Source organism: Ruegeria sp. CDSB136 (assembly GCF_059610965.1).
In genome coordinates this window covers 112,857-170,527 of record NZ_JBXWOP010000008.1, presented here as the reverse complement: position 1 = coordinate 170,527, position 57,671 = coordinate 112,857, and the positions used below count along the sequence as shown (strand labels likewise).

General features: G+C 58.2%; 42 protein-coding genes and 1 pseudogene (1 of these 43 only partly in view). 16 read left to right on the top strand and 27 right to left on the bottom strand.

Annotated features, from left to right (window positions below; all coding sequences use genetic code 11):
• The 3 genes in view from gpmI to AC2FIR_RS10775 are tightly spaced (at most 6 nt apart) and all read left to right on the top strand, a layout consistent with a single transcriptional unit that may run on beyond the window.
• Positions 1-22: the 3' end of a 2,3-bisphosphoglycerate-independent phosphoglycerate mutase gene (gene gpmI / locus AC2FIR_RS10785; RefSeq protein ID WP_496745421.1), read on the top strand. The gene continues 1,496 nt to the left of window position 1, outside the view; only the last 22 of its 1,518 coding nucleotides appear in the window; its start codon lies beyond the left edge, outside the window; it ends in the stop codon at positions 20-22.
• The gene (locus tag AC2FIR_RS10780) at positions 19-1,149 is read left to right on the top strand and encodes a murein hydrolase activator EnvC family protein (RefSeq protein ID WP_480813236.1); all 1,131 of its coding nucleotides are present in this window, start codon (positions 19-21) and stop codon (positions 1,147-1,149) included. Before gpmI ends, AC2FIR_RS10780 begins: the two co-directional genes overlap by 4 nt.
• A gap of 6 nt (positions 1,150-1,155) precedes the next feature.
• The gene (locus AC2FIR_RS10775; protein ID WP_496762329.1) at positions 1,156-2,496 is read left to right on the top strand and encodes a S41 family peptidase; all 1,341 of its coding nucleotides are present in this window, start codon (positions 1,156-1,158) and stop codon (positions 2,494-2,496) included.
• A 65-nt stretch (positions 2,497-2,561) separates the two neighbouring features.
• On the opposite strand, the gene AC2FIR_RS10770 is transcribed toward AC2FIR_RS10775, so the two are convergent.
• The 3 genes from AC2FIR_RS10770 to AC2FIR_RS10760 all read right to left on the bottom strand — a co-directional run bounded on the left by AC2FIR_RS10770 (position 2,562) and on the right by AC2FIR_RS10760 (position 5,332).
• The gene (locus AC2FIR_RS10770; protein WP_480491868.1) at positions 2,562-4,088 is read right to left on the bottom strand and encodes an MFS transporter; all 1,527 of its coding nucleotides are present in this window, start codon (positions 4,086-4,088) and stop codon (positions 2,562-2,564) included.
• A gap of 110 nt (positions 4,089-4,198) precedes the next feature.
• The gene (locus AC2FIR_RS10765) at positions 4,199-4,558 is read right to left on the bottom strand and encodes a hypothetical protein (RefSeq protein WP_496745418.1); all 360 of its coding nucleotides are present in this window, start codon (positions 4,556-4,558) and stop codon (positions 4,199-4,201) included.
• 12 nt (positions 4,559-4,570) lie between these two features.
• On the bottom strand, positions 4,571-5,332 hold the full coding sequence (locus AC2FIR_RS10760; protein ID WP_496745417.1) for a DUF6478 family protein: 762 nt from the start codon (positions 5,330-5,332) through the stop codon (positions 4,571-4,573).
• A 247-nt stretch (positions 5,333-5,579) separates the two neighbouring features.
• Between AC2FIR_RS10760 and AC2FIR_RS10755 the strand changes: the two genes are divergently transcribed.
• The 4 genes from AC2FIR_RS10755 to AC2FIR_RS10740 are packed head-to-tail and all read left to right on the top strand — an operon-like array spanning position 5,580 to position 11,821.
• Complete coding sequence (locus AC2FIR_RS10755; protein ID WP_496745415.1) at positions 5,580-8,666, top strand: ABC transporter transmembrane domain-containing protein; 3,087 nt, start codon at positions 5,580-5,582, stop codon at positions 8,664-8,666.
• Complete coding sequence (locus AC2FIR_RS10750) at positions 8,656-9,558, top strand: CPBP family intramembrane glutamic endopeptidase (RefSeq protein ID WP_496745413.1); 903 nt, start codon at positions 8,656-8,658, stop codon at positions 9,556-9,558. Before AC2FIR_RS10755 ends, AC2FIR_RS10750 begins: the two co-directional genes overlap by 11 nt.
• A 59-nt stretch (positions 9,559-9,617) precedes the next feature.
• A complete protein-coding gene (gene accD / locus AC2FIR_RS10745) occupies positions 9,618-10,550 on the top strand; it encodes an acetyl-CoA carboxylase, carboxyltransferase subunit beta (RefSeq protein WP_170614077.1) in 933 nt (310 codons plus the stop codon).
• Positions 10,547-11,821, top strand: coding sequence for a bifunctional folylpolyglutamate synthase/dihydrofolate synthase (locus AC2FIR_RS10740; protein ID WP_480813229.1), 1,275 nt, complete (start codon positions 10,547-10,549; stop codon positions 11,819-11,821). The genes accD and AC2FIR_RS10740 overlap by 4 nt, the downstream gene beginning before the upstream one ends.
• Positions 11,822-11,876: 55 nt before the next feature.
• Here the strand turns inward: AC2FIR_RS10740 and zapE are convergent, their stop codons facing one another.
• A complete protein-coding gene (gene zapE, locus AC2FIR_RS10735; RefSeq protein ID WP_480813228.1) occupies positions 11,877-12,935 on the bottom strand; it encodes a cell division protein ZapE in 1,059 nt (352 codons plus the stop codon).
• 165 nt (positions 12,936-13,100) lie between these two features.
• Here zapE and AC2FIR_RS10730 point away from each other — a divergent pair, with 165 nt between their 5' ends.
• The 4 genes from AC2FIR_RS10730 (at position 13,101) to AC2FIR_RS10715 (ending at position 19,359) form a co-directional block, all read left to right on the top strand.
• Positions 13,101-14,639, top strand: a complete 1,539-nt coding sequence (locus AC2FIR_RS10730) for an alkaline phosphatase family protein (protein ID WP_496745410.1) — start codon at positions 13,101-13,103, stop codon at positions 14,637-14,639.
• Positions 14,640-14,783: 144 nt separating this feature from the next.
• On the top strand, positions 14,784-16,649 hold the full coding sequence (locus tag AC2FIR_RS10725; RefSeq protein ID WP_496762347.1) for a PAS-domain containing protein: 1,866 nt from the start codon (positions 14,784-14,786) through the stop codon (positions 16,647-16,649).
• The gene (locus tag AC2FIR_RS10720) at positions 16,649-17,350 is read left to right on the top strand and encodes a response regulator transcription factor (protein ID WP_170614072.1); all 702 of its coding nucleotides are present in this window, start codon (positions 16,649-16,651) and stop codon (positions 17,348-17,350) included. The genes AC2FIR_RS10725 and AC2FIR_RS10720 overlap by 1 nt, the downstream gene beginning before the upstream one ends.
• A gap of 242 nt (positions 17,351-17,592) precedes the next feature.
• Positions 17,593-19,359, top strand: a complete 1,767-nt coding sequence (locus tag AC2FIR_RS10715) for an ABC transporter ATP-binding protein (RefSeq protein WP_480913191.1) — start codon at positions 17,593-17,595, stop codon at positions 19,357-19,359.
• A 94-nt stretch (positions 19,360-19,453) separates the two neighbouring features.
• Here AC2FIR_RS10715 and AC2FIR_RS10710 read toward each other — a convergent pair whose 3' ends face one another.
• The 6 genes and pseudogenes from AC2FIR_RS10710 to AC2FIR_RS10685 form a co-directional block, all read right to left on the bottom strand.
• The gene (locus tag AC2FIR_RS10710; RefSeq protein ID WP_496762327.1) at positions 19,454-20,692 is read right to left on the bottom strand and encodes an HlyD family type I secretion periplasmic adaptor subunit; all 1,239 of its coding nucleotides are present in this window, start codon (positions 20,690-20,692) and stop codon (positions 19,454-19,456) included.
• A gap of 54 nt (positions 20,693-20,746) precedes the next feature.
• Positions 20,747-21,595 (bottom strand): ATP-binding cassette domain-containing protein, encoded by an 849-nt coding sequence (locus AC2FIR_RS10705; protein WP_496745406.1) that lies wholly within the window; start codon positions 21,593-21,595, stop codon positions 20,747-20,749.
• A gap of 190 nt (positions 21,596-21,785) precedes the next feature.
• Complete coding sequence (locus AC2FIR_RS10700; protein ID WP_496745404.1) at positions 21,786-22,892, bottom strand: ABC transporter transmembrane domain-containing protein; 1,107 nt, start codon at positions 22,890-22,892, stop codon at positions 21,786-21,788.
• Complete coding sequence (locus tag AC2FIR_RS10695; RefSeq protein ID WP_496762345.1) at positions 22,889-24,838, bottom strand: TolC family protein; 1,950 nt, start codon at positions 24,836-24,838, stop codon at positions 22,889-22,891. The genes AC2FIR_RS10700 and AC2FIR_RS10695 overlap by 4 nt, the downstream gene beginning before the upstream one ends.
• Before the next feature lie 15 nt (positions 24,839-24,853).
• Positions 24,854-25,477 (bottom strand): annotated as a pseudogene (locus AC2FIR_RS10690) (adhesin); the annotation flags it as partial.
• Between the two features lie 86 nt (positions 25,478-25,563).
• Positions 25,564-26,748, bottom strand: a complete 1,185-nt coding sequence (locus tag AC2FIR_RS10685; protein ID WP_496745401.1) for an Ig-like domain-containing protein — start codon at positions 26,746-26,748, stop codon at positions 25,564-25,566.
• A gap of 221 nt (positions 26,749-26,969) precedes the next feature.
• Between AC2FIR_RS10685 and AC2FIR_RS10680 the strand changes: the two genes are divergently transcribed.
• The gene (locus AC2FIR_RS10680; RefSeq protein WP_480913203.1) at positions 26,970-27,227 is read left to right on the top strand and encodes a hypothetical protein; all 258 of its coding nucleotides are present in this window, start codon (positions 26,970-26,972) and stop codon (positions 27,225-27,227) included.
• A gap of 151 nt (positions 27,228-27,378) precedes the next feature.
• A complete protein-coding gene (locus AC2FIR_RS10675) occupies positions 27,379-28,980 on the top strand; it encodes a dockerin type I domain-containing protein (protein ID WP_496762326.1) in 1,602 nt (533 codons plus the stop codon).
• A gap of 24 nt (positions 28,981-29,004) precedes the next feature.
• On the opposite strand, the gene AC2FIR_RS10670 is transcribed toward AC2FIR_RS10675, so the two are convergent.
• Positions 29,005-30,321 (bottom strand): HlyD family type I secretion periplasmic adaptor subunit, encoded by a 1,317-nt coding sequence (locus AC2FIR_RS10670; RefSeq protein ID WP_496762324.1) that lies wholly within the window; start codon positions 30,319-30,321, stop codon positions 29,005-29,007.
• Positions 30,321-32,042 carry a type I secretion system permease/ATPase gene (locus tag AC2FIR_RS10665; RefSeq protein WP_496745396.1) on the bottom strand — a complete coding sequence of 574 codons (1,722 nt, stop codon included), beginning with the start codon at positions 32,040-32,042 and terminating at the stop codon, positions 30,321-30,323. Before AC2FIR_RS10665 ends, AC2FIR_RS10670 begins: the two co-directional genes overlap by 1 nt.
• Before the next feature lie 511 nt (positions 32,043-32,553).
• Here AC2FIR_RS10665 and AC2FIR_RS10660 point away from each other — a divergent pair.
• On the top strand, positions 32,554-34,998 hold the full coding sequence (locus AC2FIR_RS10660) for a GcvT family protein (protein WP_496745394.1): 2,445 nt from the start codon (positions 32,554-32,556) through the stop codon (positions 34,996-34,998).
• A 22-nt stretch (positions 34,999-35,020) separates the two neighbouring features.
• Here the strand turns inward: AC2FIR_RS10660 and AC2FIR_RS10655 are convergent, their stop codons facing one another.
• Positions 35,021-35,908, bottom strand: a complete 888-nt coding sequence (locus AC2FIR_RS10655) for a LysR substrate-binding domain-containing protein (RefSeq protein ID WP_496745392.1) — start codon at positions 35,906-35,908, stop codon at positions 35,021-35,023.
• Between the two features lie 217 nt (positions 35,909-36,125).
• Here AC2FIR_RS10655 and AC2FIR_RS10650 point away from each other — a divergent pair, with 217 nt between their 5' ends.
• Positions 36,126-37,481, top strand: coding sequence for an MmgE/PrpD family protein (locus tag AC2FIR_RS10650; protein ID WP_496762322.1), 1,356 nt, complete (start codon positions 36,126-36,128; stop codon positions 37,479-37,481).
• Positions 37,482-37,494: 13 nt separating this feature from the next.
• Here the strand turns inward: AC2FIR_RS10650 and AC2FIR_RS10645 are convergent, their stop codons facing one another.
• The 14 genes from AC2FIR_RS10645 to AC2FIR_RS10580 all read right to left on the bottom strand — a co-directional run bounded on the left by AC2FIR_RS10645 (position 37,495) and on the right by AC2FIR_RS10580 (position 56,842).
• Positions 37,495-38,235, bottom strand: a complete 741-nt coding sequence (locus AC2FIR_RS10645) for a maleate cis-trans isomerase family protein (protein WP_496762320.1) — start codon at positions 38,233-38,235, stop codon at positions 37,495-37,497.
• The gene (locus AC2FIR_RS10640) at positions 38,232-39,299 is read right to left on the bottom strand and encodes a pyridoxal phosphate-dependent aminotransferase (protein ID WP_496762318.1); all 1,068 of its coding nucleotides are present in this window, start codon (positions 39,297-39,299) and stop codon (positions 38,232-38,234) included. Before AC2FIR_RS10640 ends, AC2FIR_RS10645 begins: the two co-directional genes overlap by 4 nt.
• Positions 39,296-40,948 carry a hydantoinase B/oxoprolinase family protein gene (locus AC2FIR_RS10635; protein WP_480915644.1) on the bottom strand — a complete coding sequence of 551 codons (1,653 nt, stop codon included), beginning with the start codon at positions 40,946-40,948 and terminating at the stop codon, positions 39,296-39,298. The genes AC2FIR_RS10640 and AC2FIR_RS10635 overlap by 4 nt, the downstream gene beginning before the upstream one ends.
• On the bottom strand, positions 40,948-43,044 hold the full coding sequence (locus AC2FIR_RS10630; RefSeq protein ID WP_496745385.1) for a hydantoinase/oxoprolinase family protein: 2,097 nt from the start codon (positions 43,042-43,044) through the stop codon (positions 40,948-40,950). Before AC2FIR_RS10630 ends, AC2FIR_RS10635 begins: the two co-directional genes overlap by 1 nt.
• Positions 43,045-43,380: 336 nt before the next feature.
• Complete coding sequence (locus AC2FIR_RS10625; RefSeq protein ID WP_496745383.1) at positions 43,381-44,670, bottom strand: amidase; 1,290 nt, start codon at positions 44,668-44,670, stop codon at positions 43,381-43,383.
• The gene (locus AC2FIR_RS10620; RefSeq protein ID WP_496762315.1) at positions 44,667-45,860 is read right to left on the bottom strand and encodes a YlbE family protein; all 1,194 of its coding nucleotides are present in this window, start codon (positions 45,858-45,860) and stop codon (positions 44,667-44,669) included. The genes AC2FIR_RS10625 and AC2FIR_RS10620 overlap by 4 nt, the downstream gene beginning before the upstream one ends.
• The gene (locus AC2FIR_RS10615; RefSeq protein WP_496745379.1) at positions 45,857-46,483 is read right to left on the bottom strand and encodes a hypothetical protein; all 627 of its coding nucleotides are present in this window, start codon (positions 46,481-46,483) and stop codon (positions 45,857-45,859) included. The genes AC2FIR_RS10620 and AC2FIR_RS10615 overlap by 4 nt, the downstream gene beginning before the upstream one ends.
• On the bottom strand, positions 46,483-47,112 hold the full coding sequence (locus tag AC2FIR_RS10610; protein ID WP_496745377.1) for a hypothetical protein: 630 nt from the start codon (positions 47,110-47,112) through the stop codon (positions 46,483-46,485). The genes AC2FIR_RS10615 and AC2FIR_RS10610 overlap by 1 nt, the downstream gene beginning before the upstream one ends.
• A 37-nt stretch (positions 47,113-47,149) precedes the next feature.
• Positions 47,150-48,535, bottom strand: coding sequence for a Rieske 2Fe-2S domain-containing protein (locus tag AC2FIR_RS10605; protein ID WP_496745375.1), 1,386 nt, complete (start codon positions 48,533-48,535; stop codon positions 47,150-47,152).
• 1 nt (position 48,536) lies between these two features.
• Entirely contained in the window at positions 48,537-50,057 is a 1,521-nt protein-coding gene (locus AC2FIR_RS10600) for an aldehyde dehydrogenase family protein (protein ID WP_496745373.1), read from the bottom strand.
• Positions 50,058-50,492: 435 nt separating this feature from the next.
• A complete protein-coding gene (locus AC2FIR_RS10595) occupies positions 50,493-51,311 on the bottom strand; it encodes a TIGR03084 family metal-binding protein (RefSeq protein ID WP_496745371.1) in 819 nt (272 codons plus the stop codon).
• On the bottom strand, positions 51,304-53,307 hold the full coding sequence (locus tag AC2FIR_RS10590; RefSeq protein ID WP_496745369.1) for an acetyl/propionyl/methylcrotonyl-CoA carboxylase subunit alpha: 2,004 nt from the start codon (positions 53,305-53,307) through the stop codon (positions 51,304-51,306). The genes AC2FIR_RS10595 and AC2FIR_RS10590 overlap by 8 nt, the downstream gene beginning before the upstream one ends.
• Positions 53,308-53,429: 122 nt before the next feature.
• Complete coding sequence (locus tag AC2FIR_RS10585; RefSeq protein ID WP_496762313.1) at positions 53,430-55,061, bottom strand: acyl-CoA carboxylase subunit beta; 1,632 nt, start codon at positions 55,059-55,061, stop codon at positions 53,430-53,432.
• A complete protein-coding gene (locus AC2FIR_RS10580) occupies positions 55,061-56,842 on the bottom strand; it encodes an acyclic terpene utilization AtuA family protein (protein WP_496745365.1) in 1,782 nt (593 codons plus the stop codon). Before AC2FIR_RS10580 ends, AC2FIR_RS10585 begins: the two co-directional genes overlap by 1 nt.
• 140 nt (positions 56,843-56,982) lie before the next feature.
• On the opposite strand from AC2FIR_RS10580, the gene AC2FIR_RS10575 reads away from it, so the two are divergent.
• Complete coding sequence (locus AC2FIR_RS10575; protein WP_496745363.1) at positions 56,983-57,615, top strand: TetR/AcrR family transcriptional regulator; 633 nt, start codon at positions 56,983-56,985, stop codon at positions 57,613-57,615.
• Positions 57,616-57,671: the final 56 nt, after the last annotated feature.

Sequence of the window (57,671 nt, the reverse complement as noted above, 5' to 3'; positions counted from 1 at the left end):
CGGCCAGAGCCTTCTGTCATGACAGTGCGGGCCGCGCTTCTTTCGGTCTTGCTGGCCTCGCCTGTTTGCGCCCAGACGGACCCGTCGGCAGCTGCGCTGGAGGCAGCGCAAATGCTGGAAGAGGCCTCGATTGCGCTGGCCGAAGCCGACAGCGCCCGGGATCGGGTGCGCGCCCTGACCGAAACGGTGCAGGCTTATGAAGCCGGGCTAAGCGCCATGCGCGACGGCTTGCGAAAGGCCGCCACCCGAGAGGTGCAGCTGACAGAAGAACTGCGCGCGCGGGAAAAAGAAATCGCGCAGTTGCTAGGCGTGTTGCAAACCATCGAAACGACGACGCCGCCCGTTCTGATCCTGCATCCGTCCGGTCCTTTGGGGGCCGCCCGTACCGGCATGATGCTGGCCGAAGTCACGCCCGGCCTGAATGCACGTGCACAGGCGCTTGCTCAGGACTTGCACGAGGTCCGGACACTACGCCAGCTGCAGCAAAACGCCGCCGAAACCCTGACCAAGGGTCTGACCGGAGTACAGAATGCGCGCACCAAGCTTAGCGAGGCCATTGCCGATCGAACGGACCTGCCGCGCCGGTTTGTGGAAGACCCTATCAGCACGGCGATCCTGATCTCCTCGACGGAAACACTGGATGGGTTTGCCAGCGGTCTGGCCGAAATATCAGAAGGCGGTATTGCCGAAACCGACGCCGATATTTCGAACAGAAAAGGAAACCTTGCTTTGCCCGTTCAGGGTGTTCTGCTGCACAGTTCAGGGGAAACGGACGCCGCCGGGGTGAAACGACCCGGTATCGTGCTGGGCACCCGCCCGCGCGCGCTGGTCACGACACCCACCGCAGCGACGATCCGGTATCGCGGGCCGCTGCTGGACCTTGGCAACCTGATGATCCTGGAACCCCAGCCCGGATTGCTTTTTGTCTTTTCCGGGTTGCAAGAGGTCTTCGGTACACCCGGAGAAGTGATCACCGAAGGAACGCCGGTTGGGTTAATGCCTGGTGAAACGCCGGAAATCGGCGCTATTTTGTCAACTACAAGTGATGGCACTGGAACTGACCGGTCAGAAACGCTCTATATAGAGGTAAGACAGGATAATAGCCCGGTGGACCCGGAATCGTGGTTTCGGACCCAAAAGGATGGATAAACAAACATGAAGAGATTTGTGATGGCCGGTCTGGCCGGAACTGTGGCAGGCATTATCGCAACCACTCAGATTGCCGGACCTTTGCTGGCGCAAGAGGCCGAAAGCAAGGCCAGCGTGTATGAGCAACTGGATCTGTTCGGGGACATTTTCGAACGTATCCGCGCCCAATATGTCGAAGAAGTCGAGCCGGAGGAGCTGATCGAGGCAGCCATTGACGGAATGCTGACCTCACTGGATCCGCATTCCAGCTACCTGTCGCCTGACGACGCCGAACAGATGCGCGTGCAGACACGCGGTGAATTCGGCGGGCTGGGGATTGAGGTCACACAAGAAGAAGGCTTCGTCAAAGTCGTCTCACCCATTGATGATACCCCCGCAGACGAGGCGGGGATCGAAGCCGGTGATTTCATCACCCACGTTGATGGTGAAAGCATTCTGGGCCTGACGCTGGACAAAGCGGTGGATCTGATGCGCGGGCCGGTCGGCTCGGAAATCGTGATCACGGTGGTGCGCGAAGGCGAGCAGGAACCGTTTGACGTCACCATTATCCGCGACACCATCAAGTTGACCGCCGTACGTGCACGGACTGAAGGCACCAGCGTCGTTCTGCGTGTGACCACATTCAATGATCAGACCTACCCCAATCTGGAAGCCGGTTTGAAAGAGCAGATCGAAGAAGCCGGCGGGATCGATAAGGTCAATGGCGTAGTGCTGGATTTGCGGAACAATCCGGGCGGCTTGCTGACACAGGCGATCAAGGTGTCGGACGCCTTTTTGAATGAAGGGGAAATCGTTTCGACCCGCGGCCGCGATCCGGGCGAAGGCGAAAGGTTCAATGCAACTGCTGGCGATCTGACCGAAGGCAAGCCGATCGTGGTTCTGATCAACGGCGGGTCAGCCTCGGCTTCGGAAATTGTGGCAGGGGCGCTTCAGGATCATCGCCGTGCGATCATTGTTGGTACCAAAAGCTTTGGCAAAGGTTCGGTCCAGACGGTCATGCCATTGCGCGGCGACGGTGCAATGCGTCTGACCACTTCACGCTATTATACGCCTTCGGGCCGCTCGATTCAGGCGCTTGGCGTCAGCCCCGACATTATCGTCGAGCAACCGCGCCCAGCCCCAGAACCTGAAGAGGAAGAGGGCAATGCACGCACTCGCTCCGAGGCCGACCTGCGTGGCAGCCTGAACAACGACAGTCTGAGCGAGGATGAAATTCGCCAGATTGAAGAAGACCGGGCCCGTGCCGAAGGGACTGCCGAGTTGCGGGAAAAGGACTATCAGTTGGCCTATGCCATCGATATCCTGAAAGGCCTGTCGGCCTTCAACCCCAACGGGCCTTCGCAGTAACATACAAATCGGGCCGCCGATTGCGGCTGCCCCAATTTCGGGAACATATCTTTGATCGGTCGCGATCAGCTTTCGATTTTGTGCAGCTTGCTTTCATCCAGCATCAGCGCAAGTACGATCCCGACGGACACGGAAATCGCCGCAAAGACAAACGCCATGTTCATGCCGGTATCGAATGCTCCGGCTATTGCGGTTTTGACCGTCGCAACTTCACTTTCGCCGAGCTTCTGCATGACTGCCTGTGCGGATTTGGTGGTCAGCGTTCCGCCATTGATTGCCTGAAGTTCAGCATCAGACAGTGTGACACCGGCCGCTGTCAGTTTGTCGCGCAGGCTGGCAAGGCTTGTGACATACATGATTGCCGTGGCGCAGGCGACGGCAATGGCCCCGTAGACCAGGTGGGTCATGAAGCTCAGCCCGCCGACGAGACCCGCCCGTTCGGGCTTTACCGCGCAGACTGCCGCCGTTCCCGACGGCCCGACAGTCAGCGTCGCCCCCAATCCGATGAAGGCCATGCCTGGCAGAATTTGGAAATAGCCAAGACCCTGCGGCAAGACGACAACAGTTACTGTGCCAATTGTCGCGATCAGGTAGCCCCAGAACATCAGCCGTTTTGGTCCGAAATCGTTGTACAGCGTTCCCGAAACAATGGATCCGACGGCAAGCAACACAGTCAGAGGCGCCAGCCCGAGCGCCGATTGAAACACGCTCCAGCCCAGAACTTTCTGCATGTATTGCGGGAAATACAGCAAACCCACAAAGGCCGCAGACACATTGAACATATTCAGGCCCAGCGTGATCAAAAACTCTCGATTCTGCATCAACTGAGGCAGCAGCAAAGGTTCCTTTACGCGTTTTTCGACACGTGGGAACAACAGGAACAGGACTGCGCTGACAAAGAACAGAAGAAGCAGCGGAACCGAAGTCCAGCCCCAATCCGCACCGACATCCAGGGCGTACAGCAGCAGCAAGACCGCGAACGACAGGATGCCCATCCCGGCAAAATCGATGTGTTCGCCTTGTTTGTGTTTGGTCTCACGTTCCATCAAGAACAGGGCTGTCGCCATCGAAATGCAAGAAAACACGACGTTGGCCAGAAAGAACAATCGCCAGTCACCAAGGTTGACGGCAAAGCCGCTGATCATTGGGCCGAAGACATTGCCGCTGGTTACACCTGCAAGGATCAGCCCCATAACCAGGGCCCGATGTTCGGGCTTTGACACTTTGGTGGCGCCGAAGGCCAGCGTGCAGGGCCAGATACATCCGGCTCCGATGCCTTGCAGGGCCCGTGCTCCGATCAGGTAGTCCAGACCGGGGGCGACAAAGCATAGGATGGAAGAAAACAGAAAGATTGAAAGACCGATGATCATGATCTTTCGGTGCCCGTACATGTCGCCGAGCCGCCCGCCGGCGACCATGGTCATGGCGAAAAACAGAGCGTAGATATTGAGCACCCACTGGGTGCTTGTGATGTCGGCATCAAAGCTGTTTTCGATGGCCGGGATCAGCATCAGCGCGCCGGTAAAATCAATCCCGATCCCAAATGCGGTCACCATAAGGGCGATGACCTTGATGATACTACTGCGGTCCATTGAGAAACCCAGGTTGCTCCGGATGTCCCGATAATGCATCAAGCCGGTCAAAAAAGATAGGAAAACAGCAGTTTAACGGTTCAGCCGGTATGACAGGCTGAACGCCTGGCCTATTCCGCGCTGCTGCAGATCCGCCGGAATGCACGTTTCAGCATGTCCAGTTCGGCGCGCAAAAGCTCCACCTCAGCCCTCAGGTCATCCGCAGCGGGAGTGCCCGCGATCACCGTGATGTCGCCCAGCTTGTTCGTCGTTGCGGTGTCGACGATCACAAAACAGTGCACCCCTTCGGAAAGGGCAGAGATGGGCAACTGAATACTCAGATCCCAACCGCCATCCGCGCGTGAAACGCTGAACTTTTCCAGCGGTTCACCGAGATAGCGCACTTCGATATTGGGTTCTGTTTCGGCTTGCAGATGGCCTTGCCAAAGCCCGTCTTCGAACCGTGTGCATGTGAGGGAGGGAAGGGTCATGTGGCAAGCACCTTACAAGTCAGCCCGGAAATGGCGGCAGAACGTCAAATCGCGCAAAACGATCCGATTCATCCCAGGATCGTCAAAGATCAGATCCAGCCAGATCTTTTCTATGCGTTTCTCGTTGAAAGACAGATGCGCAAGGTCAAAGTCCATTGCGTTCGAAGTTCGGCTTTCGTCAAGTTTGCGCAACACCTGTTCCGTATTTGGGCCGTGCTGAATGTTGAGACGTGCGAAAATTTCTCCGTTCCGCTCGCATTCGATCAGCGTATCGACACGCATCAGGTGTTGGCGCGTCAAGTCTAGCGCCGCATCTGGTGGCAGCTCGACCGACAGGGACAGGAAAGAACCCATGAACCCGAACACCTCGATCGCAAGGCTGAATGGGGCGAGGTCCTTGTCACGGCGATTGCGTATTTGGCGCATTCCGATTTCGGACTGCTCGCAATCATGAAACAGGGTTACCTGCCGGTCCATCGGCGCTTTTCGCGGGGCCGACGCGATACCGTGCCTGGACAGCGGCCCGCGCCACAGATCCGGACGCCAGGACCAGTCCGTGCCAAGCGGTTTGGGAAACTGCACCGAACCAATCAGTGGCCGGGCCAGCCGCCCGTCGGCCTGTTGGATCAACAGGTCAAGATGTGTCCGCAATCTGCGCGCCTCATCCCGTTGCCTGCGCAGCAATGGCTCAGGCGTTTCGGTCGCAGCCTTTGCGGCTTGGCGCCAATGCCCCAGAGACTTGCGATGCATATAGCGATCCAGAAAACTGCCCATGATCCTATCGTCCAAAGTTGTACCTGTTTAGTCAAAGACCAAGTGGCGGTTAAACCCGAATTACAGCATTTCAGCGCTTAATTTTCCGGAAATGTGATCTGCGGCGGGCTGGACAGAACCGCACCTTTCTGCCAAAGCCGCGCCCGTTCTTGCAATAGACCGGGGCAGTGCTTACCGTCTGATACCGGATCGCAGTGGAACATCCGTCAAACAGCGCACATCCGAATTTCTCAGGACAAGGGCGGTCATGGAACCCACTCTGTTTTCGTTTATCTGGAAATACTCGAAGAAACAGCAGCTTGTATTGTTGCTGCTGACCGTATTGTCGTTTCCCTTTCTCTATGCCTCGCTCGAGTTGCCCAAACAGATCATAAACGATGCAATTGGGGCGCCCACCGACACGGTGACGATCTGGGGACATACCGTGACGCAGATCCAATACCTTTGGATCCTGTGCTTTGCATTTCTGGCAACGGTGATTGCCAGCGGGTTGATGAAGATGCGCATCAACACGATGAAGGGCGTGCTGGCCGAGCGTATGCTGCGCCGCCTTCGCTTTTCTCTGATCCAGCGAACGATGCGGTTCCCGAAGTCCTATTTCGCCACCACCAGCCAGGGCGAATTGGTTTCGATGATCACCTCCGAGGCCGAACCGATGGGCGGGCTGATGGGCGACGCGATTGCCCAACCGGTGTTTCAATTCGGGCAGATGATGACAATCGTCACATTTCTGTTCATGCAAAGCGTCTGGTTCGGATTGGCCAGTGTCGCGCTGATCCCATTGCAGGCCTGGCTGATCCCGAAACTGCAACGCCAGATCAACCTGCTGAACAAGGACAGAATTCAACAGGTTCGACATCTAAGCTCGGAAATCGGTGAGAGTGCGGCGGGCATCAGTGATCTGCGCACCAATGGCGGCTGGCGTTATCGGCTGGCGCAGTTCAGCCATCGGCTGGGTATCTTGTTCGAGATCCGCTTCAAGATCTACAACAAGAAATTTTTCATGAAGTTTATCAACAACCTGATCACACAGATGACGCCGTTTCTGTTCTACTCTGTCGGCGGTTATCTTGCGATCACGGGAGAGGTGACAGTGGGCGCACTGGTCGCCGCACTTGGGGCCTACAAGGATCTGAGTGGCCCTTGGAAGGATCTGCTGACCTACTACAATCAGGTGCAGGACATGTCGCTGCGTTGGGAAATCGTGATAGAGCGTTTTGCCCCAGCCAACATGATCCCCGAGGAACTGTTTTCCGGAGAACCCGAAACCATCCCGCACCTGACCGGTGACATCGAGTTGCGGAACGTGACGGTCCGCGATGATGACGGCAAGACCATTCTTGAAGATATCGACCTGACAATCCCAAAGGGTGCCCGGGTGGCGATACAGTCGCCACAAGCGGCCGAGCGTGGTGCGCTGGCTCAACTGCTGACAAGAGAGCTGCTGCCGGTACAAGGCGACGTGATTATGGCGGGTCACAATCTCAATTCGCTGCATCAAACAGTGATTGCCGCCCGAATTGGGTATGCCTATTCACGCCCCTACCTGTTCGATGGAACACTGGGGGACAATCTGCTGATGCCCCTGCGGATCCGCCCGCAACATCAGTCGGACGCGATAAAGGCCCCTTCGCGTCGGCAGATCGAGGCCGTACGGGCCGGAAACCCCCCCGATTCCCTGTCGGATGAATGGGTCGACCCCAGCCTGGCTGGGCTGGATAGTGCTGACGACATCCGCGACTGGTGGTTCCAGCTTGTCGAAGCTATGGGGATCGACGAGTTCATGTTCCGCCGTACTTTACGCTCCCGGTTCGACCCGGAACAGCATCCGGCTTTGGCAAAAGACGTTGTTGATCTGCGCGGGATCGTCGCCGAGCGTCTGCGCGATCGCGGGTTGGACCGATATGTCTTCAGATTCGACCCGGAACAGTTCAACCCCGCCGTTCCCTTGGGCGGCAACCTGCTGTTTGCGTCTCCGTCGCAGGATATCTCTCCGGAAACGCTTGCCGAAGATGATCGATTCCAGGCAATGCTCAGCGCGAACGCCCTGGACGATGACGCCATGAGCATTTCCAGTGCCGTGCTGGAAACGCTGACTCAGGCATTTGGTCGGGATGGCACGGATCACCCTCTGTTTTTGCGCCTTGGCCTGTCCCGCGACATGTTCCACAGCCTGCTGGACATCGAAGACCGTCGCAAAGCCAAGGGTGATGCCGCGATCAGTCAGAAAGAAAAAGCCCTGCTGATGACCGTGCCCTTCCTTCTTACGGCCGAGCAGATTGGTCCGAATTTTCCGGACGAGTACAAGAACAGAATTTTGACGATTCGAAAGACGCAGGCAGAAAGAATCCGGGAATCGATGCAGGGGATGTTCCTGCCAGTGTCGCCGGATCTCTACATTCCGCGTCTGACCGTGATCGAGAATGCGCTTTACGGACGCATTTCGATCATGGCCGGGGCTAAAAAAGACGAGATCGAAGATGTAGTTGCCGAAGTTATGAACGAAGCCGGGCTGCGCCGCCGCGCCGCCGCGATCATTTACGATCTGCCGTCCGGACTGGGGGGAAACAACCTGCCGACCGTTTTTCAGGAGCGTGCCGCGTTTTCGCGGGCGGGCATCAAACGCCCCGACATTCTGGTGCTGGACAAGGTGCTGGCCAGCCACGATTCGGAAAGCCGACTGCGCACCCGCCTGAAACTGCGTGAGCTGCTGCCTGATTCAATCATGATCTTCATGGAAGATCATTTTGCCCATCCCGAAGCGTATGACCTGTTCGTCGAAATCAAGGACGGTCGTATTGACGGTGTTTCAAGAACACAAACAGAAGCGGAAGAAGGCGCTACGGCGGACCTGAGCCGGAAGCTCAAGATCATCTCCTCGACCGAGTTGTTCTCCAAGTTGGATGGCAGAAACCAACGTTTGCTGGCGTTTTCCGCACAATGGTACAAGGCCGCAGCCGGGCAGACCATCTTTGCCCGCGGCGAGGCACCTGACGCGGCCTACCTTTGTATTTCCGGTCAGGCCAATTTGGAATGGAACGACAGCAAGGGTCTCAAGCGGGTAATCTCGGTCATCGAGCCGGGACGATTGATCGGAGACCTGTCGATTATCACCAAGGACGCCAGACAATTCGATCTGGTTGCAACGCAGGATTGTACCTTTCTCAGGATCGGCGCCGGTGAGCTGCGCGCCGTCGTGGAAAGCGACGTTAATGTCGCCGTACAACTTCTTGAAACCGTTGCCGGTTACCTGATGACAGTGTCCGATCGTGTTGCCGCCGCGCAAACCCCAGAGGACATATTCACCGATACCGGCAGTTCCAGTGGGACCTAAAATCACGACACATACGGCATACGCAGCCCATGAGATGCTTGTCCGCGACGCACGTGACAGACCGGAACTGTGGCGGCTGACGGTCGGGCTGGTGATTGTTGGTGGTGTTGCAATTTTCCTGAACCTCACCCTGTCTTCTGTGATTTTCAGTCTTGGCACCGCGCGGTGGGTTTCCGGCTTTCAGGCGGGGGCAACACCGTCTGCTTTGTTGATTCTGTTGTCGAGTTTCGGGTTCATCACATTGGGCGTCAAACTGGCTGCCGGGGCGATGCAAAACCGCCCGTTGCACGCCATCCTGGGTCCCCGCCGTCTGGGCGTTCGCCAGTTCTGGCGCGTACTTCTGGCATTGGGGCTGCTGGCCGCGTTGATCTTCATCCTGCCGCCATACAATCTGGGCGCACCGTTCAAACCCAATTTGGCTTTCGAAACGTGGCTGCTGCTGTTGCCGCTGTCTCTGACTGCGGTTTTGATACAAACCAGCGCCGAGGAAATCCTGTTTCGCGGCTACATTCAGCAATCACTGGCTGCGCGGTTTCGGTCACGCCTGATTTGGATGGGTCTGCCTGCCTTGTTGTTCGCGGCCGGTCACTACGCACCGGCCACATCCGGAGAGAACGCCCTTCTGATCGCAATCTGGGCCGGCGCTTTTGGCCTGATCAATGCCGATCTCACCGCGCGGTCGGGTACCCTTGGTCCTGCTATTGCGCTGCACTTTTTCAACAACGTTGTGGCGTTGCTGTTTTTCTCGATACCTGACAACCTCAGCGGTCTTGCCTTGTTCCTTCTGCCCTATGACATGTCCCAAACAGACGCGATACGACACTGGCTGTATGTGGATTTCGTGATGATGGTTGTTTGCTGGCTAACCGCACGACTTGCGCTTAGGCGCTGATTGCATTTCCTGACGTAGCGCCTTATTTGACGTCAAAACCGCATCAGCAAGGTTCCGACATGAACTGGATCACAAACTACGTCCGCCCCCGGATTAACTCGATCTTCTCGCGCAGGGAAGTGCCCGAAAATCTGTGGCACAAATGCGATGAGTGCGGAACCATGCTGTTTCACCGCGAACTGGCCGACAACCAGAATGTCTGCACGCAATGCGATCACCACATGGCAATCACGCCGCGAGAGCGGTTTAAGCATCTGTTTGATGGCGGTATTTTCACCGAGGTCGAAGTCCCCGCGCCGAAGGACGATCCACTGCATTTCCGGGATCAAAAGAAATATCCCGACCGCATGAAAGCGGCCCAGAAGAAGACCGGCGAGAAAGAGGCGATGCTTGTCGTGAGCGGTGAAATCGGCCGCACGCCAGTTGTAGCTGCGGCGCAGGATTTTTCGTTCATGGGCGGATCGATGGGCATGTATGTCGGCAACGCCATCATCGCAGCCGCGCAGGAGGCCGTGAAACTCAAACGCCCGCTTATCCTGTTTTCGGCTGCCGGTGGCGCGCGAATGCAGGAAGGCATCCTGAGCCTCATGCAGATGCCCCGTACCACGGTCGCGGTGGAAATGCTGAAAGAGGCGAACCTGCCCTATATCGTGGTGCTGACCCACCCGACCACCGGCGGCGTCACCGCGTCTTATGCGATGCTGGGTGATGTGCATATCTCGGAGCCGAACGCGCTGATCTGCTTTGCCGGACCGCGCGTGATCGAACAGACCATCCGCGAGAAACTGCCCGAAGGATTCCAACGCGCTGAATATCTGCTGGATCACGGGATGCTTGACCGTGTGACAAAACGCACCGAAATGCGCGATGAACTGATCACCATCACCCGAATGCTGATGGGCCTGCCGCCAGCTGTCAAAGGTGACCTTCCCGCACCAGAGCCGGAAGAAGCACCGGTCGAAGCTTCGACCGAGGGCGCAGGCGAGAAATGACGACCCCGACATCCGACGTCATCCTTGATCGGATGATGGCGCTGCATCCCAAGATCATCGATCTGACTCTGGATCGTGTGTGGCGCTTGCTGGCAGCTCTGGACCACCCGCAAAACCGATTGCCGCCGGTCATCCATATTGCCGGAACCAACGGCAAAGGTTCGACGCAAGCCATGATCCGCGCAGGGATCGAAGGGGCCGGGCTGACAGCTCACGCATACACATCCCCCCACCTGGCCCGCTTTCACGAGCGAATCCGACTGGCGGGAGAGCTGATCTCGGAGCCTGACCTTACGGCGGTTCTGGACGAGTGTTACGCCGCAAACAATGGTGAGAATATCACCTATTTCGAAATCACCACCTGTGCGGCCCTGCTGGCTTTCGCCCGCACGCAAGCTGACTATACGCTCCTTGAAGTCGGGCTGGGTGGCCGCCTGGATGCAACCAACGTCGTGGAACAGCCTGCGGTTACAGTCATCACGCCGGTTTCGATTGACCACGAACAGTTCCTTGGCGACACATTGGGCAAAATTGCAGCCGAAAAGGCCGGCATCATCAAGCCCGGAGTGACCTGTATCGTGGGCCCGCAAGAAGACGAGGCGCTCGAGGTCATTGAATACACCGCCGCGCGACTGGGTGCGCCACTGCTTGTTAATGGCCAACACTGGCACGTAAACGAAGAAAACGGACGCCTGATCTATCAGGACGAAACAGGATTGCGCGATCTGCCGCTTCCCAATCTGCTGGGCGCGCACCAAATTCAAAACGCGGGCGCAGCGCTGGCGGTTCTGCGCCATCTGCAAATGGGCGATGACGCCTATGAGGCCGCCGCGACCAAAGCCGAATGGCCAGCACGCATGCAGCGCCTGAAAACAGGGCCACTGACAGAACAGGCTCCGCTCGCTGAACTGTGGCTCGACGGGGGCCACAACGCTGCTGCTGGCGTGGCGTTGGCCGACGTTCTGGCGAAACTGCCCAAACGCCCGACACACATGATCTGCGGCATGCTGAACACCAAGGACGTCACTGGTTATCTGGCGCCGCTTGCCGATCAGGCCGAAAGCCTGACCGCCGTATCCATTCCCGGCGAGGCCAACACGCTCAGCGCTGACGACACTGCGGCTGCAGCCGCAAGGGTCGGCCTGCCAGCTTCAACAGCGGAAAACGTCGCGGCAGCCCTGACAGCAATCACGGACAAAGATCCACAAGCGCGTGTTCTGATCTGTGGCTCGCTCTATCTGGCGGGCAACATCCTGCGCGAAAACGGCTAGTTGTTTTTCTGTTTGGAAAACCTCGGAGCGCGCTGGGGCGAGGGGGCAGAGCCTCCTATTTCCCCCAGTCCTGATCCTGCATTTCCCGCAGGCGCGAAGCGGTGCGCTCGAATTCAAACGTTCCTTCACCTTCGACATACAACATCTCGGGCTCGGCCGCCGCCGAGCAGATCAGCCGGACCCGGGCCTCGTAAAGGGCGTCAATCAAAGTGACAAACCGCTTGGCTTCGTTGAAGTTGTTGCGGGACAGGCGCGGAACGTCTTCCAGAACCAGCACTTTCACCGCTTCCGCAATGGCCAGATAGTCTGCCGGGCCCAGCATACGTCCGCACAAATCATAGAAGCTGGCCCTCGCTACGCCATTGCGAAAGGCCGGAAGTTCAACGGCCCGGCCGTTCACTTTCAACACCAGCGGCTCCGCTGCGCCTCCCGACAGGTCATTCCAAACCGCCCGGATATTCTGCCGGGCCTCGGGCCCGATCGGCGTAAAATACACAGGCTCACCCGCCAGTCGGTTTTGTCGATAGTCGGTGGGCGAGATCAGCTCCCAGACTTCAAGCTGTTCCTTGATTTGCGCGATGAATGGCAAAAACAGCTGTCGGTTCAGCCCGTTCTTGTACAGCTCATCCGGGTGCCTGTTCGACGTAGTGATCACGACCACCCCGCCTGCATGCAAAAGATCGAACAGGCGGCCCACGATCATCGCGTCCGTTATGTCCGTGATCTGCATTTCGTCAAAGGCCAGCAATCGGACTGATTTGACCACTGCCTCGGCAACGGGTGCCAGCGCGTCCTCGACCCCTTCCTTTCGAGCCTTGTGCATACCCGCGTGAATTTCCTGCATAAAAGCATGGAAGTGCACGCGCCGTGCAGGAATATCCTCCAGCGCATCCACAAACATGTCCATCAGCATGGACTTGCCGCGCCCGACGCCACCCCACAGGTAAAGGCCTTTGGGGGCGGGGGGGGCTTTTCGGAAGAAACCGCGTTTGACAGGTTCGGCTAGGGTGGCGCGAATACGCTCGAACTGTGGCAGAACGGCCTCCTGCGCGTCATCCCTGATCAGGCTGCCATCGGCAATGCGGGCCTCGTAAAGCGAAATCAAATCCGTCATGTCTGAGCCATAGCGTCCGCTCTGCCCCTTGAAAAGCGGCCTTTTTCTCTCGGCTTCGTTTTTGACGGGCTTCGCTCTGAAAAAATCTGTCAACGTGTTGCACGAGCGTCGGAACCAAGACAAAGTCCGCGCCAGACAGAAGCGTGGCTAAACAGGATTGCGGACATGTCACAGGCAGGAAACGTCTTATTCATAATCATCGACCAACTGCGTGCAGATTGCCTAACCGGCGCATTGGCGAACCATGTGGATCTGCCCAATTTGCGCGCGTTCATGAGCGATGCGGTCACCTTTACGCGCCACTTCTCGGTGACCAACCCGTGTGGCCCGTCCCGGGCTTCGATACTGACCGGTCAGTACGCGATGAACCACCGCTCTGTCCGCAACGGAACGCCACTGCGCCACGACATTCCCAATGTCGCGACCGAGATGCGCAAGGCCGGATATCTGCCCATGTTGTTCGGCTACACCGACACGTCAGCAGATCCGCGCGTGTTTGATTCCAACGACCCGTCGCTCAAGTCTTATGAGTACCCGATGCAGGGGTTTCACGAGGTGGTCGAAATGCGGCTCGAGGAATCTTTTCCCTGGCAATCTCATCTGATGCAAAAGGGCTATTCATTCGACGATTACTGGGATGTCTACAAGCCCGTATCACCAACTGGCAGCACGCCGAAACTGAACGACCCCGCGTTGTACCGGGCCGAAGACAGTGACACGGCCTTTCTGACGGACGCTTTTCTGAATGGTATCGCCGCGTACCACAAACAGAGCTGGTTCGCCCATCTGACCTATATCCGGCCGCACCCGCCGCTTGTTGCACCTGCGCCGTATAATGACATGTACGATCCTGCCGAGTTGCCTTTTCCTGCCGGGTTCCCGGACCAGCAGGCCGAAGCGGCGCTGCACCCGTTTTTTGCCCCTTCGATGCAATCCCAAACGGCCACCGGCTTTGTAAAGGGCATGGGGGAAATTGAACCGACACAGGAAAACGTTCAAACCCTGCGTTCCGTCTATCTGGGTCTTGCGACCGAGGTCGATCATCACGTCGGCCGTGTAATCCAGTACCTGAAGGAAAGCGGGCAATATGAGAACACTTTGCTGGTGATCACCGCCGACCATGGCGAGATGCTGGGCGATCGGCATACCTGGGGCAAAATGACGGTGTTTGATGCCGCCTATCATACGCCCCTGATTATCAGGATGCCGGGGAATTCAGCCCGCGCGGGTTCGGTTGTCGATGTGCCGACGGAATCTGTGGACGTCACCCCAACCATTCTCGACTGGGTGGGCAAATCAGTTCCGAACTCGATGGACGGACGCTCGCTTGTGCCGCTGCTGAAGGGTGATGTTCCCGACGACTGGCGCAGGTATTCGTTCAGTGAGCTTGATTTTTCAGAACCTGAAAAGCCAACTCTGTGGCAGCAGCAATTGGGAACCGGCAACAGCGAATCGAATCTGAGCATTCTTCGGGAGGACCGGTTCACGCTGGTTGAGTTCGCCGCCGATCTACCTCCGATCCTTTTTGACCATGCCGGCAAGGGTGAGCTTGAGAATGTCGCGAACGATCCGGAATTCGCGTCGGATCTGGGCCGGCTTGGGCGTCAGATGCTACGGCACCGCATGCGCAATGCGGACCACACGCTTTCCCTCTATTCTCTGACCCCAGAGGGTGCCAAATCGAAAGAGCGCTATCCAGACTAGGGCAGTGCAGCGTGACCATGAGCCCAAGGCAGGCCCGGCCTGTTTTTGTCGCATCTCTGCCCCCTACACCTGCGGGGGTTCTGATGTTACGCCTGTTCCGTGGGGAGAACTGTCTTGGACACCACCGAACAGCATATGAAAGCAATGACTATGGCCGGTCTGAATCTGATCGGCCAGGCCCTTTCGATTTACGACAGCCAATTGCGGCTGGTTGTCAGCAACCGCCGCTTTCAGGAAATGTTCGATCTGCCCGACACCTTGGTCCGCCCCGGCGCCCTGTTTCACGACACCATTCAGTTCCTCGCCAGCCGAGGGGAATATGGCGACGACGGAAATGTGGACGAAATGGTGAAGGCCCGCGTCGAGCAGGCGCTGAATTTCGAACCGCATTACATGGAACGGGCGCGACCAAACGGACAGGTTATCTCGATCGAGGGGGCACCGTTGCCACAAGGCGGCTGGGTCGCAGTGTATACAGATATCACCAGCACAAAACGGGCTGAGAACCTGTTGCGCGCACGGTCCGAGGAACTGTCCGGACAGTTGCTGAGCCATGCCGAGGAATTGTCAGCCGCGAACCGAAAGCTGGCCGCAACCAACTCGGCACTGGAAGAGGCAAAGCGCCAACTGACCGAGATTGAGGCCCGCACCCGTTTGACGACGGAGATGATGCCGGCCCATATCGCTCATCTGAGACAGGACGGTATCTACGACTATTCAAACCGCCGCCTGAGTTCCGTCATGCCGGGCCGACCGTCTGAGATTGCAGGTCTGCACATCTCCGAGGCGCTAGGTCCTTCAGCGTTTGAACGGGTCGAACCCTATCTGGAACGCGCCTATGGCGGCGAAACTTCAGTTTTTGAGTTTACCGAGGATCAGGATTCTCGCCGGATACGGGTTTCTTTCACCCCGGACGGGGCAGGGGGCGTCTACATAATGTCCGTCGACGTGACCGAAGAAACGCAAGCCAGGGTCGCCTTGCAACAGGCGAGCCGCCGCGCAATGGCGGCGCAGATGACCAGCGGCATGGCACATGATTTTTCAAACCTGCTGACGATCATTCTGGGGATGCAGGCGCGGCTGAACAAAATGGGCCTGCCCGAAGAGGCGCAGGAACTTGTTTCGGCCACTCAACAAACAGCCCGCCGTGGAGGGCAATTGCTGAACCGGATCGCGGATATGACGGGAAACCGGACACCTCAACCCAAGGCGACCGACATGCGAGGGCTGCTGGAAGACCTTCGCATTCTTGCGTCGCCATCGTTGCCGCGGGGAGTGGGGCTGTCGGTGGTCAATACATTGCCGGACGAGGCGCTGATGCTCGACCCGGGTATGGTTCAGGATGCAATGCTCAATCTTGTCCTGAACGCGCGTGACGCATGCGGCAATTCCGGTCAGATCACCATCAGCGCCCATGCGATCGGAAGAATATGGGCCGAAATCACCGTATCCGACACCGGACCCGGGTTTTCACCCGAAGCTTTGGAAAAGGCTCTTAACCCGTTTTTCACGACCAAAGGCAGCGACGGGTCGGGGTTAGGCCTTCCCATGGTTTACGATACCGTCAAACTGGCTGGCGGAGACCTGAATTTGCGCAACACGCAATCAGGTGCATCCGTTGTCATGCGATTGCCCTACAGGCCCGCACCATCAGGCCGCGGCGGTCTTGTTCTACTTGTCGAGGATAACGACGAATTACGTTGCCAGTTCCGCGATCTGCTTGTTGACCTCGGCTATTCTGTGATCGAGGCCACGTCAGTTGATGAAGCGCTCGGTTTGATCTTGGATATTGACGATATTGCGCTGGTTCTGTCCGATATCCGGCTTGATGGACCGGCCACCGGGATTGATCTGCTTGAGCGGCTGAAACCTGGCCTTCCCTGTATTCTGATGACATCCTTGCCCTATTCCGACCCTCGGCATCGACAAGCGCTTGCTTTGGCGCCGGTGTTGCGTAAACCGTTCTCCCGGGCACAATTGTCTGCACTGATCCGAACCGAGGCCGCCTGATGAACCAACCATTGGTGACCATCCTTGATGACGAGCCCGAGATACGGCGCATATTGACGGATGCGTTGGAAGAGGCCGGGTTCCGCACACAAAGCTTTTCACGCGCCCGCGAATTCGAAGCCTCACTGAAACGGGTGACTCCGGATGTTTGCCTTGTTGATCTGTCGCTTCCGGATACAGACGGGCTGGCGTTGGTACACCGACTGGCGTTGGAACAGGGGGCCGCCGTAATTATCATTTCGGGCAGGGTGCAGGTACAGGATCGCGTCACCGGGCTGGAACTTGGGGCTGACGACTATATCACCAAACCTTTCGATCCTGCCGAAGTTGTCGCCCGAATCCGCGCAAGATTGCGCGCACCAAGAACCCAGTCCCCGCAGTCGGAAGTGGCATATTTCAATGGCTGGACCGCATATTTCGATCGCTATGTTCTTGTGGACGGAACCGGCTCGGAAACTCCGTTCAGCCATGCCGAAGGCGAGGTTCTGCGCCTGTTTCTGGAAAGCCCGAAACGGTTGATCAGTCGTGGGCAGATGCAGGAAACTTTAGGCGGTGCCGCGGGTGAGAGTTTCGACAGGGCGATGGATGTGCGAATTTCGCGTTTGCGCACCAAACTGGGCGAAGACCCAAAAAATCCGCGCCTTATCAAAACAATTTACGGTGCCGGGTACATTTTTTTGGGGGAAGTTGATTGGCAATGATTTGTTCGGCACACGATCTTCCCAACTGCGTCTGCTTGAGATTTTCGAATTTCATCTCTTTTTCAGATAGTTGGAGGATGTCCAATATTATCTTTGGGCCAGCTATGGATTCTTGCAACCGTCCCGCTTAACTAACACCAACCCGTCTTTCCTGAAAAGACAGGCGACGAGATCGTTTCCGACCTATCGAAGTATCGCGTCGGCAGCAGGTGTCGAAGGCAATTGAGGGCCTGGAGAGTAGAATGGTCAGAGATTTCTGGGAAAAATGGCGATCCGGCCACATAGGCCGATTGGTTGGCAGCAGTTTGCGCAGCCAGGGTTGGCTTTACGGCATCGCCATGGCCGCCATGGTTGTTGTTGCGGGGACAACTGCGGGCACCGCCTGGATGATGGAAAACATCGTCAACGCCATGACGACGCCGGAAGCGCGCTCAAAGGTCTATCTCGTCGCGCTGGCGATTTTGGGGCTGTTTTTCGCCAAAGCAGCTGCATCCTACATTCAGTCTGTTTTTCTGGCCCGCGCGGGCAACCGGATCATCGCCGTTCAGCAGGAACAGCTATATGCGAAACTGCTGAAACGAGGTGTTGGATTCTTTGCCGACACGGAATCCTCTGATCTTTTGATGATCGTGACACAGGGTGCTCTGGCTGCAAGGCGCCTGGTTGATGTCGTGGTCACGAGTTTTGTTCGCGATGCGCTGACCCTTGTTGGTCTGGTATTTGTGATGGTCTATCAACAACCGGTGTTGTCCGTGCTGTTCTTCGTTGTCGGACCAATCGCCCTGCTGGGCGTCAGAGTTCTGCTCAAGAGCGTGCGTTCGATCATGCGTTCTGAAATGAAATCTCTGGCAGAGATCATGAAAGTCCTTCAGGAAACCTCGGGGGGCATCAAGATCATCAAGGTTTTTGCGCTGGAAGACCACATGGCCGATCGCATGAACCGCGCGATCAGGGCCGTCGAAAACCGCGCCAACTCCATTTCGCGGTTGCAATCTATCGCCAGCCCATTGATGGAATTTCTGGCAGGTATAGCGATCGCGGCCATTCTGATCATCAGCACGATTGGTATCGCAGGAAGTGAGCCGACCACACCGGGGCAACTGATGTCTTTCATCACCGCTTTGCTGATGGCTTATGAACCGGCCAAACGACTTTCCAAGATGCGCGTGGTCATCGAGACGACATTGGTGCCAATCGGCATGATGTTCGAGTTGTTGGACCAGGAAGATCCGATGCGCGAAAGCATCGAACCCGTGCAGCTGCGTCCGGGGCCCGGCGAGGTTCGGTTGCATGACGTCACTTTTGGCTATCAGGGCTCCTTGCCTATTCTCAAGAATATGGACCTTACTTTTGAAGCGGGAAAAACCACTGCGCTGGTTGGGCAGTCTGGCGGTGGCAAGTCCACCATCTTTGGCCTGATCATGCGTTTTTATGATCCGGATCAGGGGCGCATCGAAATCGACGGACAAGATGTCATGGACGTGAGCTTCGCTTCGTTGCGGCGCAAAATCTCTTACGTCGGGCAAGACACGTTCCTGTTTTCCGCCAGCGTAATGGACAACCTTCGATACGCACGTCCAGACGCAACGGTTGAAGAAGTCATGGAAGCTGCTCGCGCGGCACATGCCCATGACTTTATTACCGAATTGCCAAACGGATATGATACGCAAGTAGGTGAAAATGGCGCGTTTCTGTCCGGTGGGCAGAAGCAACGCCTGGCAATTGCGCGTGCAATCCTGCGCCAGGCAGAAATTCTGTTGCTTGACGAGGCAACCAGCGCATTGGATGCGGAATCAGAATCTTATGTGAAAGAAGCGCTCGACAAACTGACCAGAAATGTCACCACGATCGTGATCGCGCATCGGTTATCGACTGTGTTGGAGGCCGACAAGATTATGGTTGTTCAGGATGGAGAGGTGATCGAACAGGGTAATCTCGACAACCTGATGCAGCGTAACGGGGCATTCCGGCGTTTGTTTGATCAGCAGTTCAAGCAGCCTGCCTCCTGATCCACTTAGGTCAAGCCTCCGGGATTTGGAGTTAGGGTTCGGGTTATAGCATGCGTTATCTGGCGCGGCTAATAACGGGAAGCGCCGGTAGGTGCTATTCCCGCAATGCCCTGTCCTTGATTTTGACCACAGGCTGGACGAGATAGTCGAGGACTGACTTTCGACCGGCGAGAATATCCACTTCGGCAACCATGCCGGGGATGATCTCTATTTCTGCACCGTTGCCGTCCAGCATAGAGCTGCCGGTTCTAATCTCGACCACAAATACTTCTTCGTCGTTTCGGTCGGAACGATTGATCGTATCCGCACCAATGCGGAAGATTTCGCCGTCCAGTCCGCCGTAGCGGGCAAAGTCATAGGCCGTTATCTTGACTTTCACTTTTTGTCCGGCGTGCAAAAAAGCAATGTCTTCAGGGCGGACATAGGCCTCGACCAGCAAGGAGTCGTCCAGCGGGACAAGTTCGATCAACTCCTCGCCGCTTCGGGCCAACCCGCCAACGGTTGACCGGTGTATCCGGTTGACAATACCACGCACGGGGGCTCGGATCTGCGCCCGTGCCGCGCGGTCACGCAACGCAGGCAAGGCAGGTTGCAGCACGGCAAGCTCTGCTGTCGCAAGCGCCAGATCGGTAAGGGCACTGCTGCGAAACCGACTGTGTGTCGCCCGGATGCGATCATCAATTTCGTCGAGACCGGATTTCAACCTGTTGGTCACCGCTTTGGCCCTGACCTTGCGCCCGTTCCATTCCGCCTCACTGCGACGCAAGGAAAGCAGCGTCGTCGCCGGCTCCATCTGTTGCTCGACCAATGGTTCCATAATCAACCGTTCCTCGGCCAGCACCTTGAGCGTTTCCTCGGCCGTAAACTGATCCACCAGTCCTTCCTCGTATTCGCGACGGCGTTGCTGGCGTTGGCGTTCAAGGATGGCGATCTCCGCCTGCAACTCAGACTGTCGCCCCTGAAACAGCGCCGTTTCAGATTGAATGACCGCTGGCGCGTCTTTCAACAACACAGGCTTGAACTCTAATTCGGTGCCGTCGATTTCCGCCGGCAGCCGCTGCGTCCGCGCCATCAAACCAAAGGCACGCTGCTGTTCCTGACCCAATTGACTCGCTATCTGAGTGGTATCGAATTCCATCAGAAGAGTTCCCTCGTCTACCAGCTGACCTTCCTGAACATTCAGGGACCGCAGAACACCCGGTTCAGTAGCCTCGATCACCTGCAGATCACCAGATGGGACAATGCGACCGTCCACGCGGGTTACATCGTCAAGCTCGGTCATATGCGCCCAGAAACTTGCCGCGACCAAAAAGGACAAAATTAGAAGCAGCAAGACAGACCCCCGCAGCGGGGAACTCCCCTGCATCTCACGGGCCAGTTCGCAAGATCAGGATGCCGCGACATTCAGATGCCTCACCTTGCGGTTTGCATATTGAGTCAGTAGGCCTTTCGAACCATCAGCCACAATCTTGCCGCCTTCGAGAACGATCACCCTGTCAACTAGGTTCAGCAAGCTTGTGCGATGCGTGATGACAATGACTGTGCTGTCACTTGTTGCGTGCTTTAGCCGCCGGATGACGTCCGCTTCCGTCCGGACATCCATGGCGCTGGTTGGCTCGTCCAACAGCAGGACTGGCGGGCGACCGACCAAGGCCCTCGCCAGTGCAATCGCCTGCCGTTGTCCGCCGGACAAACCTTCGCCGCGTTCTGCTAGTTTAAGTTCATAGCCGCCGGGATGGCGCGCCACAAAATCTTCGACACCCGCAACCCGTCCGGCCTTCAGCAGATCTTCATCGTTGGGGCGGATCGCCCCACTGGCGATATTTTCGCGAACGGTACCGGAAAACAACCAAACATCCTGCAGAACAGACCCAATGTTTCGGCGCAGATCACCGGGGTCAATTTGTCGAATATCCGCTCCATCCAACGAAACCGAACCAGTCTTGGGTTCGTATAACCCCAGCAAAAGACGTGTAATTGTACTCTTGCCCGATCCGATCGGGCCAAGGAGTGCTACTTTCTCGCCCGGAGCAACCGAAAAAGAAATGCCGTCCAAAGAGTCGTTTGTCTGGTCAGGATAGGCAAAATGCACGTTGTTGAAGGAAATGCGACCTTCGAACCCTTTGCGACTGATCCAACTTAGTCCATGCGGTCTCTCACTTTCCGCCTGCATAAGAGAATCGAGATTGCGATATGCGCTGCGCGCCTGATTGATCCGCGTCAGTGTTTGTGCCAACTGCCCCAGAGGAGCCAGCGCACGTCATGTCAGCATTACCGCAGCAACCAGTGCCCCCATACTTGCCTCACCGCCCGCGATCAGAAAGACGCCATAGAAGACAATCAACACCTGAGCGGCTTGTTGGACGAACCCCGGTCAGGTTCAGTGCAAGTTGCGTGACGGAACGACTGCGCATACCGTGCGCGGATTAGCGATCCATCGCCTGTTCCCAACGGGACCGCATTTGCCGCGCCGCTCCGGTTGTCTTTATGGTTTCAAGGCCGGAAAGAGCTTCGACCAGAACCGACTGTTTGGATTGCCCATCGGCAAAACTGTTTTCCGCCAGACGGGACAAAACAGGCTGAACGATCAACCCGGTCAGTAGAACGACAGGCACAGCAAGTGCAGGGATCAGGGCCAATTGGCCACCAACCATGTAAATGACGAAAACAAACAGCCCAATAAATGGCAAATCCACCACTGCGACCAGCGTTGCCGTTGTAAAGAATTCGCGCAGTGTTTCGAATTCCCGGACGGTGCTGGCCATGGCGCCAGATGACCCGGTCCGGGACTTCATACGAATGTTCAGAAAGTGGTCAAATACACGCCGCCCCATGAACAGATCAGCCTGCTTTCCCGCCGCATCAATAAACCCGGCTCGTAGCAGTTTGAGCAAAAAGTCGAAAATCAGAGCTAGGCAAACGCCTGCGGTCAAGGCGATCAGGGACTCCGTCGCCTCGTTGGGCAGAACCCGGTCGTAAACGACCATGATGAACACGGATGTCGACAGCCCAAGCAGATTGGCAAGGGCGGCTGCCAGCGCCACCTGAATATATGACCAGCGGTTGGCGGCAAGGGCGGACCAGAACCAATGACCTTTCCAATCGTTGCTGATCGAACCAATTTCCTCTTGATGGATACCGCGCACCAGAATTGCATATCCGGTGTATGTTTCAGAAAGGCTGGCTTCTGGTATCTCTCCGATTTCGCGGCCCAGTTCCGGATCAAAGATCAGTAAATCGCCGTTGGATGCTCGCCCGTGCAAGACCACTGCACGCTCATTTCCCAAGAGAAGGATCGCCGGTACCAGATGATTGTTGAAAGCAGCCAGTTTCCGTTTGCCATACGCGGCCTGCATGTCCGCTCTGTTCAGGGCTGTAATGACATCCCGGATTGTCAGTTCACCTTCGCTGGATTGTGTCGCCTGGACCGCTGCCAATGTCAGTGGGCGGTCGAGATGCGCGGCGACGTGCAGGAGGCAGACCTCCATTGCCGTCAAAGAGTGGGGGCGTGTAACCGATTGCGCCTGCATCATGGTTGCCCAATCCTGTTGTTCAGAGTGACACCAAGAAGATCAAGAATATCCCCGGTTAGGCTGAGCGCCGCATAATTTGTCAGAAAGTAGTTCTGCTCTGCCAGGATCAGTCGTTCTTGCGCGTTCACATAATCCCTTTGTGCATCCAGAATCTCGATCAGAGTGCGTCGCCCGATTAAAAACTGTGCTTGTGCTGCCTTGATGCTGTCGGCGTTTGCCTGGGCGGCCTGGCGCGCTGCCTGCAGGCGTTCGGCGCCAGCTTTCTGATCCGAACGAATGAACCCCAATTCCCGGGATATTTCGCGGCTCAGGCTTTCCCGGGAAAACTCGACATCTCGGACCTGCGCTTCCGCAACCGCAATCGCCGCCCGGCGCGTCCCCGTACTGTCGATTTCGTAGTTAACTGCCAGATCGACACCGTAATTCGCATCTCGGCTATCGTCCCTGTTGGCAAAAGCGGCCAGTCTTTCATCCGGTTGGCGACAGGCCAGAGCGGCAGAAAGTTCTGCCTTCGCGGCCACAACAGCAGCATCTACGCGGCGGATCTGAGGGCTTGCCTCCACGATCTGTGCGTCACTCCGTGACAGCAGCGGAGCGGGGATGGCCGGGGCCAACACTCCGGGCGCTGTTCCGTAGATTTCAACAAATCGCGCCTCGGCGCGCGCCGTGCGCGTTTTTGCATCCGCAAAGCGTGTTTGTGCGTCAGCCATGCGGGAACGCGCGGTCAGAACATCCCCCTTCGATCCTGCGCCGCTGGCCGCCCGTTGCGAAATCTGCTGGACAAGCTGTTGGTGTACCTCGACATTCCTGGCGGTCAGGTCTTGAATCTTCCGGCGGTCCAAAACTGTCACATATGTTTCAATCGCGGCCAGCGCCGTTGCCGAGGCCGTTTGCAGACGGTCCCCCTGACTTTCAAAAATCCGGGCGCGTGCCGCAGCCAAATCCCCCGCCGCCGCACCACCATCATATACCAGTTGCGAAACACGCAGATACGGTGAAAAATCAGCGGCATCCGAAACAACTCGTTCGGAGCGCGCGTTCAGACCCAAGAAGACCTGGGGCAGAAACGCGCCCTTCGCGGCATCCTGACCGGCATTTGCGGCCGCAAACCTGGCATCGCTTTTTGCCAGATGAGGACTGCTTTCGACAGCTAGACCGTGCGAGGAACCGCTTATGGTCAGGCCCGAGTTTTGCGCGTCACTGAGAGAAACGGCACCGTTTGTCCCGACGTCATTCAGGGTCAACACCGGGCGGAAATCGGTCGTGAGCGTTGTCGTTGCAGCGGGCGCACTGTTGCCAGCCGCATCATCCACCATAGCCGTCAGCGTAAAGGCGGTCCCATCCGCCAATGCCGCCAGATCGCCCGAAAGAACGGTAGCGGACCAAGTTCCCGAGGAAACAACGGCCGTAAAGGTCTGCCCGCCGAGCGTTACCGAAACCGTCTGGCCATCCTCAGCTGTGGTAGTTCCCGACACTGCTAGATCGCTGTTTCTTTCAATCACATCCAGAACTGCACCGGTCGGAACCGGATCAAGCGTGATTGACGGTGCGCTAAAGTCCGTTGTGAAGCCGTCTGAAGCGGAGCTGCTGTTTCCTGCCGCATCCGCAACCGAAGCGGTGACACTGTAGCTTTCATTGTCCTGCAACCCGGCTAAATCCAAGCTTGCGGCGGTATAGTTCCACCCTCCACCTGTTACAGTCGCTGTTCCGCTCACATCAACGGTTCCGTCAGCACGTGCGATCTGAACTGTGACCGTTGTTCCGTCCGGCGCATCTGATGTGCCCGACACGGTTAGATCCGTGCTCTGTTCGGCGGCATTCATGATCGCGCCGTCTGACAGGGCGGAGATCGTGATTGAAGGTGCCGTAAAGTCCGTGTCAAAGCTGCTCGTCGCTTGAACGGAGGGGTTACCTGCGGCGTCCGAGATGTCAGCGGTAACCGTCACAGTACCATTGTCGGACAACAACGAAAGATCTGAGGACGGTACAGTCACACTCCAACTGCCACTCTGGACCTGGCCGGAATACGTCTGCCCGTTCATCGAAACGGTCACCATTTGCCCGTCTTCGGCATCCGTCGCATCAGTTATGGTCAGATCCGTAGCTTGCTCCGAGGCATTCAGAACGGCACCAGAAGAAAAACTGTCGATGCTGAGCGTTGGGGCGGTGAAATCCGTCGAGACCGAGCTGCTGGCCTGTGGCGCGTCCAATCCGTGATTGTCGGAAACGTCAGCGGTGATGGTAAATCCCGAACCGTCCGCAAGCGCCTGCAAATCTACCGTGGGAACCGTAATTGTCCATGTATCTCCTGATACAGCGCCCAGATAGGTTTGACCGCCCAGGTTAACCGTTACCTGCTGTCCATCCGGAACATTGCTCGTTGTACCGCTGACAGTCAGATCCGACCCGGCCTCGGCCGCGTTCAGAACCGAACCGGTGGGCAGTGGCGAGATTGAAATGGACGGCCCGCTCAGATCAACAGGCAGGGTTGCCGTTGCCGGAGTGGCGAAATTACCCGAGGTGTCGCTGACCGTGGCACTGACCGAAACCGGGGTGCCGGTAGTCAGACCCCCAAGATCGGCGCTGGGGACCGTTACGCTCCAACTGCCGCCAGATGTTGTGCCCGTGTAAACTTGGCCGTTGAAACACTCTGGCCATCGGCTGCCGTTGTCTAGCCGGTCAGAGCCAGATCGCTGTTCAGATCGACCAGTTCGATCGAACCGCCCGAAACCGGGTCAAGTGTGATGGTCGGAGCAGTGAAATCCGTGTCGATACTGTCCGCGGCCGGAACAGCCGGATTGCCTGCCTGGTCGGTCACGTCCGCCTGTATTATGATTGTCGCACCACCCTGCAGCGCGGCCAGATCAGAGGCGGGGACCGTTACGCTCCACGCCCCGTTGGCGACGATGCCGGTATACGACTGCCCGTTGAACGAAACAGTTACAAGCTGGCCGTTTTCAGCGTCTGTGGTCACGCTCAGGATCAGATCGGTCGCCTGTTCAATGGCGTTCATCACGGCCCCGTCAGACACCCCGGTTATGGCAAGGGTCGGTGGTATGGTGTCAATTTCGAACTGAACCGATTCAGTTGACAACTCGGCGCCAAACGCATCGAGGCTTCGAATAGTGACTGAATTTACCCCTTGCGGCAGACTGGCCGCTTCGGCTTCGGTCAGCGAGATAACCCAGCTTCCGTCTGCATTCGGTGCAATGGTTTTCGTGATCGAACCGATGGTCACTTCAATAGTGTCCGCGTCTGCCGAGGCCAAAACTCCGGTGCCGAAGCTGCTGAGTGTCGTCGATTGGGCTCCCGCAAGGTTGAGGGTCGGGTAGCTGGGTGTCGGACTGGGGGTCGGGGTGGGCACGACTGCGGGGCTGTCATCTCCGCCGCCACCACCGCCACCTGCGCCCGCAGCAACGGCGCCAGCCAGACCTATCCCGCCCAATATTGCGCCAGCGCTGCCCATTCCACCTGCGGCTGCGCCACCGGCCTCTGCCGTAAGGCTGAACTGAGCGATTTCGGCAACGGCTTCCTCGGCGATCATGATTGCGCCGCTGCCCAGAACCTGAACGTTTTCGGCAGCCACGATCAGGGTACGACCATCGTTGAGTTTCAGCAAAACATCGCCGTTTTTCAACAGCTTTGCCGACTTCACTCCCGGAATGGTCTCCGCAAATTGAAAGGCATAAAGCTCTTCCACGGTGGCCTGTCCCAATGCCGGTAACGCCATAAGCACGGATCCGAGCCCCCCTGCGGCGCCCCGGCCTGCCCATTTGCGCAACCTCGCATCGATCCATTGGCGAATATGCTTCTTGCGATCCGTGTCAGGAGTGTTGAGTTCAGAATTCTTCGTCATCTTGTCCTCACAAGCAGTTGCCGCTTACGTCGGGAAGACGTTTGGCCTGGGCCAGGTTCCGTTAATCTGTCTTTCCTTTTGATGACTCACGTGGTCGGACCCGAAAATTTGAGTTAATCTGAAACCGAACTCCTCGTTTTCACCACAATTGCGCTTTGGTTTTGGTCTTTGCGTCAGAGCACCCTGTTGTCAAAGCCGGCATCGGCGTGGGGTGATCAGATATGAAGTTCAATTTCCAAGGCGTGGTAGAAACGGCGAGCACGGCGCTCGATACAGGTATCGGCGATACGGCTTTAAAAACGTTTAACGGGACTACGTGTCTTTACAGCGTGACCGGACCCGGCGGCGGTATTGCTGTCTGGACATTGGCAAACGGCGCGATTCCTCAACTTCAGGACACGCAATATTTCAGCGGTTCGATAACGTTTCAGGTCGGGCGCAGCGGGATGCCGGTGACACTTGGGGGCAGGACCGGCTGATTCTGGACGCCGATTCCGCAACGGGTCTGGTTGGATACGATCTGCTGGCTGACGGCTTCATCGGAACCTTGCGGGAAACAGGCACCCTGTCGGGCCAGTTGAATTTCTGGCAATTGCCCACGAGGACAGCGGCAATATTGCGACCTATCATGTGAGCACGGACGGATCGCTGTCATTGGCAGGCATCACCGCCGGACAGGCCGACTCGATGCAAAGCCTGAAATCCGGATCCGGACATTTCTTGATCACTGCGGATGCGGCCAGCAGTGTGATCTCCACCTACGAAATAGACGATACAACCGGTATTTTGACCACCGTGGATAACAGCGCCTCGCTGTCGACACTGGGCATTGCCACTCCGACAGCTATCGAAGTGGTGCAGGCGTACGGGCTATCCTGGGTGTTGGTGGCGGGTTCGGGCAGCAACTCTCTAAGCGTCATGAAGTTGGGCGGTGACGGACGTTTGACACCGACGGACCATGTTCTTGATTCCTTCGGCACGCGGTTTGAAACGGTTCAGGATCTGGCAGTCGTTGAAGCAAACGGGCGGGCCTTTGTTGTGGCCGGAGGTGGCGATGACAGGCTTACCCTGTTTACCCTGACACCCGACGGCCAGCTGATCTATCTGGATAGTTTCGCAGATACTCTGGCAAGCGGTTTGCAGAACGTCGAAACGTTCAGCGTTGCGCAGGTCGGGGACGAGTTACAGATCCTTGCTGCCTCGCAACAGGAATCCGGCCTGACCCTATTGACTGTATCGATCGCCGATCTGGGGGTGGTCGACGAAGGGCTGGGCACCGTCAACGGAACTGCGCTGGATGATATGCTGACCGGCAGTATCCTGAATTCGACCCTTCTGGGTGGGGCGGGAGACGACATTCTGATCGCTGGCACAGGCGCCACAACGATGACCGGAGGTTCCGGCGCCGATATCTTTGTCATGAACTACGGCAGCGACACGACCACGATTATTGACTTCCAGCCGGGTCTGGACCGGCTGGATCTGTTCGACTACCCGCTGATGCGAACCCCATCGCAACTGACTTTCACCGCGACAGCGCAAGGCGCGCAGATTGACTACGTCAATGAAACCATTCTGGTTCACTCCGCAATTGGTGGCCCGTTGACCAGCGCCGACATCTTTGGGGCGGAGTTTGGCGGGCCTGACCATATCCCGGTCAATTTCGGCAATTTTGGCGGGCTCGTGCCTGACGGCTCGGGTGGCGTGCTGGGGGACATCACAGTCGACACACAAACGGCCAATCCTGCGCTGGCGGACGCAGAAATCAGGTTCACTCCAAACGGAGGTGGCACGATCAGTGTTTTTGCCGATGAGAACGGGCAATTTGATCTGGGCCTGCCTTCCGGCACGTTCCCTGGTCAATTCGATGTTGTAAAAAGCTATTCGACCGCCAGCGACCAGATAACCGCACTGGATGCGCTGCAGGTCCTGCGTTTATCCGTGGGGCTTGATCCGACCTGGGGGCCCGCCACGCCTGAAAACCTGATCGCGGCCGACATTACACAGGACGGAACGGTAAACGCTCTGGATGCGCTGGCGGTATTGCAGGTCGCTGTTGGTCTACCGACCACACATCCTGCGGAATGGGTGTTTCTGGACTCCGCTGCGGATCTTTCTGGGATTACCCCGACCAACGGAAACTATGCAACGGGCGCGAACGCTGTCGCCGTGGATGGACAATTTTCGGTCGACATGACCTCGATCCTGCTCGGCAATCTGGAAGCGGCCTGAAACCCGGCGCGATGATGCGCCTGGTTACTCGCGAAATGCCCGATTGAAATAATCGGCCATCGGCTTGATCAGATAGGACAGCGGCGTACGTTCATCCGTTTTGATCATCGCCTCAACCGGCATACCGGGAAGCAGAGCTTGCCCGTTCAGTCGTTCAACTTCGCCGTCGTCAGGGGCTACTTCGGTCCGGTAGAATGTAAATCCAGTACTCTCGTCCATGAAGGTGTCGGCAGATAAATTAATCACATGACCATCGATCTCAGGTGTCTCACGCTGATTGAACGCCGGGAAGCGCAGGGCGACTTCTTGCCCGACATACAATTGATCAACATGCAGCGCATCCACACGCGCGGCAACCAGCAGTGGCGTGTTCTGCGGCACAACATACATCATCGGCTCACCGGGCTGAATCACCGATTGCAGCGCAAAGACCTGACTGTCATAGACTGACCCCGAGACCGGCGAACGGATGTCCAGACGCGACAAACGCTCGGTCAAGGCCAGCCTGCGTTCCGACAGTTCAGACACCTGAGCCTGTACTTCACGTAACGCGGTGATCGCCTCCTCCCGCCGGGTGGCGGTGAGCTCGACGATCTGAATCTCTGTTGCGGCGATCTGACCTTTCAGGCGGGCCACCGATGCTTCAAGACGACCAATTTCACCGGTCAGGCTGGCATTTTCACGTTGAAGGGCCGACACCCGGCTGGCCTGCGTCAAACCACGCTTTAGCAGGTTTTCCTGATCCTCCAACTCGTTCTGGATCAGATCGACCTGAGTGCGCAGCGACACCAACTGAGCCTGCGTGCCTTCGATCTCACTTTCGATCTGGGTGATTTGTTTGCCCAGTTGCTCTTTCTGCTGGGCCATCGTATCGATCCGCGCCTCAAAAAGCCTTTGTTGGCCATCAATCAAATCTGAATCGATTTTTTCCTGTTGCTGAAGGGCGCTTAGACTGGATGCCAAACCGTCTGCGTTGCTTCCGTCGCGTTCAGCCTCCAGCCGCGATTTCCGCGCCAGAAGTTCAAAAAGCTGAGATTCGACAATGCTTTTTTCCGAGGACAAAAACGTATCATCCAGCCGCAGGAGCAAATCACCCTCGGCGACGACATCGCCATCCCGTACAAAGATCTCGCCGACCACACCACCGTCGGGGTGTTCGACGACCTGGCGGTTGCTTTGGACTTCGATCACCCCTTGCGAGACGATTGCCCCCGCCAATTCTGTCTGCACCGACCAGAGCCCCAGTCCGCCGACCAGGATGGTCAAGGCAGAGAAACCGACAAGCGCCGGAACCGTAATGCGCCACGCCGGACGTGGATGTTGTTCAAGATTCGCCGCCATCAGCTGCCTACCTGATTGAATTTTCGTTTGATGGCTTCGGCGTTTTGCACAGCCGCGCTCAAAATCTCGTCCCGACTGCCGAACTTCACCACCTGACCGCGTTCGACCACGGCCAGATCATCGCATTCCGAGATCGCCTGCGGACGATGTGTCATGATGATCGCCCCCTTGCCCTCGGCTTTCAGGCCACGAACGGCGGCATTCAAAGCCTCGGTTCCGTCTGCATCCAGAGCAGAGTTCGGTTCGTCCAGAATCAACAGGACCGGATCCCCATATAGGGCACGTGCCAAGGCAATACGTTGTTTCTGCCCACCTGAAAGCTGGCTGTCATTGCCTTCCAGAAAGGTGTCGTACCCTTTTTCCAGTGTCAGGATCAGGTCATGCGCGTTGGCTTTCTTCGCAGCGTCAACGACTGCCTCGGGATCGGGGTTTTCGGACATCCGGGCGATGTTCTCGGCCACCGTTCCGTTGAACAGGGTAACCTGTTGCGGCAGATAGCCGATATGCTGCCCCAGATCGTCCGAATCATACTGATCCAGCGTAGCACCGCCCAACCTTATTTCGCCGCCAGCCGGTTGCCATAGCCCCAGCAGGGCCTTGGCGAGTGTCGTTTTACCTGACCCGCTTTTGCCGATAACTCCCAACGCCTTGCCCGGTTCCAGGCGCAGCGTGACATTGCGCAGTGTCGGTGTATCGGCACCCGGCGGAATGACGGTCAGGCGCTTGGCCTCCAATTTCGCTTTTGGCACCGGCAACTTTGTGCGCGGCATCTCGGGCGGGGTGGTGTCCAGAAACCGGTTCAACGAAACCCAGGCCGTCCGCGCCTGCTGGATCATCCCCCATTGGCCCACCGCCTGTTCCACGGGCGCCAATGCCCGGCCCAAAAGGATCGAGCCTGCAATCATCGCACCGGGCGACAATTCATTGCGCAGCACTAGCCAAGCCCCAAGCGCCAGCATCGCGGATTGTAAAAACAGCCGCAGCGATTTGGTCAGCGAAGTAAAGCTTCCAGTCCAATCGCTGGCGGAAATGGTCTGTGACAATGCACTCGACCGTTGCCGCAACCACCGCTGGGTCACAGCCCTCTGCATTCCTTGCGATCGGACCACTTCCGCGGCTTGCCTGGCATGTTCGGAAAACGAGTTCGCCTGCGCCGATGCCCGCTGGGCTTCCGCTACTTTGTTCCGGGTCAGAACCTGGTTGAGCAGAGCAATGAATATCAGCAGCGAACCGCCACCAACGGCCAGCCAGCCAAGCAATGGGTGAAACAGGAAGATCGCGGCCAGAAACACCGGCGTCCAGGGGATGTCCATCACCGCCAACAGAACGGGAGACGCGCATAGTTTCTGGATAATTTCGAGGTCCCGCAATGCCGTTGCCGGTGCGGATCTCGTTTTCGGATCAAGCGATCGCCGCAACGTGGCGTCGAACACCCGTTCGTCCAAAGCGGATTGGAACCGGGCCCCGAACCGGGCGACAATCCTGCCGCGTGCATAATCCAGCATGGCCATCAGGACATAAAGCAGTGCAACCAGCAGGAACAGAGCCGTCAGCGTCTCGACCGCGCGCGATCCCAAAACCCGGTCATAGACCTGCAACATGAACAATGGCCCGGTCAGCATCAGCAGATTGACAAAAACACTGAACAGAAACGCGAGTGCCAGGAACGTCGTTCCCTGATTGCGGGTATTGCGCAACTCGTGTCTGGGGGACGCAGACATCCTGAAATCCGGGTTCACAGTTCAAGCCTTTGCTTATTGCGGTACGCAGACGATCCCGTCTGCAGCGTCCGGCATCTTAGAACGTTGTCGCGGGGCATAAAATGCGCCGTGTCGAAGATCGGCAAAAAACCTCTGACCAAAGTCATTGCAACCCCCTGGATGACTGGCGAGTCAAAGCGACTGCCTCTTGAAAGCCACTATGACGGCCTACGCAGGACATGTCGAACCTATTGATACCAATTGCTGAATCTGCCGGGCATTTTCTTTTTGACACCTCAACCCATCGAATTTGTGATGATCCAATAGCTTTGGTCCCGCATGTTCATTCTCAATCAGTATGCATGGAAAATCTCCGGGGCTTTGCCCCACAATATTTTGCAGGTCGAGCAACAGGTGATCGTTTAGTTTTGTCACGAATCGTGCCGTTATCCGACGAACGAGAAATGGTCGGATGACCAAAACCATGATGACTCAGAATATCTGACGTCTTTGATTTCGAGAAGGAACACCGATGAAGACGCACGCGCAGGCTGTAGTGATCGGAGGCGGCCTTGTTGGTTGCTCGATCCTGTATCACCTGGCCAAGCTGGGCTGGAGGGACGTTGTCCTGCTGGAACGGGACGAACTGACCAGCGGATCGACCTGGCATGCGGCGGCAAATATTCACGGGCTGCACGATAACAACAACGTCACCCGCATCCAGCATTATACAATGAACCTGTATAAAGAGCTGGAAAAGGAAACTGGACAGGGTTGCGGCGTGTTCCAACCGGGCTCGCTGTATCTGGCGCAGACCGAGAACCGTGAACACCAGTTGCGTCTGCAGGAGGCCAAAGCGCGGTTCTACGGGCTGAACTTTCACGAAATCAGCCGCGAGCAGGCCAAGGAGTTGCACCCACTGGCGCAGTTCGATGACATCCGTTGCATCATGTACGAACCCGACGGCGGCAATGTTGACCCTTCGGGTGTGACCCACGCCTATGCCGCAGGGGCCCGCGCAATGGGCGCATCGATCGAGCGGTTTTGCCCGGTCATCGGGACGGAACAACAGCCCGACGGTTCGTGGATCGTGCGCACCGAAAAAGGCGACATCCATACTCAATGGGTGGTCAATGCCGGGGGCCTCTGGGGACGCGAAGTCGCGGCGTTGGCGGGGATCGAGCTGCCATTGCAGCCGACCGAACACCAGTATTTCGTGACCGAGGCGATTAGCGAGGTCGCGAGCCTGGGCCGGCGTCTGCCCTCGATCGCCGACCGGGATGGCGAATACTACTTCCGCCAGGAAGGCAACGGCCTGCTGATCGGAGCTTATGAAAAAGACATGAAGTTCTGGGCAGAAAACGGTACGCCGCTGGACTTTGCCCATGACCTGTTCCCCGATGACCTGGACCGGATCATGGAGAATGTGATCCGCGCCACCGAGCGTGTGCCGGTGGCCGCCACGGCCGGGGTCAAGCGGGTGATCAATGGACCGATGATCTGGTCCCCGGACAGCAACGCGATCTGGGGGCCGGTCCCGGAGCTGCGGAACTATTTCTGCTGCACCGGCATTATCCCCGGCTTCTCGCAATCGGGCGGTCTGGGCTTGCTTGCGGCTCAGTGGATGATCGAGGGAGAGCCGCAATACGACATGTTTGCCTGGGATCTGGCCCGGTTCGGCGACTGGGCGGACAAGAAATTCACCAAGGCGCGGGTCGAGGACCAATATACCCACCGCTTCGCCATCCATTTCCCGAACGAGGAACGCAGTGCCGGGCGACCGGCCCGCGTGCGCCCGGCCTATGAGATGCAAAAGGACATGGGTTGTGTCTTTGGCCTGAACTGCGGCTGGGAACACCCGCTTTGGTTTGCAGATCAGCCCGGGGCGGTCGAAACCAACGGTTTCACACGACAGAACTGGTGGGAACCGGTGGGCCGCGAGGTGAAGATGCTGCGCGAGAGCGTTGGGGTCATCGACATCTCGAACTTTGCAAACTACGTGATCAAGGGACCAGGCGCCCATGCGTGGCTGGACAAGCTGGTCGCCAACCGGGTGCCGACCCAGGTTGGCCGGTCCTGCCTGACACCACTGATCTCGGTGCGTGGCGGTGTGGCCGGAGACTTTACCATCACCAAGGTGGTTGACGACGAATACATGATGATCGGCTCGGGCATGGCTGAACGCTATCATCAGCGCTTCTTCAACATGATCGACCTGCCCGAGAGCACCACGTTCGAGGTGGCGACAGACCGGATCGCGGGTTTCAACGTCGCAGGGCCCAAATCGCGTGACCTTCTGCAGCGGTTGACCAATGCGGACCTGTCGAACGAGTCCTTCCGTTTCATGCGATCGGCCACGATCGAGGTGGCAGGCGTGTCCTGCCTCGCGATCCGTGTCAGCTTTACCGGTGACCTGGGGTGGGAGTTGCACTGCGCCGAAGAGGACCAGATCAGGCTCTACTCTGCGCTGCTTGAGGCGGCGAAGGATTGCAATGGCGGCCCGGTGGGCGGCCGTGCGCTTGGGTCGTTGCGGATCGAGAAGGGCTATGGCTCGTGGGGTCGCGAGTATTCACAGGAATATTGGCCGCAGGAGGTCGGGCTGGCGGGCCTGATCAAGCTGGACAAGGATTTCCTGCACAAGGACGCCTATCTGGCCATCAAGGATAACGCCGCCCGCGAAGTTTTGTCGATCTTCGAGGTCGACGTAACCGATGCCGATGCGACGGGGGGCGAGCCAATTTTTACCCCGGACGGCACGCCAGTCGGTCGCGTGACCTCGGGCGCTTACGGCTATTCAGTCGGCAAATCCCTTGCCATCGGCTATGCCAACCCCGCGGTCGCCAAGTCCGGCGATACGGTCGATGTCTTCATTCTTGGGAAACCGCACAAGGCCAAAATCCTGGCTGAGCCGCCCTTTGATCCCGCAGGGCACCGCCTACGCGACACGGCCCCGGTTGTGGAAGAAGTTGGCGCATAACAAACAGTGCAGCTTGCTTCGGTCAGGTATTCATTTCAGCGGCAGCCTTCAAAAGCCAGTCCTGAAATAGCCTGACCGGAGGCGAGGCCGATTTTTCTTTGAGCTGTATGAAATAAGCCCATGGGCTTTCCAGCTCAAAGCTAAAGGGTTCAACCAAAAATCCCCTGTCGACATAGGGTCGCGCAAGCGAACGGGGTAGTGCTATGCACCCCAGAGACTTGACCGCCATCTCCATTGCCAGGTTCGAAATATTGGTGCGCAAGCCGTCCTTTTGGTTCAGATCCGATAATCCGAAATGCTGCGCAATACGCTCCCAATAGGCGGGGCGACCCAGAATGTGGATCAGTGACGCATCCTGCAATTGGGCGGGGTCGGTCAGGGGTCTTCCATCGACCAAAAAATCAGGAGCACAGACCACGGCCAGCTTTTCAACCCAAAGACCTCTGGCACCTTCCGCCACGTCTTCAGCATGATTGATCGTCAGAGAAATATCAGAAACATTTGCGCCGACATCTGTCCAGACGGTGCCATGGACCGTCAGATCGATATCCGGATGCACGGCGTTGAAGCCCCGGATTACATCCGGCAACCAGTTTTCCGCCAGGCTGACAGGGCAGGACACCACGACCCGCCGCTTGTGCGTGTTCAGAATGACGGATTGCGTGGCCACGTCGATTTCGTTCAGGGCATGGCGCACGGATGGCAGATAGGCCTCACCCACATCTGTCAGGGTCAATGACCGGGCATGGCGAACAAAAAGCGGACGATGCAAAAATTCCTCAAGCGAGCGCACGTGGTTGCTGACCGCCGACTGCGTGCAGTTCAGTTCCTGCGCCGCACTGGTAAAGCTCAGATGGCGCGCTGCCGCCTCGAACGAGCGCAGGAAGGTGAGGTGGGGCAGATTCATCATGGCAACGGTATCTCAGATGGGACGCAGAACCAAAGTGAAGCGCATACTGTGCACCTTCTTGTCCGTCAGCGACGCCTGAACGGTTCTTTTTGGTCCCGCAAAGATTGGAAAGTGTCGCAAAAAATCAAGGGCCAATGCCCCCGATAGTTTTCGTTCTGCCAATCGTAAACCCTGCTAGAATTTTCGGGAAGTCAAAAGAAAACGCCCGCAGGACACCGTGACAGACACCTTTCAAGCCGTTGCCGATTTCACACTGGGGCGCCAACCGCAGGACATTCCAGACTCCACTCTCAATGCGGCGGCTCTGATGCTGCTCGACACTTTGGGCATCGCCATCGGCGCTGGCCCCATGAAGGCCGGGCAAATCGCAAGAGACTGCGCGGCAGCCTTATACGGTGCCGGTGAACAGGGGCCAAGCGCACGCATGTTGTTCGATGGCCGCAGGGTCAGCGTGGCCGGAGCCGCTTACGCAGCCGCGACCCAAACAGACAATCTGGACGGTCATGACGGGTATAACCCGACAAAGGGCCATATCGGGGTCGTCGTGGTTCCCGCCCTGGCGGCACTGGCGGAAACGGTGCCCGATTTCTCGGGGCCTGAAGCGCTGGCCGCCGTGACGATTGGGTATGAAGTTGCCGGACGAGCCGGGATTTCTCTGCATGATACGGTCAGCGACTATCATACGTCGGGCGCCTGGAATGCATTGGGCGTGGTGGCGGTTGCAGCCCGTCTTCGCGGTTTGAGCGCTGAACAGATGCGGCAGGCAATGGGCATCGCCGAATATCACGGTCCGCGCAGCCAGATGATGCGCGAGATCGCTAACCCGACCATGTTGCACGACGGCTCGGGCTGGGGGGCGTTGGTGGGTATTTCCTCGGCGGTTCTGGCAGAAAAGGGCTTTACCGGCGCGCCTGCCATCACCATTGAGGCGAAAGAGGTCGCCGCGCATTGGCAGGACCTGGGCCATTTCTGGCAGATGGAACATCAGTATGTGAAACCCTATCCGATTTGCCGCTGGGCTCACGCTGCCATTGACGCAACCCGCGCATTGATGCGCGAAAACAACCTGAGCCATCAGGATATCGCGGCCATCCACGTGAACACCTTCAAGGAAAGCGCCTGCCTGTTCCGGGGCATGCCGGATGATACGTCCAAGGCGCAATATTCGCTGCCTTTTGCGGTCGCCACAATGGCGGCACATGGCCGGATCGGTGTCGAGCACATCACCGGCGCAGGTCTGTCCGACCCGCTGGTGGCCAGCATTGTCGAGCGCATCACGGTTGCGGAAACCGCACGCCACTCTGACCGCTTCCCGCAAAGCCGCACTGCCGATGTCAGCATAACTCTGACCGACGGACAGGTGCTGAACTCGGGTGACGTACACGCGCGCGGCGGCCCCGAAGCACCGATGGATCAGGACGAGGTTGTCGGAAAGTTCATGGAATTCGCCAGCCCGTCGCTGGGTACAGAACGGGCCGTCGCCATTCGGGACGCGGTTCTCGGGCTCAACCACACCGGATCAAAGTTCTCGGACCTTGGCGCACTGATCTACGACACTGCAAACCGCACCTGAATAGGGGCGAAGATCAAAGCCACTCGAACAACTGGCCTGGTAACGCATCGTGACGCGGAAGATTCAGGGCCCGCATAAGGCAAAACATCATTGCCTGATTTGACGTCACCACCGGCTTTCCCAGCTTTTCTTCGATCCGGTCAATTGCTTCTACGGATCGCATGTCCGTGCAGCTGAGAACAATTGCCTGCGCGTCGGGATGATCGGCCTGACAGGCCAGATCAAAAACCTCATCCGGGGTCAGTTCACCCTGACCATAGTTCCCCAGTTCGCGGCCTATGTAAACGCAACGAACGGTTTCGATGCCGTTTTGAGACATGAAATCAATCGCCTGTGCATTGATTTCCCCCAGGTAGGGTGAGGAAAACCCGACTTTGGCAGCTCCCAGCGCTGTAATCGCCGCAATCAGTGACCCTGCGGCGGTCAGAGAAAGCGCGCCCGAACCGGATTTGATCTGCCGCGCAAGATCCGCGTCAAATGACGGGCCATGAGTCAGCGTGGCAGAAGTGCAACCGTATAATACCGCGTCCGGCCGAACGCCCGCGATCATTCGCAGGTCGTGACTGATATCGGATGCGCCAAGTCCTGCCATCTGGTCCGATCCCGGAATCTCGTCCACGTCGTACCCACCCATGCGCTGGAAATGGACGGTGGTGTCCGGCGGGCGCATCAATTCCATATCCGGTTCCAGATTGGTATTGGTGAAGGGCACAAGGACGCCGATTTTGGCTCGTCTTCGTGTTTCGCAAATCATGATATCACCTTTTTTAGCACCGCCAGGCATCGATCCATGACCGGTGCCTCACATATGGTGGCGCGCAGGCAGTCGCTCAGCCCATAGCCGCCCATTCCGCGCATCAACAGATTTTCAGCACGCAGCGCCGCATCCGCACGTTGTGCTTCTTCGGTCGAGGCAAAACGCAGCAGGACGAAGTTGGTGTGGCTTTCGGGGACGTGCAGGCCCATGGCGCGGCATTGATCGGCGAAGTGGTCGCGAATGTCGGCGGTTCGGGCAATCACGTCCCGCATATGCGTCTGATCGCGCATCGCGGCAGTTGCAGCGGCTTGCGAGGTGATCGAGATGTTGTTGGGATTCAGGAGCTTTCGTATCTCAGTCGCAATCGCCGGCGGGAAATACCCCCAGCCCACCCGAGCACCCGCAAGACCATAAGCCTTGGAAAACGTCCGCATGACCACGGTATCGCCCCTGTCAGTCAGGGCAAAAATCCCGGCGGGGTCATTGGTTTCGTCAGAGAACTCGGCATAGGCCTGATCCACGACCAGCAGAACATCTGCGGGCAACCCGTCCCGAAGGCGCAGGATCTCGGGGTTCGGAATCAAGGTGCCCGTCGGGTTGCCGGGGTTGCAGACAAAAACGATCCGCGTCTTGCGCGACATCGCAGCAAGGATGTCGTCAACGGATACTGTCAGGTCAATTTCGCGGGCCTGGACATAGTCAGCCTGCACTTGCGCCGCAGCGGACGAGACGAACGCATATCCATAGTCCGTACCGAGAATCCGATCGCCAGGTCCGGCGTAGGCCCGGATCAGGCAGCCAATCAGTTCCATCGATCCGGCGCCGCATAACACCCGCGCCGGATCCAGCCGATGCACATCGGCAATAGCGGCGCGCAGTTCCGGCCACTCCGGATCGGGGTAGAGTGGCAAATCACTCATTGCAGCCTGTCCCGCCGCGATGGCAGCGGGGCTTGCAGGAAAGGCACTTTCATTCTGGGCCAACGAGATGGTGCCCGCGCCGCCGAGATCGGCCAGCGCATACGCCGCCATCGCGCCTACATGGGAAACCGGGCGGATCATGACACAACGCCGTAGGATTTGGCGCCGTCCTCGCTGATCAGGCCGCGTTTCAGATCCAGCGCAAGTGCCTGTGCGTCGCGTTCGGAGGGATCTCCGAAACCACCTCCGCCGGGGGTTTCGAAAATCAGATAGTCGCCGCCTTCGACCCGCAACTCGCCCTTGCCGGGAATGTCGCCTTCTCCGTCGCGGAAACGGATGCGCCCGGGTGCGCCTGGCCGTCCGCCCATACGCCCCAGGGCGGGGAACTTCAGCCGTTCGACCGAGAGGAATACGATGAAGGGTGCACCGTTGGCCGAGGTCATCTCGATCCGTTGACCCAATCCGCCGCGATACGTGCCTGCGCCGCCGGAATCGGGGCGCAGTTCGCGCCGCCAGATGGTGACGGGTGCCACGCTTTCAGTGATCTCGACCTGTGATCCGAATACGCCCGAAGGGTAAGCAGTGGCCGACAGGCCATCCGCGTGTGGCCGCGCGCCGGTGCCGCCATTATGTACCGGTTCAACGGCGAACTCGCGTCCACCATCACGGGCCACTTCCGGCGCATGACGCATTGGCAGGTCGAACATGCACGAGGCACCTTCGGCCGGCACTGCATTGGGAAGCGCCTGATGCAGACACCCCAGCACCAGATCCGGCGTCACCTGTCCCAGCGTATGCCGCATGGCGACCGGCACCGGGCGCTGTGCATTCAGGATACAGCCCTTTGGTCCGTCCACGGTGAACGGTTCCAACGATCCGGCATTGTTGGGGATGTCAGAGCCGACGATGCAACGCAGTGCGAACACTGTATAGGCGGTGGCATAGTTGAGCGGCACGTTGATACCCTTGCGCGAACAACCCGAGGTGCCGGTGAAATCAACATGCATGCCCGATTTGCTTACGGTCAGTGTCGCGTGCAGTTCCAGTTCGTTCTCATAGCCGTCCATCTTCAGCGCGTTCCTGTAGACGCCTTCCGGCACTTCGGCGATCGCCTCAAGCGTACCACGGCGCGAGGTGTCGATGATGTAGTTGCCCAGCTTGTCCAGATCGTCGATGCCGAACTCGTCCATCATGTCGACCAGCCGGGTCACACCCGCTTCGCAACAGGCGATCAGCGCATATATGTCGCCCTCGTTTGCGATGGGCTCGCGGCTGTTGGCGCGGACGATGTCGAGCAGCAGCGCGTTCGGCACGCCTTCTTCGACCAGTTTGCAGGGCGGGATCAGCAGACCTTCGTCATAGATGTCCGAACCCTCTGGCCCCATGCCGAGGCCACCCAGATCGACCAGATGCGAGGTGCACGAAGTAAAGCCCACGACCTCGCCATTCTTGAACGCAGGCATCATCAGCAGAAAATCGTTCAGGTGCCCCGAGGCGAGCCAGGGATCATTGGTCATGTAGATGTCGCCGGGCTTCATGTTCTGCACCGGGAAACGCTCGCGCAGATGCATCACCGCTTCGGCCATGGTGTTGATATGGCCCGGTGTGCCGGTGACCGCCTGTGCCAGCATCCGGCCGGAGATATCGAAAATCCCGGCAGAGATGTCGCCACATTCCCGCACAATGGGCGAAAACGCCGCGCGGATCAGGGTCTGGCCCTGTTCCTCGACCACTGCCAGCAGTCGGTTCCACATCACTTGCAGGCGGGCGGGAGAATGATCGGCAGTCATCATGCGCCTCCTTTCTGGTCCTGGAGCAGGACGAGGTTTCCAATGGCGTCCACATGCGCCGAGAAATCAGCCGAGACCAATGTTGTGGTCTGCGGTTCGGTGATCAGTGCCGGGCCATGTATCCGGTCGCCGGGTCTCAGGCTGTCGCGGGGGACAAAGCTTGCCTGCTTTTTCTGCCCGACAACATCACAGGTGATGGGGCGCGTCTCGGAAGGTGTGATCGTGGTCAGATCAGGTGTTGTCGGAATATCCGTCACCTCGGCATCCGGCGTGGCAACGCGCACGGCCCAATTCAGAATCTCGATCTGCATCCCCGGCACAGGGCGGGAGAACTGCTTGCGGTATTCCGTTTCGAACGCCGTTATCAGCGGGCTGATATCATCCGCCGTTAAGGCACGGTCGGGCAGGGGAATCTCGATCTCGTGACCCTGACCGTTGTAGCGCATAAAGGCAGTGCGTTGCGTCTCGGTAAGCGCATCGCCTGCACCTTGTGCAACAACGCCACTGGCCTCGGCAATCATGTCAGCGAACAGGGTGTTGATCCCGTCAAAATCCAGCGTCTCCAGCAGCGAGTAGCGCGAGCGCACGATCTCAAAACTGACTGGTGCGAACAGGAAACCCACCGCCGAGCCGACGCCCGGATTGGGCGGGATCACGATCCGGCTGACCCCGGCCGAACGCGCCACACGGCTGGCGTGCAGCGGCCCGTTACCACCAAAGGCGATCATGGTGCGCGGACCCAGATCCTTGCCCGATTCCACGGCATGCATCCGGCCAGCGCTGGCCATGCTTTCATCGACGATCCGGCTGACCCCATCGGCCGATCCCGTCGCATCGGTGTCCAGGCGTGATCCGATCACACGGGTAAGCGCCTCTTTTGAGGCTTCGGCATCAAGCTTGATGTGCCCTTCGGCAAAAGTGTCCGGCACGATGTAACCCAGCGTGATGTCACTGTCGGTCACGGTTGGTTCTGTGCCGCCTCGGCCAAAGGCCACCGGGCCGGGTTCCGATCCGGCCGATTTCGGGCCGACGGTCAGGCGGCCCAGACGATCGACACCCGCGATGGAACCACCACCCGCGCCAATCTCGATCATTTCTATCACCGGAATGCGCACGGGCATGCCCGATCCCTTGATGAACCTAGCTGCGCGCGCGATTTCGAACTGGCGTGAGGTTTGGGGCCGGGCGCTATCAATCAGGCACAGCTTGGCGGTTGTGCCGCCCACATCAAAGGACAGAACATCGCAAATCCCAGCCCGCGCCGCGATGCGCGCGGCAAGGATGGCACCGCCCGCTGGTCCGCTTTCCACCAGTCGGATCGGAAACCGGGCGGCGGTTCGTACCGTGCACATGCCACCCCCTGCAGTCATCATCAGGATCGGGCAGGTCACGCCCTCGGCCTCAAACCGGGCGACGAACCGTTCGAGATAGCTTTCCATCAGCGGCTGGATATAGGCATTGGCAACCGTGGTGCAGAGACGGTCGAATTCACGCGCCTCGGGGCTGACATCGGACGAGATCGAAACCGTCAAACCGGGACGTTTCTCGGCTAGCGCATCGCGCAGGCGCCGCTCATGGTCGGGATTGGCATAAGCATGCATCAGACAGATCGCGACCGCCTCGGCACCGCTGGCGTCTAGATCGGCCAACAATGCATCAATCGCGTCATCCTCCAGAGGGATCAGCACACTGCCATCCGCCGCCATCCGTTCACGAACGGTCAGCGCCCGTTCGCGCGGCACCAGCAGATCGGGCTTTTCCAGATTGATGTCATATTGCGAATAGCGCCGCTCGTACGCGATCTCAAGGATGTCCCGGAACCCTTCGGTCGTCACCGTCGCTACAACCGCACCGCGCCGCTCAATCAGCGCATTGGTTGCAAGGGTGGTCCCGTGAATGAACCCTGTTACTTCATTCAGGTCGTGCCCGGACTGTGCCATTACGCGCACCGCGCCCTCCATCGCGCCATCTGCCGGGTTCTGGTGCGTGGTCAGCGTTTTTGTCGAAGCCAGTATCGTCTCTTCACCGGATACCAGAACCGTATCGGTAAATGTGCCGCCAATATCGATGGCCAGACGCAGTCTTTGAAATGTCATGAAGTTTTCCGGATATGATCGTCACAGCGCAGATGAGCCCGGGCAGATGCCCGCGCTTCAGGCTGACGCGACCAGATCGCAACCGGTCGCGCGACGGTCCAGAGGGTTCAAGATGTGACTCGCTCTCATGCGATTGATCTTGCCGTCGCGCCAATGCTTCGACAAGCCGATTTGCGACAGAAGTTCTCGTTAGCGACATGCACTTGCTCGCTCGGCCGATAGTCGTGCGACAGAATTTTGTTTTGAAGCGGACCCCGTGGCCCCAGCAAAGGACTACTGAAAACCAAATAGCCAGCAACCTACACGCCACTTGGACCGGGATTCGTGCCCATTATTTTATGGCTCAGCCTGCAGAATATCATGAACCCATTGCGCAATGCCCAACAACCGCGCGTCGGCACCGCATGGTGCGATCAACTGAAATCCCAACGGCAGGCCGCTTGGATCAGCCCCGAACGGTACGGCGCAGGACGGGACCTGCAACAGGTTCCACATTCGGGAAAACAGTGGATCGCCGGTGGCTTCCAACCCCTTAGGTGCAGGTCCCGGAGCCGATGGCACCAGCAAGGCATCAATATCCCGGAACAACTGGTTCAGAACGACAGACGCGCTGTCGCGGATTGTCAGCGCCTGCCGGTAGTCCGTATCACGCACCCCAAGGCCGTTCTCGATCAGCGAATGGAATTGCGGGCTGATCGCGGACTCGCCCGCGCTGTATTCGACAGCGCGCAACCGGGCGGCCTCATAACTCATGACGGTGTTTTGGGCGTCGGAAAGTCCGGAAAACACCTGCGGGCAGGCGACCTCTGCTGTGTCGGCTCCGGCCGCCGCAATTGCAGCCAGCGCACGAGTACATGTATCGCGCATTTCGACCGTGCCATCCATCCAGTGTGGGCCACGCATCAGCCCGATACGCGGCAGGTTGTCTTGGAAGTCTGGCGGCGGCGGCACATGGGTTCCCCGCAAGACAGAATCCGCCAACAAAAGATCACGGGGGTTTCGGGCCAGCACGCCCAGGGTATCCAGGCTTTGCGACAAACCCATGACTCCGTCCAGCGGATAGCCACCGATAGTTGGCCGAAACCCATATACCCCGCAATAGGCCGCTGGCCGGATCAGGGAAGCCGCCGTTTGCGAACCAAAGGCCAGCGGCACCATGAAGTCGGCCACCGCTGCGGCTGAGCCTGACGAAGATCCGCCGGGTGTATGCAAGGTGTTGTGGGGGTTTGCCGTCTTACCCGGGCGAAAATAGGCGAACTCAGTCGTCACCGTCTTGCCGACTGCAATCGCGCCCGCATCTATCAATGTCTGAACGCAGGCCGCATTACGCGTTGGCTGCCGCCCGGCAAACAAGTCACTGCCCCATCCTGTTGGCATGTCTTCGGTATCAATGATGTCTTTAATCGCGAAAGGCACCCCAAACAGCGGCCCGTTGACAGGCAGAGCGTCGGCTTGGATCGCCCGCTCCATGGCATGCTCAGCATCGAGGTATTCGAAGGCGCCAATTTCAGGCTCTCTGCGTGCCATGCGATGCAAATGGGCGGCCATTACTTCGGACGGTTTGGCTTGGCCCGCCCGGATCAGCGCGGCAAGCTCAAACGCCCCAAGCTCATTCAGTTCTGTCATGAAGACAGCGCCCGCAAGGCAGCCGCAAAAGGATCGACCGGCATGTCATAAATCCCACCGCCTAAGCGCCCAGCCTGTCCCAGCCGATCCAGAATGCCAAGGCTGACCACCGGACCTGCCCCTTGCGCAACCGCCCCTCTGGCGGTCGAGCCCAGACGGATATCAAAAGCATTGAAATACGGGTGCGCGCCCACGGACAAACCGGATGTACGGGTCCTGGCATCGCAAGGCAAAAAGGCACCCAAACCCTTTAACTGCTCAGGGCTGTGTTCGATGGCCATGGCGCCCAGCCCAAACGCGTCGACCACAGCGCTGTCACCGATGGCGCCCAGGGCACGCTCGGCCGGTAGATCGACATCGAACTTACCTGATGGCGGAGCGGCCGGAATGGTGAACCAACGCCCGGGCAGGCCAGATACCTGTATGCCGACGTCGCGCCCGTTTCCGCCGGCCGCGGTCACGAAACTGGACCCTTCGACCCCTTCGGCCAGCTTCATCATGATCTTGGTTGCGGCCATCCAAAGGTTCAGAAACAAGGACGGTGAGGTCGCCATGAATTCCAGCGCATCCGCGTCATCAATGCCCCTCGGGCTGCGGTCTTTCAGTTCCTCGACAAGCGCAGCCGTGCTGACGGGAGTTCGCCCGTGACAATCATCACCACCCACCAGACCAATGACCGCCAGAGGCACAAGTGCAATGCCCTCGGCGATGCCGTTTTGCAGGATGTCCAGAAATCGCGTGTTCAGCCAGCGGATATGATCCAGCACTGCCTGGGATCGCAGACCCAGCCGCATGGACGGGCGCGCGCCGCCGTTGATCGGGGTGAATACCCGCGTCTGTCCCCGCCACGCATCGTAAATCGTGTGAAGGGGCATATTTGCGGAGACAACGGCAGCCAGTGGTGTGACCACGTCATGGTCTTGCGCTGGTTGCAACAGGATTTCCTGTGCCATGATCATCGCTTCGGCCTGATCGAAATCCCGGGCCAACCCTTCCCAGACTGCCGCGACACAGGCGGAATTCAGGATCGGTACAGTGATTTGTTCCGGCGCAGAGAACGCCGGACCAGCATGCAACAACACGTTTTCGGCCAACCCGACTGCTTCGGAGGCCGTGTTGAAACGGTTCCAGACCGGTTGCGTCACCATCGCCCGGTCAAACGCCAGCTGGTCGGCGGGGTGCAGAGTCATGAGACCTCCGGCGGGATGATCCAGGTTTCCGAAAAATAGAGGAACGCGGTCGTGGTCTCGAACCCGGCCTGAACCCGTGTCCCCAATTTTCCCAGCAATGCACGCCCATTTACAATGATCTGTGCGAATTGTGCCGGGATCAGAAGCGAGAACATGTTCTGTTCACCCGATGCCACCTCATGCGGGGACAACTCCAATGCGCGGGGTGGTTCAAGCTTCTCCCAGACCAGTTCAACCGTCAGGGTTCCGCCAACGATGGTTTCAGAGTAACGATGGCTCATCGGGTCACCCGAGCTGCGAACCACCTGCGCGCCAATTTCCGGAAGGGTTTCAAAAGCTGGCGCGTTGGCAAAGGCTGCAATTTTGCTGATGAAGTTCTTTTTCAGAAAAGCAGTCAGATCGGGATTGTCGCTGAGGATGACATTCGGCGCATCCGAAGTGCCTTCGACCTGAGAGGGGGTGCCGTACAGCAGCAGAACCTGCCCCTGTCCCACAGGCGACCAGGCAACACGGAAAAACAAGGCCATCGCGCTAATTTTCCCGTCGTCATCTTTCAACAGGATTCCGGGATTTTCCCCGGTCCAGTCAACCACGCCCGGTGTGATCGGTTCATTCAGTGGCATCAGGCATCCTCCTGCGGCGTAACCCAGGTTTCTGAAAAGGCCAGAAAGGCGGTGCTCATCCTGCGGCCAAAGAACTGACGTTCCGCCACCTGGCCGGGCAGGGTTGTGCCGTTGATCTTGATCTCCGCCTGGCCCGCCTCAAGAAAAACGGAATACATCTCGTGTTCCTTGGTCGCCGAATTCTCTTTGGTCACCTCGACCGGCAGCGGCGGGCCCATATCCCGCCAGATCATCTCGAGTGTCACGCCAGACCCACGCAGGGTTTCCGAATACCGGGTTTTCAGGTCTCCGGGACGTTTTTCAACGCTGTCACAGTCCAGCCATGTCATCGCGGACAGCCCGGCCTTGCCTACGAATGTCGGCATTTTCGTCACCCAGCCATCGACGATCCAACGCATCATACGCTGATTATCTGTCATGATCAGGTTGGGCACCCTAGGCCAGCCGAGTGCGTCATCCGGCGCACCTAGCACGATGGCCGCATGACCCCGTCCGTACGGCGATACAACCACGCGGAAGAAAAGCGCCAGAGTGTCAAAGCTCTCCTTACCCGGATCCCGCTTCAGGTAGATGCCCGGGTTTTCCCCCGACCACTCGACCTGCCCCGGATTGTGCGGTATGCGCGTCATGTCCAATCCCCTTTTCCTGTCGCCTTGCCCTTAACCGTCAAGTCCAGCCAGATTCGTAAACCTTCAGTTCCTTCACGATAAAGTCGCGTCTCTGTTTGCCGGTCAGGTGATCGCCCGATTTCAGGATTTCGGCGACCTTGAAGCTGACTTCTTTCTGCAGGGCACCGTCGTCGCGGCCTTCCTGCTGCGGGATCTTCAACACCGTGTCACCGGCGTAGGTTGGGATCACCCTGCCGGTGAAATGGTCGGTCGGCTGTGCGGGGCGCTCGCCTTTTTGCAGCGCCCGGATCGCATTGCGTACCATCCGCCGCGCCTTGGCGACCCCACGGTCGGTAAACGACAGGTTTTCGCGGGCATGGATATTGATCGGGCCCTGACTGACCCAGGCGTCGTAGTCGCCTGGATCGCGTTGGCGCGTTTCATATGGGCGGTCGGGACCCTGTCCGTAGAAATCCGTCTTGCCGAACCCGACCTCGTCACGATTGGTCAGCCCTCGCGGGTCATCATTGAACTCGGGGGCGCGAAAGTGCCGCCAGGCGATGACCATCGTATTGGTGTCGTCAATCGGTGTGATCCAGCGCGTCAGCCCGCCGCGACCGAAATAGCGCGACCGGTCCGGCACCGGAAAATGCCCGCCATTCTGAGTGAAACTGGGCAGCATGTGGTCGTGCACGCGCACCCAGATATAGTCCCCGTCCCGGCGCACGTTGGTATAGAAATCACCGGTGGCGCAATCGTGGAACTCAATCATCGGCATATGCGCGAACGCTTCGGTGAACTGCACGCGGGCGGCCAGCGTGTGCAGGTATACGACATGGAATGGATCCCAGGCATTCTCCATCACCTGGAGCCAGTTGCACGGAGATTTGATCAGATAGGGAACAAGCTCGTCTCCTTCATCATCGAACGTGTCCATGACTGGGAATGGCGGCATTTCGGGCTTCGGACCCAGATAAGCAAAGGCAAGTCCCTTGTATTCGATCACCGGATAAGCCCCCAGACAGGCCTTTTTCCTGACCTGGCTGGCAGGGGGTTCGCAGGGCGTTTCCAGAACCGTGCCATCCAGACCGTATTTCCAGCCATGATAGGAACATCGGATGCCACCCTCTTCGACGATACCGAATTCCAGGCTCATGTTGCGGTGGCAGCAGTGCAGATGAGTCAGGCCCAGCTTGCCTTCCTTCTTTTCCCGGAACAGGACAAGATCCTCGCCCAGTATGCGCAATCGATAGGGCAGATCGCCAATCTGATCCGTCATCGCGACCGGCATCCAGAACCGACGCAGATATTCGCCGCAAGGTGTGCCGGGGCCGACTTCGGTCAGTTCCGGATCATGCTCAAGTGACCATACCTGTTGCTGGTCATGACCTCGGAAATCACCCTCGGGAACTGCGAACAAGGTGTCGTCGGCTGGATTGCTCATGTCATTGCTCCATACTTTCCGGGTCACAAAGGTTTGTTTCCGTCGGCTCCGGGAAGGGGTCGGGAACCGGGGAAGATCCGGTCCAGATCGATTTGCTTTGCAGGAAGTCCTTGACGGCATCCGGCCCCAGTTCCCGGCCATATCCCGACAGTTTGAACCCGCCGATGGGACTTGCCGGATCGACGCTTCGATAATGGTTGATGTAAACCGTGCCTGCATGAATGGCGCCGGCAACGCGCGCGCCCTTGTCCGGATCAGAGGTCCAGACTCCGCCCGCCAGGCCGTAGTCGGTGTCGTTGGCCAATTCGATGGCCTCGTCTTCAGTTGCGAAGGTGGTGATCGCAAGGACCGGACCAAAAACCTCCTCACGCCAGAGCTGCATGTCCGGTGTCACTTCGGCGAAAATCGTTGGTCCGATATAAAAACCGGGATACCCGGCCCCTGTCTCGGTACCATCAAGAAGGCAAATCGCGCCATCGGCCTTCGCCTGCCGGATCATGGCCGCAACCTTGGTCCAATGCGGTTCGTTCGCCAACGGTCCGATCTGCGTCTCTGTTTTCATCGGGTCACCAGGCCGAAGGATGCGGGCGCGTTCCAGAAGGCGATTGGTAAAGGCGGCGGCAACCGTTTCCTCCAGAATCAGACGGGACCCGGCGACACAGGTCTGACCATTCGACAGAAAGATTCCCGACATGACGCCGTTGACCGCATTTTCCAGGTCGACATCGGCAAACACGACCTGCGGGGACTTGCCACCCAGTTCCAGGGTCGTTGGAACAACTCCGGCCGCTGCCGCCTCAGCAACCTTGCGCCCGCCGATATCAGAGCCGGTGAAGGTCACTTTGCGGGTCAGCGGGTGGCGCACCAGCGCCTCACCAGCCTCATGCCCGTGACCTGTCACGACGTTCAATACACCAGAAGGCAAGCCGCATTCACACGCCAGTCGCGCAAATTCCAGCGTCGAGGCCGACGCCATCTCGGATGGTTTCACCACCACCGTATTCCCTGCGGCTAGTGCGGGGGCCAGTTTCCACGCCAAGATCATCAGCGGTGAATTCCACGGTGTGATCGCGGCGACCACCCCGTAAGGCATCCAATGGCCGGTGCTTTCCACTCCGGACACCCCGTTCGATTGCGGCGCGGGCGAAAGCTGGCGTGCCTGATCGGCAAGATACCTGTACCAGCCGTGCAAGCCGGAAAACTGTCCGCGGACTTCGGCGATGCGTTTGCCGTTGTCACGGATTTCGGGCTCGACAAGCTCTTCCCAGCGACTCTGCAGCCCATCCGCTAGACCATCTAGGATATCCGCGCGCTGCGAAGATGTTGCATTGGCCCAGGGCCCGGTTCGAAACGCCTTGTCCGCATCACGAACAGCCTGATCAACCTCGTCAGACCCGCAACACGCAAACCGACACCATTCCTGACCTGTCGCAGGGTCAACACTCGGCAATGTCTCACCATGCCACTTCAGGAATGAGCCCGAGATGAAAGGGCCGTATGTTTTCAAGCCGCTATCGCCCATTTACCAGTTCCTGAACCGCCGCTGCAGGTTTCCGCTGACTTGAGATTGTGCACCTGTTGCCAAGATGGATCAGGCTCGCTGCACACATTCTCGGGATTTGATGGCCGGTGGTTGAAATGCATGAACTCATTGCAGGCGGATCCTATTCAGCTTCAATTCATAATATTTTTGAAATCGAAAAGCAAAAACTTACTTACTTTGTGATGGTGTAATCTAGAAAATGAACGGCAAGAGCATGCGAAGCAGGGTAGCCCCCAGCAGGAAAAGACCCGTTCTGCGGCCAATGAAATAAGTGCCGGACGCTAGTTTTTCGAACCTAAACACCAACAGGTTGGATACCGTCTGCGATCAGGGTCGTGGCCGACACCAGATACTGTCGCGCGTCGCCTGATCGCACCAAACGTTCGCGGCCATACCTGGCGACTTTTGGGGGGTTTACCCAGACGTGTTCTTACGACCTCGGGCCATATGGCGCTGGCCGGGGGCCGGGGGCACTTCGGGGGGGCCCGCAAAACACTGCGCCATGCCCATCCATTCCGTGGCAACCGGGCCGGTCACTTGCAGGGCGGTGTCGGCGATATTACGGGTTTGGGTGACGACCTGGCAAAACTCTGTGGCGCGGCCCTCGATCCGCTCGGCCTCATTGGGTTCCCCCCATTCCCAGACTTCACCGGAAGGGGCGGTCAGGTTTAGATGGGGCATCGTACCGGGCAAATCCAAGCTGCGGTTCTTGTAGGTCCAGCCAAAAGTGTTCACACCCAGAACGACGATATTCTTGATGTAGTCGTGATCCTGCCGCACGACACCGAACAGATCGTAAAGCGCCTGCGCGTGCGACCAGGTTTCCATCAGCCGGGCAGAAATGGACGATCGCACGGACATATCCGGCCCGACCCACGGCACCCGAGCCTTGGGATCGGCCTGCGCAAAGCGGTCGCACATACCAGTGGTGTAGAACATCCATTCATCCAGCAACGCGTGCCCCGACAAACCCTCGAGGTATTTCGCCTCAAACCCGGCAAGATCACCGCTGCTGAAGTGGGCGATGGCGTCAATTTTGAACGCCGCGAAAGCCTCGGGTTTGCTCAGCGACAGGTCTGCACCGATGTTCCAGACATGCAGATGGCCCAGGATCCGGTTGGCGGTCCAGCCCTTGAACAGGGTGGCGCGGGCCAGATCTTCCTCGCTCCGGTCCTTCAGTAGATCGTAGAGCGACTGGCTTTCGGCCTGAACGGCCTGCGGTTGATCAAACATCTTCACCCTCCTCGGCGGGTTCAATGATCAGGATCACCTCATCGGCGGCGATCTGTCCTCCGGCACTGGCCTGAACTTCGGTCACGGTTCCGTCGATTTCCGCTTCGATCGCGAGCTGCATTTTCATCGCTTCCAGAACCGCCAGACGATCGCCCTTGGCGACGGTGTCGCCCACGACCACATTGATTTCCAGCAGAGCACCATGCATCGGTGCCGCCACACGGCCTCCGCCGCGTGCCTCCTCGGCCAAAGCCGGAAATTCGAGCTCGTTGCGCAGGGCGAACGTACGGCCCTGATGGTCCAGATGAATATGGCCACGTTCGGTGACAAGCATACCGACCGGGACAAGGCGTCCGTTCACCCGCAAACGGGCTTCGGTGCCTTCTTGACGGTCGATGGCGATGGTGGCGCGGGTTTTACCACAGGTCACGTGATAGCGGCCTTCCGTGGCAGTCACCGTCACGTCGCGGGTCATGCCTTCGCTGACATAACGATAGTCGGTTTCCAGACGCCCGGTTGAACTGAAGTTGGCCAGTTCCGGGTTGATACCCAGCGTGGCCGCCATACTCCGGTGGCGCGAGTCCTCGTATTGCAGAACGGCTGCAATCATTGCTTCGGTTTCGGACAATACCGGTGGCGTCATTTCTTCTGCGCCGAACTCCTCGGCGATGAAGGCAGTGGTAGCTTGGCCCTTGGCGAAGGTTTCCTTGTCTAGAATTGCCGACAGGAAGCCCTTGTTGGTCTTGATGCCGAATAGTCGTGTTTTGGCCAGTGCCGCGCTCAGCCTCGCGGTGGCGGTTTCACGGTCCGGGCCCCAGGCGATGACCTTGGCGATCATCGGGTCATAATAGGGCGAGACGACGCTGCCGGTCTCGATACCGCTGTCGATCCTTATGCCTTCGCCGCGATGGGGTTGCCAAAGGTCCACATGACCCGTTATCGGCAGGAAGTCCTGCGCCGGGTCTTCGGCGTAAAGACGCGCCTCGATCGCATGGCCATTCAACTGCACATCATCCTGGACCAACGGCAGGGGTTCGCCCTGTGCGATGCTGATTTGCAGCGCCACCAGATCGAGACCGGTGATCATCTCGGTCACCGGATGTTCCACCTGAAGGCGGGTATTCATTTCAAGGAAGTAGAACTTGCCCGAGGCGTCCACCAGGAACTCCACCGTGCCCGCGCCCAGATAGCTGATCGACAGCGCCGCATCGACGGCGGCCTTGCCCATCGCCGCGCGCAGTCCGGGGGTCATGATCGGGCAGGGGGCCTCTTCAATGATCTTCTGGTGTCGGCGCTGGACGGAACAGTCACGTTCGCCAAAGTGGATGGCGTTACCATGGGCGTCGGCAAAAACCTGAACCTCGACATGACGAGGGCGGATGAGGGCCATTTCCAGAATCAACTCGTCCGAGCCAAAGGCGTTCAGCGACTCGGACCGGGCCGAGATCAGCGCAGCGGGCAGTTCCTCGGCCATCTGAACCAGACGCATCCCGCGCCCGCCGCCACCTGCGGCAGCCTTGACCATGATTGGAAAACCGAGCTCGGCTGCGGCAGTGATCAGTTGCTCGTCCGACTGACCCTTGCCCTCACGGCCAGGAACACAAGGCACACCCGCCTCAATCATCCGGCGCTTGGCGGCAGCCTTGTTGCCCATCAGGTCAACCGCTTCGGCCGTGGGACCGATAAAGACAATACCCGCGTCGACACAAGCCTTTGCGAAATCAGCGTTTTCGGACAAGAAGCCATAGCCCGGATGCACCGCGCCCGCACCAGCCTTCCTGGCAGCCTCAAGGATTTTGTCCGCACGCAGATAGCTTTCGCCTACAGGTGCCGGACCCACACAGACCGCATCATCGGCAAATTTCACGTGCGGCTCGGTGGCATCGGCCTCGGAATAGACGGCGATGGTGCGATAGCCCAGCGAACGCGCTGTTTTCATCACCCGCAGGGCAATTTCACCACGATTGGCCACAAGGATCGAGTTGAAGCGCGGCATGGATCAGACCTTTGCGGTTTCGGAGGTGGCATCGGCCTGGTCGGACCACACCGACCGGCTGTTGCACTGATTGTCCAGTTCGAAGGTTTGATGGGTCTTGAAATCAGCCAAGTTGCGCCCTCTCAAATCCTTGCGACGCCAAAGGTGTTGGGTTTCAGGTCTCGGTTGCGTGCTTCCCAAGTGGTCTCCATCAAAAAGCCCAGAATTTTACGAGTGTCGCGCGGGTCGATGATACCGTTATCCAACATCCGGCCCGAGGTGTAGAAGACGCTTTCCTGCGGTTCGAACACGTCCTGAATGGCCTGCTTCTGCCTGGCCATCTTCGCTTCCATCTCGGGTGTGATCTCAAACCCCTTGCGGGCGGCTCCGGCGCGGGCAACAACGTCCATGGTCATGGCGGCCTGCTCGCCACCCATTACTCCGGTGCGCGCATTGGGCCATGAGAACAGGAAATCCGCATCAAAAGCATGACCGCACATGCCGTAATTCCCGGCACCAAAGCTGGCACCGACATAGAGCGAAAGCTTCGGAACGCGGACATTCGACACGGCCTGAATCATCTTGGAGCCAAGCTTGATCATACCCGCCTGCTCGTACTCGGTACCCACCATGTAGCCGGTGATGTTGTTGAGGAAGATGATCGGCATGTCTGCGCTGTCGCAGAGCTGGAAGAACTGCGTTGCCTTGGCCGCACCCTGAGGGTCCAACGGGCCATTGTTGCCAATGATACCGACCGAATGACCAAAAATTCGGGCCTGGACGCAGACGGTTGCAGGGCCAAAACGGGGTTTGAATTCCAGCAGGTCCGAGCTGTCGGTGATCCGGGCCATGATCTCGCGGCAGTCAAAGGCGGTTCTGTAATCCACAGGGACGGCACCGACGAGTTCGTCCGGCGAATAGACCGGCGGTTCGACCTGTTTGCGGGGCAGGGGGCGGGCGTTCTTGTTCCAGTCCAGACGCTCGACCAGATCGCGACATATCAGGATGCCATCCGCATCGTCCTCGGCCAGGTATTCCACAAGGCCCGAAACCGAGGCGTGCATCTCCGATCCGCCCAGTTCGCGCTCATCGGCCACCTCACCGGTTGCGGCCTGCGTCAGCGCGGCTCCGGCTAGCGCGGCCATACCGTTGTGTTTCACACCGATCACATAGTCCGACATGCCCGGCTGATAGGCGCCACCAGCAGTGGAAGGCCCGTGCAGAACCACAAAGGTCGGAATACCGGCTGCGGACAGTTTGGCCAGACCGTAAAACAGCCCGCCGCCATTGGCCCAAAGTTCTACGGTGTACTGCATCAGATTGGCCCCGGCGCTTTCCACCAGATGCACAAAGGGCAGCTTTTGTCTCAGCGCGATCTTGAGAATGGCCAGTCCTTTGTTCACTGACATATTGGTTGATGCGCCCGCATTGATCCCGCTGTCATCGGCATAGACCAGACAGCGCGTGCCGCTGATATACCCGATCCCGGTGATCATCGAAGCGCCGGGAATGGAGGTTTCCGGGTCTGGGTCGTCGACCAGAAAGTTCGCCATATTGAACAGCTCGACAAACGGCATACCCGGGTCCAGCAGACGCTTGACCCGCTCGCGCGGGGTCAACTGGCCGCGCTGGTCGAACCGGGCCTTGCGGCTGTCCGAACGCGCAACGGCGCGCGCTTCGTACTCGCGCAGTTCGGTGATCAGTGCCAGCATATCCCGACGGTTCTGCCCAAACGCTTCGGATGAGGTCGATATTCTGGTCTGGAAAACGGGCATCAGAGCGCCTCCGCAACAGAGGGGGGAACAGGAATGGGGTGATCCAGCAGAATCTGCCCATAAGCCTTGCCCAGCGGGTCGTCCTGCAGGGCGGCCGTGCCACCGCCACCCAGTGCATCATGCAGTACGAAATTCAGCGCTTGCATGCCCGGCATATAAAACCGCTCTACCCCGCCTTTCAGTCGATGGGCAAAGCGGGCCGCCACCACATCCGAGGTTACCGCGGCAGCAATATAAGGCAAGTATTCGGACTTGCGGGCGATCATGCCGATATTGGCCTTGTCGCCCTTGTCGCCCGAACGTCCGAAGGCCAAATCGATCAGGGGCACTTCAACTGTACAGGCTTCTAAAACAGCCGGGATAACGGGCAGGGGTTCGGAAACCGTAAATGGTTGCCCCGCCGCTATATCCACTGATTGTGCGCCGCTCTCCGTGACGACATGGACCGGCACATCCGCTTTCGGGATCAGGCACGAAAACAGGCGCACGATCGGCATCGGCTTTGGCTTGCCACCGCCAAAGGCGGACAGACCGGCTGGTGTTGCAAGGCCCGCGCCAATTACCTCGGCCAAGAAAAGGGCGACGCCGGTTTTGTCCATGTGTTTTACAGTGAACCGGCCCGCAATCTCGCGCACGCCCAATTCTCGGGCATAATCGCCGTATTTGGCTTCGGATCCGATCGGCTCAACGCATATCTCTTCGAAATCCGGCAGGTTTCTGGCGGCCAGTTTTCCGCGAGCACGGGTCAGAGCCGCCTGCGCATAAGCGCGGAACTTGGCCTCGGCGTCAAAGCCGGTAAACACCAGCATGATTGAGCCCTTATATCCATCCAGGAAAGTGACACTGGCCTTATAAGACTCGGTTGGCGCGCGGCCCCGGGCACCAGCAACCCGGACCAGGTCGGGGCCGATCTGCGTCACGACAACCTGCGAGAAATCGCAGACAACATCAGGCAGGATATAGGCCTGCGGGTCGCCGATTTCATAAATGATCTGTTCAGCGACGGTCCCGACGGACACCAAACCGCCGGTGCCTTTGGGCTTTTCGACGGTAAAGCTTCCGCCGGCTGCGACCGTTGCGATTGGATAACCGATGTTGGCCATATCGCCCACATCCCGCCAATCGGTGAAATTACCACCTGTGGCTTGCGGCCCGCATTCGATTACATGTCCTGCAAGGCTGCCACCCGCGAGTTGGTCCAGATCATCCGCACCCCAGCCAAATTCATGGATGCAGGCCCCCAGCGTGACGGCACTATCCACACAGCGACCGGTTACAACTATCTCTGCACCACCCGCCAGCGCCTGCGCGATGGGGAACGCGCCCAGATAGGCGTTCGCGCTTTGCAGATTTTCTGGTTTCGGCAGCGGAGTGTTCACAAACATTTCTCGCACGCCAGCGAATTCCCCGGCCTTGAAGCGGGGTAGAATATCGTCCCCCAAAACCACGGCGACCTTCAGATCCAACCCCAGATCGGCAATGAGTGACCGTACGGCTTCACCGCAGGCTTCGGGGTTCACGCCACCCGCATTTGCGATGACCTTGATCTTCTGCCGCGCGATCTCGGGCAAGTTCTGACGCAGGACCGAATTAACGAAGTCCACCGCATAACCCTTGTCTGCATCTGCTGCGCGCGCGCGCGCCAGTACGGACATCGTGATTTCAGCCAGATAGTCGAACACCATATAGTCCAGCCGCCCGTTTTCCAAAAACTGCGGCACGGCCATATCGGATTCACCCCAAAATCCGCTGGCACCGCCTATTCGGATTTGTCTCGGCATGAACTCCCCTTTGAATCCACTGGACCTGCGTCAGTTTTGATGTCATCAAACAAACAGAACGTTCTGTTTGTCAACTGCTTCGTTTCGCATAAAACCTTTGAAATCGCAAAGGGGCAGACCGAAGCCGAAGAAGGTAGAATATGGCCAGCAGCAAACCGACCAAACGCGAGACCAAGGCGCTACAGTCGCGGCAGACGATTCTTGAGGCGACGATGCGGTGCCTCGTGAAATACGGCTACTCCGAAACCAGCACGTCGCGTGTTTGCGAAGAGGCGGGGCTTTCGCGCGGGGCTCTGACCCATCACTTTACCTCGAAGACCGCATTGATGGTGGCGACCAGCGACTGGATCATGCAGGCCTCCATCCGCTGGCTGGCTGGCCGCGAAAACCGCCCTGAGCAGACAATCGAGAGGGATCTGGAACGGCTTTGGCGGCAGGTCATGAACACCGACGCGATGCGCGCCCTGCACGAGATTCTGGTGGCGATCCGCACGGATAAAGAGCTTGCGGACCAGATCCACGACTCGCTGCTGGACTGGAACGACACCATCAATGAAAACGCATTGCTTCATCTCAAGACGACGGATGGCGACAATGCGAAATTTATTCGCCTGTGGACCATCGCCCGAATTTTCTATCGTGGCTTGCTGACACATGACTCATTTGTCCGGAGCGAAGCTGAGACCGCGGAAATCGTGCAGGAGTTCATTTACCTGCTGACCCCGCATCTGCAACGGCGAAGCGAAGTGCGGCTGGTGAGTTCCGAAAGCTAGGCAGTCATGCCCAAGATCGGGCACTGTAACCATTTTGAGGGGATTTCGATGATGTT

Coding starts and splice junctions, on each gene's coding strand:
- AC2FIR_RS10780 (WP_480813236.1), top strand. CDS start 19: ATGACAGTGCGGGCCGCGCTTCTTTCGGTCTTGCTGGCCTCGCCTGTT.
- AC2FIR_RS10775 (WP_496762329.1), top strand. CDS start 1,156: ATGAAGAGATTTGTGATGGCCGGTCTGGCCGGAACTGTGGCAGGCATT.
- AC2FIR_RS10770 (WP_480491868.1), bottom strand. CDS start 4,088: ATGGACCGCAGTAGTATCATCAAGGTCATCGCCCTTATGGTGACCGCA.
- AC2FIR_RS10765 (WP_496745418.1), bottom strand. CDS start 4,558: ATGACCCTTCCCTCCCTCACATGCACACGGTTCGAAGACGGGCTTTGG.
- AC2FIR_RS10760 (WP_496745417.1), bottom strand. CDS start 5,332: ATGGGCAGTTTTCTGGATCGCTATATGCATCGCAAGTCTCTGGGGCAT.
- AC2FIR_RS10755 (WP_496745415.1), top strand. CDS start 5,580: ATGGAACCCACTCTGTTTTCGTTTATCTGGAAATACTCGAAGAAACAG.
- accD (WP_170614077.1), top strand. CDS start 9,618: ATGAACTGGATCACAAACTACGTCCGCCCCCGGATTAACTCGATCTTC.
- AC2FIR_RS10740 (WP_480813229.1), top strand. CDS start 10,547: ATGACGACCCCGACATCCGACGTCATCCTTGATCGGATGATGGCGCTG.
- zapE (WP_480813228.1), bottom strand. CDS start 12,935: ATGACGGATTTGATTTCGCTTTACGAGGCCCGCATTGCCGATGGCAGC.
- AC2FIR_RS10730 (WP_496745410.1), top strand. CDS start 13,101: ATGTCACAGGCAGGAAACGTCTTATTCATAATCATCGACCAACTGCGT.
- AC2FIR_RS10725 (WP_496762347.1), top strand. CDS start 14,784: ATGACTATGGCCGGTCTGAATCTGATCGGCCAGGCCCTTTCGATTTAC.
- AC2FIR_RS10720 (WP_170614072.1), top strand. CDS start 16,649: ATGAACCAACCATTGGTGACCATCCTTGATGACGAGCCCGAGATACGG.
- AC2FIR_RS10715 (WP_480913191.1), top strand. CDS start 17,593: ATGGTCAGAGATTTCTGGGAAAAATGGCGATCCGGCCACATAGGCCGA.
- AC2FIR_RS10700 (WP_496745404.1), bottom strand. CDS start 22,892: ATGATGCAGGCGCAATCGGTTACACGCCCCCACTCTTTGACGGCAATG.
- AC2FIR_RS10685 (WP_496745401.1), bottom strand. CDS start 26,748: ATGACGAAGAATTCTGAACTCAACACTCCTGACACGGATCGCAAGAAG.
- AC2FIR_RS10680 (WP_480913203.1), top strand. CDS start 26,970: ATGAAGTTCAATTTCCAAGGCGTGGTAGAAACGGCGAGCACGGCGCTC.
- AC2FIR_RS10670 (WP_496762324.1), bottom strand. CDS start 30,321: ATGGCGGCGAATCTTGAACAACATCCACGTCCGGCGTGGCGCATTACG.
- AC2FIR_RS10665 (WP_496745396.1), bottom strand. CDS start 32,042: ATGTCTGCGTCCCCCAGACACGAGTTGCGCAATACCCGCAATCAGGGA.
- AC2FIR_RS10660 (WP_496745394.1), top strand. CDS start 32,554: ATGAAGACGCACGCGCAGGCTGTAGTGATCGGAGGCGGCCTTGTTGGT.
- AC2FIR_RS10655 (WP_496745392.1), bottom strand. CDS start 35,908: ATGATGAATCTGCCCCACCTCACCTTCCTGCGCTCGTTCGAGGCGGCA.
- AC2FIR_RS10645 (WP_496762320.1), bottom strand. CDS start 38,235: ATGATTTGCGAAACACGAAGACGAGCCAAAATCGGCGTCCTTGTGCCC.
- AC2FIR_RS10640 (WP_496762318.1), bottom strand. CDS start 39,299: ATGATCCGCCCGGTTTCCCATGTAGGCGCGATGGCGGCGTATGCGCTG.
- AC2FIR_RS10635 (WP_480915644.1), bottom strand. CDS start 40,948: ATGACTGCCGATCATTCTCCCGCCCGCCTGCAAGTGATGTGGAACCGA.
- AC2FIR_RS10630 (WP_496745385.1), bottom strand. CDS start 43,044: ATGACATTTCAAAGACTGCGTCTGGCCATCGATATTGGCGGCACATTT.
- AC2FIR_RS10625 (WP_496745383.1), bottom strand. CDS start 44,670: ATGACAGAACTGAATGAGCTTGGGGCGTTTGAGCTTGCCGCGCTGATC.
- AC2FIR_RS10620 (WP_496762315.1), bottom strand. CDS start 45,860: ATGACTCTGCACCCCGCCGACCAGCTGGCGTTTGACCGGGCGATGGTG.
- AC2FIR_RS10615 (WP_496745379.1), bottom strand. CDS start 46,483: ATGCCACTGAATGAACCGATCACACCGGGCGTGGTTGACTGGACCGGG.
- AC2FIR_RS10610 (WP_496745377.1), bottom strand. CDS start 47,112: ATGACGCGCATACCGCACAATCCGGGGCAGGTCGAGTGGTCGGGGGAA.
- AC2FIR_RS10605 (WP_496745375.1), bottom strand. CDS start 48,535: ATGAGCAATCCAGCCGACGACACCTTGTTCGCAGTTCCCGAGGGTGAT.
- AC2FIR_RS10600 (WP_496745373.1), bottom strand. CDS start 50,057: ATGGGCGATAGCGGCTTGAAAACATACGGCCCTTTCATCTCGGGCTCA.
- AC2FIR_RS10595 (WP_496745371.1), bottom strand. CDS start 51,311: ATGTTTGATCAACCGCAGGCCGTTCAGGCCGAAAGCCAGTCGCTCTAC.
- AC2FIR_RS10590 (WP_496745369.1), bottom strand. CDS start 53,307: ATGCCGCGCTTCAACTCGATCCTTGTGGCCAATCGTGGTGAAATTGCC.
- AC2FIR_RS10585 (WP_496762313.1), bottom strand. CDS start 55,061: ATGCCCGTTTTCCAGACCAGAATATCGACCTCATCCGAAGCGTTTGGG.
- AC2FIR_RS10580 (WP_496745365.1), bottom strand. CDS start 56,842: ATGCCGAGACAAATCCGAATAGGCGGTGCCAGCGGATTTTGGGGTGAA.
- AC2FIR_RS10575 (WP_496745363.1), top strand. CDS start 56,983: ATGGCCAGCAGCAAACCGACCAAACGCGAGACCAAGGCGCTACAGTCG.